54 protein-coding genes and 2 tRNA genes (2 of these 56 only partly in view) are annotated in these 57,671 nt (G+C 43.1%); 16 read left to right on the forward strand and 40 right to left on the reverse strand.

Annotated features, from left to right (window positions below; translation table 11 throughout):
* Both C7475_RS09270 and C7475_RS09275 read left to right on the forward strand, forming a co-directional pair.
* A protein-coding gene (locus tag C7475_RS09270) for a glycosyltransferase family 2 protein (RefSeq protein ID WP_110053088.1) crosses the window boundary here: on the forward strand, positions 1 to 491 show its 3' portion. Its footprint begins 424 nt before the window's first position; 491 of the gene's 915 nt are visible here — the last part of the coding sequence; the start codon falls outside the window, past its left edge; the stop codon is at positions 489 to 491.
* Between the two features lie 33 nt (positions 492 to 524).
* On the forward strand, positions 525 to 1,010 hold the full coding sequence (locus C7475_RS09275; protein ID WP_110053089.1) for a hypothetical protein: 486 nt from the start codon (positions 525 to 527) through the stop codon (positions 1,008 to 1,010).
* A 22-nt stretch (positions 1,011 to 1,032) separates the two neighbouring features.
* Here C7475_RS09275 and C7475_RS09280 read toward each other — a convergent pair.
* The 3 genes from C7475_RS09280 to C7475_RS09290 all read right to left on the reverse strand — a co-directional run bounded on the left by C7475_RS09280 (position 1,033) and on the right by C7475_RS09290 (position 2,555).
* A tRNA-Arg gene (locus C7475_RS09280) sits at positions 1,033 to 1,104 on the reverse strand.
* Positions 1,105 to 1,188: 84 nt separating this feature from the next.
* Positions 1,189 to 1,764: a MarC family protein gene (locus C7475_RS09285; RefSeq protein ID WP_199236197.1), complete on the reverse strand. Its 576-nt coding sequence runs from the start codon at positions 1,762 to 1,764 to the stop codon at positions 1,189 to 1,191.
* A 140-nt stretch (positions 1,765 to 1,904) separates the two neighbouring features.
* On the reverse strand, positions 1,905 to 2,555 hold the full coding sequence (locus C7475_RS09290; protein ID WP_110053090.1) for a lipopolysaccharide assembly protein LapB: 651 nt from the start codon (positions 2,553 to 2,555) through the stop codon (positions 1,905 to 1,907).
* 157 nt (positions 2,556 to 2,712) lie between these two features.
* On the opposite strand from C7475_RS09290, the gene C7475_RS09295 reads away from it, so the two are divergent.
* The 6 genes from C7475_RS09295 to C7475_RS09320 all read left to right on the forward strand — a co-directional run bounded on the left by C7475_RS09295 (position 2,713) and on the right by C7475_RS09320 (position 8,154).
* Complete coding sequence (locus C7475_RS09295) at positions 2,713 to 3,387, forward strand: FadR/GntR family transcriptional regulator (protein ID WP_110053091.1); 675 nt, start codon at positions 2,713 to 2,715, stop codon at positions 3,385 to 3,387.
* A 6-nt stretch (positions 3,388 to 3,393) separates the two neighbouring features.
* A complete protein-coding gene (locus tag C7475_RS09300; RefSeq protein WP_110053092.1) occupies positions 3,394 to 4,626 on the forward strand; it encodes an MFS transporter in 1,233 nt (410 codons plus the stop codon).
* A gap of 372 nt (positions 4,627 to 4,998) precedes the next feature.
* Entirely contained in the window at positions 4,999 to 5,289 is a 291-nt protein-coding gene (locus C7475_RS09305) for a 2TM domain-containing protein (protein WP_110053093.1), read from the forward strand.
* Between the two features lie 50 nt (positions 5,290 to 5,339).
* Positions 5,340 to 7,121: a long-chain fatty acid--CoA ligase gene (locus tag C7475_RS09310; protein ID WP_199236198.1), complete on the forward strand. Its 1,782-nt coding sequence runs from the start codon at positions 5,340 to 5,342 to the stop codon at positions 7,119 to 7,121.
* Positions 7,122 to 7,210: 89 nt separating this feature from the next.
* Positions 7,211 to 7,282, forward strand: a tRNA-Arg gene (locus tag C7475_RS09315).
* A gap of 113 nt (positions 7,283 to 7,395) precedes the next feature.
* The gene (locus C7475_RS09320) at positions 7,396 to 8,154 is read left to right on the forward strand and encodes a hypothetical protein (RefSeq protein WP_110053095.1); all 759 of its coding nucleotides are present in this window, start codon (positions 7,396 to 7,398) and stop codon (positions 8,152 to 8,154) included.
* Between the two features lie 36 nt (positions 8,155 to 8,190).
* Here the strand turns inward: C7475_RS09320 and C7475_RS09325 are convergent, their stop codons facing one another.
* The 4 genes from C7475_RS09325 to C7475_RS09340 all read right to left on the reverse strand — a co-directional run bounded on the left by C7475_RS09325 (position 8,191) and on the right by C7475_RS09340 (position 10,752).
* Positions 8,191 to 8,544: a hypothetical protein gene (locus tag C7475_RS09325; protein WP_110053096.1), complete on the reverse strand. Its 354-nt coding sequence runs from the start codon at positions 8,542 to 8,544 to the stop codon at positions 8,191 to 8,193.
* Positions 8,545 to 8,546: 2 nt separating this feature from the next.
* Positions 8,547 to 9,038, reverse strand: a complete 492-nt coding sequence (locus C7475_RS09330) for a hypothetical protein (RefSeq protein WP_110053097.1) — start codon at positions 9,036 to 9,038, stop codon at positions 8,547 to 8,549.
* The gene (locus C7475_RS09335; protein ID WP_110053098.1) at positions 9,028 to 9,780 is read right to left on the reverse strand and encodes a TIGR04255 family protein; all 753 of its coding nucleotides are present in this window, start codon (positions 9,778 to 9,780) and stop codon (positions 9,028 to 9,030) included. The genes C7475_RS09330 and C7475_RS09335 overlap by 11 nt, the downstream gene beginning before the upstream one ends.
* Positions 9,781 to 9,957: 177 nt before the next feature.
* Positions 9,958 to 10,752, reverse strand: coding sequence for a hypothetical protein (locus C7475_RS09340; RefSeq protein ID WP_146217514.1), 795 nt, complete (start codon positions 10,750 to 10,752; stop codon positions 9,958 to 9,960).
* Between the two features lie 193 nt (positions 10,753 to 10,945).
* On the opposite strand from C7475_RS09340, the gene C7475_RS09345 reads away from it, so the two are divergent.
* Entirely contained in the window at positions 10,946 to 11,755 is an 810-nt protein-coding gene (locus C7475_RS09345; protein WP_110053100.1) for an SDR family oxidoreductase, read from the forward strand.
* A gap of 71 nt (positions 11,756 to 11,826) precedes the next feature.
* Complete coding sequence (locus C7475_RS09350; RefSeq protein ID WP_110054019.1) at positions 11,827 to 12,630, forward strand: AraC family transcriptional regulator; 804 nt, start codon at positions 11,827 to 11,829, stop codon at positions 12,628 to 12,630.
* Between the two features lie 27 nt (positions 12,631 to 12,657).
* Here the strand turns inward: C7475_RS09350 and C7475_RS09355 are convergent, their stop codons facing one another.
* On the reverse strand, positions 12,658 to 13,449 hold the full coding sequence (locus C7475_RS09355; protein ID WP_110054020.1) for a carbon-nitrogen hydrolase family protein: 792 nt from the start codon (positions 13,447 to 13,449) through the stop codon (positions 12,658 to 12,660).
* 118 nt (positions 13,450 to 13,567) lie between these two features.
* Between C7475_RS09355 and C7475_RS09360 the strand changes: the two genes are divergently transcribed.
* Entirely contained in the window at positions 13,568 to 14,071 is a 504-nt protein-coding gene (locus tag C7475_RS09360; protein ID WP_110053101.1) for a hypothetical protein, read from the forward strand.
* A gap of 13 nt (positions 14,072 to 14,084) precedes the next feature.
* Here the strand turns inward: C7475_RS09360 and C7475_RS09365 are convergent, their stop codons facing one another.
* The 5 genes from C7475_RS09365 to C7475_RS09385 all read right to left on the reverse strand — a co-directional run bounded on the left by C7475_RS09365 (position 14,085) and on the right by C7475_RS09385 (position 18,125).
* Positions 14,085 to 14,873: an ester cyclase gene (locus C7475_RS09365; RefSeq protein ID WP_158286466.1), complete on the reverse strand. Its 789-nt coding sequence runs from the start codon at positions 14,871 to 14,873 to the stop codon at positions 14,085 to 14,087.
* A gap of 533 nt (positions 14,874 to 15,406) precedes the next feature.
* Positions 15,407 to 16,195 carry a PhzF family phenazine biosynthesis protein gene (locus C7475_RS09370; protein WP_110053103.1) on the reverse strand — a complete coding sequence of 263 codons (789 nt, stop codon included), beginning with the start codon at positions 16,193 to 16,195 and terminating at the stop codon, positions 15,407 to 15,409.
* Positions 16,196 to 16,266: 71 nt separating this feature from the next.
* A complete protein-coding gene (locus tag C7475_RS09375) occupies positions 16,267 to 16,548 on the reverse strand; it encodes a hypothetical protein (RefSeq protein ID WP_110053104.1) in 282 nt (93 codons plus the stop codon).
* Positions 16,549 to 16,681: 133 nt separating this feature from the next.
* Complete coding sequence (locus C7475_RS09380) at positions 16,682 to 17,107, reverse strand: MarR family winged helix-turn-helix transcriptional regulator (RefSeq protein WP_110053105.1); 426 nt, start codon at positions 17,105 to 17,107, stop codon at positions 16,682 to 16,684.
* Between the two features lie 22 nt (positions 17,108 to 17,129).
* Positions 17,130 to 18,125 (reverse strand): AraC family transcriptional regulator, encoded by a 996-nt coding sequence (locus tag C7475_RS09385; protein ID WP_110053106.1) that lies wholly within the window; start codon positions 18,123 to 18,125, stop codon positions 17,130 to 17,132.
* Between the two features lie 104 nt (positions 18,126 to 18,229).
* On the opposite strand from C7475_RS09385, the gene C7475_RS09390 reads away from it, so the two are divergent.
* A complete protein-coding gene (locus C7475_RS09390; RefSeq protein WP_110053107.1) occupies positions 18,230 to 18,628 on the forward strand; it encodes a nuclear transport factor 2 family protein in 399 nt (132 codons plus the stop codon).
* Positions 18,629 to 18,676: 48 nt separating this feature from the next.
* The gene (locus C7475_RS09395) at positions 18,677 to 19,150 is read left to right on the forward strand and encodes a hypothetical protein (RefSeq protein WP_146217515.1); all 474 of its coding nucleotides are present in this window, start codon (positions 18,677 to 18,679) and stop codon (positions 19,148 to 19,150) included.
* A 103-nt stretch (positions 19,151 to 19,253) separates the two neighbouring features.
* On the opposite strand, the gene C7475_RS09400 is transcribed toward C7475_RS09395, so the two are convergent.
* The 6 genes from C7475_RS09400 to C7475_RS09425 form a co-directional block, all read right to left on the reverse strand.
* Positions 19,254 to 20,666 (reverse strand): PKD-like family lipoprotein, encoded by a 1,413-nt coding sequence (locus C7475_RS09400; RefSeq protein ID WP_110053109.1) that lies wholly within the window; start codon positions 20,664 to 20,666, stop codon positions 19,254 to 19,256.
* A 16-nt stretch (positions 20,667 to 20,682) separates the two neighbouring features.
* A complete protein-coding gene (locus tag C7475_RS09405; protein ID WP_110053110.1) occupies positions 20,683 to 21,516 on the reverse strand; it encodes a DUF4843 domain-containing protein in 834 nt (277 codons plus the stop codon).
* A gap of 16 nt (positions 21,517 to 21,532) precedes the next feature.
* Entirely contained in the window at positions 21,533 to 23,005 is a 1,473-nt protein-coding gene (locus tag C7475_RS09410; RefSeq protein ID WP_110053111.1) for a RagB/SusD family nutrient uptake outer membrane protein, read from the reverse strand.
* An 11-nt stretch (positions 23,006 to 23,016) separates the two neighbouring features.
* Complete coding sequence (locus C7475_RS09415; RefSeq protein WP_233259806.1) at positions 23,017 to 26,433, reverse strand: SusC/RagA family TonB-linked outer membrane protein; 3,417 nt, start codon at positions 26,431 to 26,433, stop codon at positions 23,017 to 23,019.
* Between the two features lie 68 nt (positions 26,434 to 26,501).
* The gene (locus C7475_RS09420; RefSeq protein ID WP_110053113.1) at positions 26,502 to 27,503 is read right to left on the reverse strand and encodes a FecR family protein; all 1,002 of its coding nucleotides are present in this window, start codon (positions 27,501 to 27,503) and stop codon (positions 26,502 to 26,504) included.
* Positions 27,504 to 27,601: 98 nt separating this feature from the next.
* A complete protein-coding gene (locus C7475_RS09425) occupies positions 27,602 to 28,210 on the reverse strand; it encodes an RNA polymerase sigma factor (RefSeq protein ID WP_110053114.1) in 609 nt (202 codons plus the stop codon).
* A gap of 122 nt (positions 28,211 to 28,332) precedes the next feature.
* On the opposite strand from C7475_RS09425, the gene C7475_RS09430 reads away from it, so the two are divergent.
* Positions 28,333 to 28,656, forward strand: coding sequence for a hypothetical protein (locus C7475_RS09430; protein WP_110053115.1), 324 nt, complete (start codon positions 28,333 to 28,335; stop codon positions 28,654 to 28,656).
* A gap of 62 nt (positions 28,657 to 28,718) precedes the next feature.
* Here C7475_RS09430 and C7475_RS09435 read toward each other — a convergent pair whose 3' ends face one another.
* The gene (locus tag C7475_RS09435; RefSeq protein ID WP_110053116.1) at positions 28,719 to 30,623 is read right to left on the reverse strand and encodes an ABC-F family ATP-binding cassette domain-containing protein; all 1,905 of its coding nucleotides are present in this window, start codon (positions 30,621 to 30,623) and stop codon (positions 28,719 to 28,721) included.
* A gap of 98 nt (positions 30,624 to 30,721) precedes the next feature.
* A complete protein-coding gene (locus C7475_RS09440; RefSeq protein WP_110054021.1) occupies positions 30,722 to 32,293 on the reverse strand; it encodes a hypothetical protein in 1,572 nt (523 codons plus the stop codon).
* A gap of 182 nt (positions 32,294 to 32,475) precedes the next feature.
* Between C7475_RS09440 and C7475_RS09445 the strand changes: the two genes are divergently transcribed.
* Positions 32,476 to 33,705: a glycosyltransferase family 4 protein gene (locus C7475_RS09445; RefSeq protein ID WP_110053117.1), complete on the forward strand. Its 1,230-nt coding sequence runs from the start codon at positions 32,476 to 32,478 to the stop codon at positions 33,703 to 33,705.
* Positions 33,706 to 33,722: 17 nt separating this feature from the next.
* Here the strand turns inward: C7475_RS09445 and C7475_RS09450 are convergent, their stop codons facing one another.
* The 14 genes from C7475_RS09450 to C7475_RS09515 form a co-directional block, all read right to left on the reverse strand.
* Positions 33,723 to 34,655 (reverse strand): GDP-L-fucose synthase, encoded by a 933-nt coding sequence (locus C7475_RS09450; RefSeq protein WP_110053118.1) that lies wholly within the window; start codon positions 34,653 to 34,655, stop codon positions 33,723 to 33,725.
* 4 nt (positions 34,656 to 34,659) lie between these two features.
* Entirely contained in the window at positions 34,660 to 35,772 is a 1,113-nt protein-coding gene (gene gmd / locus C7475_RS09455; protein WP_110053119.1) for a GDP-mannose 4,6-dehydratase, read from the reverse strand.
* Between the two features lie 4 nt (positions 35,773 to 35,776).
* A complete protein-coding gene (gene glf, locus C7475_RS09460; RefSeq protein WP_110053120.1) occupies positions 35,777 to 36,889 on the reverse strand; it encodes a UDP-galactopyranose mutase in 1,113 nt (370 codons plus the stop codon).
* Positions 36,886 to 37,644: a glycosyltransferase family 2 protein gene (locus tag C7475_RS09465; RefSeq protein ID WP_110053121.1), complete on the reverse strand. Its 759-nt coding sequence runs from the start codon at positions 37,642 to 37,644 to the stop codon at positions 36,886 to 36,888. Before C7475_RS09465 ends, glf begins: the two co-directional genes overlap by 4 nt.
* Positions 37,629 to 38,354, reverse strand: coding sequence for a glycosyltransferase family 2 protein (locus C7475_RS09470; protein WP_110053122.1), 726 nt, complete (start codon positions 38,352 to 38,354; stop codon positions 37,629 to 37,631). The genes C7475_RS09465 and C7475_RS09470 overlap by 16 nt, the downstream gene beginning before the upstream one ends.
* A 1-nt stretch (position 38,355) precedes the next feature.
* Positions 38,356 to 39,447, reverse strand: coding sequence for a glycosyltransferase family 4 protein (locus tag C7475_RS09475; protein ID WP_110053123.1), 1,092 nt, complete (start codon positions 39,445 to 39,447; stop codon positions 38,356 to 38,358).
* Positions 39,428 to 40,612: an EpsG family protein gene (locus C7475_RS09480; RefSeq protein WP_158286467.1), complete on the reverse strand. Its 1,185-nt coding sequence runs from the start codon at positions 40,610 to 40,612 to the stop codon at positions 39,428 to 39,430. Before C7475_RS09480 ends, C7475_RS09475 begins: the two co-directional genes overlap by 20 nt.
* A gap of 38 nt (positions 40,613 to 40,650) precedes the next feature.
* Positions 40,651 to 41,439 carry a glycosyltransferase family 2 protein gene (locus tag C7475_RS09485; protein ID WP_110053125.1) on the reverse strand — a complete coding sequence of 263 codons (789 nt, stop codon included), beginning with the start codon at positions 41,437 to 41,439 and terminating at the stop codon, positions 40,651 to 40,653.
* 73 nt (positions 41,440 to 41,512) lie between these two features.
* Positions 41,513 to 42,595, reverse strand: a complete 1,083-nt coding sequence (locus C7475_RS09490) for a lipopolysaccharide biosynthesis protein (protein WP_110053126.1) — start codon at positions 42,593 to 42,595, stop codon at positions 41,513 to 41,515.
* Positions 42,596 to 42,637: 42 nt separating this feature from the next.
* Positions 42,638 to 45,046, reverse strand: a complete 2,409-nt coding sequence (locus C7475_RS09495) for an SLBB domain-containing protein (RefSeq protein ID WP_158286468.1) — start codon at positions 45,044 to 45,046, stop codon at positions 42,638 to 42,640.
* A 443-nt stretch (positions 45,047 to 45,489) separates the two neighbouring features.
* Complete coding sequence (locus C7475_RS09500) at positions 45,490 to 46,398, reverse strand: glycosyltransferase family 2 protein (RefSeq protein ID WP_110053128.1); 909 nt, start codon at positions 46,396 to 46,398, stop codon at positions 45,490 to 45,492.
* Positions 46,399 to 46,434: 36 nt separating this feature from the next.
* On the reverse strand, positions 46,435 to 47,421 hold the full coding sequence (locus tag C7475_RS09505) for a hypothetical protein (protein WP_110053129.1): 987 nt from the start codon (positions 47,419 to 47,421) through the stop codon (positions 46,435 to 46,437).
* A 31-nt stretch (positions 47,422 to 47,452) separates the two neighbouring features.
* Positions 47,453 to 48,895: a flippase gene (locus tag C7475_RS09510; RefSeq protein WP_233259807.1), complete on the reverse strand. Its 1,443-nt coding sequence runs from the start codon at positions 48,893 to 48,895 to the stop codon at positions 47,453 to 47,455.
* A gap of 235 nt (positions 48,896 to 49,130) precedes the next feature.
* The gene (locus tag C7475_RS09515) at positions 49,131 to 50,129 is read right to left on the reverse strand and encodes a hypothetical protein (protein ID WP_146217516.1); all 999 of its coding nucleotides are present in this window, start codon (positions 50,127 to 50,129) and stop codon (positions 49,131 to 49,133) included.
* A gap of 269 nt (positions 50,130 to 50,398) precedes the next feature.
* Here C7475_RS09515 and C7475_RS09520 point away from each other — a divergent pair, with 269 nt between their 5' ends.
* Positions 50,399 to 50,887: an RNA polymerase sigma factor gene (locus C7475_RS09520; protein WP_110053132.1), complete on the forward strand. Its 489-nt coding sequence runs from the start codon at positions 50,399 to 50,401 to the stop codon at positions 50,885 to 50,887.
* Here C7475_RS09520 and C7475_RS09525 read toward each other — a convergent pair.
* From C7475_RS09525 to C7475_RS09545, 5 genes are all read right to left on the reverse strand, one after another.
* Complete coding sequence (locus tag C7475_RS09525) at positions 50,884 to 52,083, reverse strand: sterol desaturase family protein (protein WP_199236199.1); 1,200 nt, start codon at positions 52,081 to 52,083, stop codon at positions 50,884 to 50,886. The two genes, C7475_RS09520 and C7475_RS09525, sit on opposite strands and share 4 nt — an antisense overlap.
* Positions 52,084 to 52,265: 182 nt before the next feature.
* Positions 52,266 to 53,327 (reverse strand): AAA family ATPase, encoded by a 1,062-nt coding sequence (locus tag C7475_RS09530; RefSeq protein ID WP_110053134.1) that lies wholly within the window; start codon positions 53,325 to 53,327, stop codon positions 52,266 to 52,268.
* Between the two features lie 731 nt (positions 53,328 to 54,058).
* Entirely contained in the window at positions 54,059 to 54,685 is a 627-nt protein-coding gene (locus tag C7475_RS09535) for a DinB family protein (RefSeq protein ID WP_110053135.1), read from the reverse strand.
* Positions 54,686 to 55,468: 783 nt separating this feature from the next.
* On the reverse strand, positions 55,469 to 56,551 hold the full coding sequence (locus C7475_RS09540) for a PA0069 family radical SAM protein (RefSeq protein ID WP_110053136.1): 1,083 nt from the start codon (positions 56,549 to 56,551) through the stop codon (positions 55,469 to 55,471).
* Between the two features lie 50 nt (positions 56,552 to 56,601).
* Positions 56,602 to 57,671, reverse strand: partial view of a hypothetical protein gene (locus tag C7475_RS09545; protein WP_158286470.1) — the 3' portion only. It continues 712 nt past the right edge of the window; 1,070 of the gene's 1,782 nt are visible here — the last part of the coding sequence; the start codon falls outside the window, past its right edge — the gene reads right to left on this strand; the stop codon is at positions 56,602 to 56,604.

Below are 57,671 nucleotides of genomic sequence, written 5' to 3' on the forward strand. Positions count from 1 at the left end.
ACCAGACACCGTTTGACAACTGTCTCTATTTTGCTATAGACGATTGCGTAGCAGGCCATTCGCTCATCATGAAAAGAGCTATTGCAGTGGCGGCCATGCCCTACCCAACGGAGGCTGCATATGACCTCTGGCTGCCATTTTTCGCTACACTCTATGGAGAGATTCAATACCTCAATACAGCTTTTGTACAATGGCGCCAACACCAGTCCAATGTTACAGGCAAGGGGTTTGATCTGAAAGCAAAAGTAGAGAAGACAAGGACAGTATTACTTATGTATCGGGATGCCTGTCCGCCGGCCCTTGAAAAGGAAAGAAAGATCTTCCAGCAGCTGTATGATAGTTATGCAAGCTACTCGCTTGCGAATAACTTTAAACGTATGCTGCTATTCTTCAAATACCAGCGTTATTTTCTGGCAATGAAGAAACGGAATGCTTTCAGGAAGTTCTTGTTCTGTATAAAAATGTTCTTCAAAATGAAACCGCAGGGATGATCGCACCGCGCTTCACAAAAGATAAAAGTACCTATGAATACTTATGATGATGCAGTTTGGCATTATGAAGAGGTATACTCTGCCGGTTTGCCCCCCGAGAACGCATCTACACACATTGGCATTTTTTTAACCTGGTGCATATTGAACAATCAGACATCAGATGGACTGAATGAGGATTTCGAAGATGATATCCTGTTAGTGAAGAGCAGGGAACTAACGGGAGGTGATTTTCTCATAAATAATCTTACTGAAAGATTATTGAGTGCCGACTTAACTGATGCCGGTAATGGTTTTGCAGCAGATTACTATCGATCAGGAAACGGAGATAGTGAATTTACTAAACAATTCTCCGGCTATATCAACGATTATAAGCGGATATTGGCGCCAACTATCCGTAACGGGAATGCTTACAAAGTTGAGAATTCATGGTCAAATTATGATATGATAAGCGTGGTGATCGATCAACGTTTCCAGGAATGGAAGCAGTACAGCAAGAAGCAAAACAGCCAGTTCCGATAAAGGAAACTGGCTGTTTTCTTCGTAGCCTCGACAGGAATCGAACCTGTATCTGGAGCTTCGGAAACTCTTATACTATCCATTGTACTACGAGGCCGAAAACCATCCTGTTCACCAGGAAAGGAAGGCAAAACTAATGTATTTGGTGATCAATTACAAAAGCGCCTCTACTTATTTTAAATCACATATTCAGGTTGCTCTTGAAGATCTTCACCGCTATAGCCAACAGGATTACGCCAAAGAACTTACGTACTACCATGAGACCAGCCTTACCCAGGATCCGTTCTATCCAGCTCAGGGAACGTAACACAACATAAATGATCACCAGGTTAAGGAGAATGCCCGCCAGGATATTGGTTTCTTCATAGTTGGCTTTGAGCGACATAATGGTGGTGAGCGTACCGGAACCGGCTATCAGCGGAAAGGCGATAGGTATCAGGCTACCTGTCTTGGTATCTTTCTCACTTTTAAAAAACTCCACCCCCAGGATCATTTCCAGACCTATTACGAAGATCACAATGGAACCCGCTACTGCGAACGAGTGTACGTCCACGCTAAGTAGATTCAGGAAAGGTTCTCCTACTAACAGGAACAGTATCATCAGGAAACCGGAAGCAATGGTGGCCTTTCCGGAATCAATATGTCCCAGCTTTTCCTTCAGGGAGATCAGGACGGGGATAGATCCCACAATATCAATTACGGCAAAAAGCGTGAAGGTAATGGCTAGAATCTGGTCAAAGCTGAACAAACCGAACATAGGAGTAGCGTGTTTTGGACAAAAATAAGGTTTAATTGATGATTACATATTGTATTATAGTACAATAAATACAATAATTGCCGCAATAAAAAAGGCATCCTGTTTAAAACAGGATGCCTTTTCCGGTATAAGCAGGTCCATCAACCGGGCATGCGGGAGATGTATTTGTCCATTTCTTTTATCTGGCTTACTATCTGCGCGGTAGTTGGCTTTTGAGCCTTTGCCCTGCGGAAGTATTCTTTGGCTGTTTTAAAGTCCCTGCGGCTCATTGCAATAGAAGCGAGGGTGAGCAATGCAGCAGCGGTGTTTTCTTTATCAGGTAGCCCCATTCTTACCGCTTTCTTCAGGTTCTGGTCAGCTTCCTTCAGATCGTTCTTCTGGTAAGCAATAGTACCCAGCTGGAAGTATTGCATGCCTTCGTATTCCTTCATCGGGCTACCGGATGCGATACTCTGACGGATAGTAGCCTCGGCTTTGTCCAGGTCTTTATTGTACATCGCCATATTGCTCTGCATAAAGTAATACACAGAGCGGATCGGTTTGTAGAGCAATTTAGGGAATTTGATCTGGTTCATCATTCCCATGGCTTTATCAAGATCTCCAGCTTCCACCGCTTCCTGTACCAGTCTCATAGGACCGAACATCACATGCGTAACAAGACATATCACACCAATCAGCAATGGAATAGTAGCTTCCCACCAGCCTATGGTCAACCCCAGTGCAACACCGCCTACCAGGAACAGAATGCCCAATGGCAGACGATATCGAATAAAAATGTTAAATGCTTTCATTTGTGAATCTTGTTTTTAAAATCTGGTGGAACCCTTTACAAAGTTGCACGTTTTATAGCTTACTTGTTGTAAGAGGCGCAAAGATAAATAAAAAAAGATGTGACGATACCGGGAGATTCTTTACCTTTGAATCATCAGATGATATGATGATTAACTTATGACGTCTATTAAGAGAAACAGCCTTGCAGATGAAGTAGCCCAACGGTTACAGGAACAGATATCCCTCGGAACTTACAAGCCGGGTGAGAAATTGCCTACGGAACCAGCCCTGATGCAGGCATATGGTGTGGGCAGATCATCCATCAGGGAGGCGGTACGCATCCTGGCAAACAGTGGCGTGCTACGGGTACAACAGGGATTGGGCACATTCGTAGAGACCAATACCGGTATAGAAGAACCTTTCCCCCAGCGGATAAAACGGGCGGCGATAGATGATATTGATGAGGTCAGGCTATTACTGGAAATGAAAATCGCACAGAAAGCAGCACAAAACAGAACGGCGGAAGATATAGAGAAAATGGAAACCCATCTGAAAAGGCGAAAGGACGCTGCTATCGCTGACGATGTTGCAGCTGCCATAGAGGCCGATATTAACTTTCACACAGCTATCGCAGAGGCATCGGGCAATAGCATCCTGACAGACCTCTACAGGGCGGTAGCCGGGCATCTGAAAAATCATTTTATAACACAGCATGAAAATGCTGCAGCCTTTAGAGACAGCCAACAGCTGCATAAGAACCTTTTAAACAGCATCATTGCACAGGACACCCAGAAGGCCTGGCAATGGGCCCAACGTATTACCCTTCATAAAAACGAAGAGCCAGCAAAGTAAACAGACATGGAAAAAACATTTCAGGAAACCGCTAAAGCGCAGGCACAGCAAGCCGCGCAGAATACAGTATTCTCTATTCTCATTGCGCTTAGCTTCTCTCACATGATGAATGACACTATACAGTCATTGATCCCCGCTATTTACCCGATCGTGAAAGATTCTCTCCGGCTTTCTTTCAGCCAGATAGGTCTGATCACGCTCACTTACCAGCTGACAGCCTCTCTACTGCAACCGCTGGTAGGACTTTATACTGATAAAAATCCAAAACCTTATTCCCTAGCCATTGGTATGGGCTTTACACTCCTGGGGCTGATCAGTCTATCCCAGGCACATCATTTTTATCTTGTTCTAATATCTGTAGGGTTGGTGGGCGTAGGCTCATCTATCTTCCATCCGGAGGCTTCCCGCCTGGCCTATATGGCATCCGGTGGAAGGCACGGTATGGCACAATCGCTCTTCCAGCTGGGAGGAAATGCGGGCAGCTCACTGGGTCCCCTGCTTGCAGCGATGATCATCGTACCGAAAGGGCAATCCAGCATCAGCTGGTTCTCATTGGCAGCCTTACTGGCTATCGTAGTAATGATCAATATCGGATCATGGTATAAGAACAACACCCATCGCATACGCAGTAAATCTAAAGGTACAGATGCCGCTACGCATGTGCATTTATCAAAAGGGAAAGTTGTGTTTGCACTGAGCATCCTGCTGGTGCTGATCTTCTCCAAGTACTTCTACATGGCAAGCATGACCAGCTATTATACTTTCTATCTTATTGACAAGTTCCATGTGTCTGTACAGAGCGCGCAGGTATATCTCTTCATCTTCCTGTTTGCTATTGCTGCAGGTACCTTCATCGGAGGACCTGTGGGCGACCGTATAGGAAGGAAGTATGTGATCTGGATATCCATCCTGGGCGTGGCGCCGTTCTCACTGCTGCTGCCGCATGCTAATCTCTTATGGACATCTGTACTTAGTGTATTTATTGGCGTGATATTATCCTCTGCCTTTTCTGCTATTCTCGTATATGCACAGGAGCTTGTACCAGGCAAGGTAGGCATGATTGCCGGCCTGTTCTTCGGACTGGCATTTGGTATGGGAGGCGTAGGCTCTGCTTTGCTGGGCGAACTGGCCGACCGGACAAGCATTGCATACGTATTTGACGTATGTGCTTATCTGCCTTTAATAGGTCTGCTTACAGGTTTGCTTCCTGATGTGGAGCATGCAGGTAAATCAAAATAAAAACCAGCTCACCGGTCCCTGGTGGCAAAAGAATCTTTTATCACCAGGGGCTGGTGAGTGCATTATTGGATAAAACGCTCTGGGTTTCATCAATTAAATAACCATTAAGACACAATCTTTAAGTATGTAAATGAAGTTTAAGCAATATGTTTATATGTGATTCGTGGAATACCGGGAAAATATTGTATCGCGTTATGCAGTCTGTCCATCAGGTCGTTAACCAAAATTAGATGGTGCTGCTGAAATAACATTGCAGTTCCAGACTGGACAATGTTTTTTACCCCTATCTTCTTCATATTTCCTCTAACCCCGACCCGACATTTCTATTCAGGAAAAATTATTATATTTAGTCAGGGCTTAAACCACACACATATGGAAACAACTTCTCAACGTGATGAAAGACTTTGGAGAATCGCCAAATCAAGGGCGCAATTCAAAACTTCTCTGATAATCTATCTTTTAACGAATGCATTTCTGTGGGCACTCTGGATAATTACCGGCGGCATCCGTAACGGCGGCGTTCCCTGGCCTATATGGCCTTCATTGGGATGGGGACTTGCAATTGCATACCAGTATTTTAACGCCTGGCATCGCGATCCGTTCGGCGATACAGTAAGAGAATATGAAAAACTTCAGGAAGAAAAGCAGCGCAGGGGCATATAAAAAATCCTATACCTTTATCAAAAGCGTACCACCAAAGCCAGATCTACATTATGGAGCAGCCACGAAGATTATTTGATGTCATCGAGCACCAGCTAAAGAATTTCCCAAAGTCAGACATGCTGGTAGGAAAAGAAAACAATGTCTGGAAAAAATATAGCACACAGGAAGTAGCCGATCTTACTCTGCGTTTCAGCGCAGGGCTGCTGCAACTAGGCATAGGCACGGGAGACGCCACTCCTGAAGGTTCTGACAAGATTGCCATTGTGTCTCCCAACCGCCCTGAATGGGTGCTGACAGACCTTGCCTGTCAACAGGCCGGTGTTGTGCTTGCCCCGTTGTATCCAACACTTAGCGAGCATGAGCTGGAGTTTATCCTGAATGACTCAGGCGCGTCAATCCTGTTCATAAGTGGCCAGGATATGCTTGATAAGATCCAGCCTATACGTCATAAACTTCCTCACCTGAAAGAGGTCTTTTCTTTCACCAGGATAGCAGGTGTTCGCCACTGGCAGGAAATACCCGACATGGCTAAACAGGAAGACATCGAAAAGATAAAAGTGATCAGAGATAAGATCGATCCTGAACAACTAGCCACTGTCATCTATACATCCGGTACCACAGGCACGCCCAAAGGTGTTATGCTGAACCACAGGAATATTATGAGCAATGTGACTGCGTGCACACCTTATCTTCCTGTTAGCCAGGAAGCCAGGGCGCTTAGCTTCCTGCCACTCAATCACGTTTTTGAACGCATGGTTACTTATGTGTACCTGACTGCCGGCGTACCTATCTATTATGCTGAAAGTATGGACACCATCGCCGATAACCTGCGTGAGGTGAAACCAAGCATCTTTACTACCGTTCCGCGATTGCTCGAAAAGGTATATGAGAAGATCATGTCGAAGGGACTGGAATTAAAGGGCATCAAACGTGCGCTTTTCTTCTGGTCGGTGGAACTGGGTAAAAAATATGAGATCAATAAATCAATGGGCTGGTGGTATAACTTCCAGTTATCCATCGCCAATAAACTGGTATTCAAAAAATGGCGCGAAGCACTGGGAGGAAATATTGACGCTGTTGTTGTCGGCTCCGCCGCCTGCCAGATAAGACTATTGAAGATCTTCACCGCTGCCAAAATTCCCATCCTGGAAGGCTACGGTCTCACAGAAACATCTCCGGTGATCAGTGTCAACCGCGTAGATGAAGCCGACCGTATGTTTGGAACTGTAGGTCCGCTCATCAGTAATGTGGAAGTCCGTATTGCGGAAGATGGCGAAATTCTCTGTAAAGGTCCAAACATTACCCTGGGATATTATAAACGTCCGGACCTGACAGCCGATGCCATTACAGACGGCTGGTTCCATACAGGCGATATAGGGGTGCTTGTCAACAATAAGTTCCTTAAGATCACCGACCGTAAGAAAGAACTATTCAAGACCTCCGGTGGTAAATTCGTTGCTCCGCAGCCTATAGAAAATAAGTTCAAGGAGTCACCCTTCATTGAGCAGATCATGGTTGTAGGTGAAGGCCGTAAATTCACAGGCGCACTTATAGTTCCATCCTTTCCTCAATTGGAGAGCTGGGCAGCTAAAAAAGGACTCGCCTCCTCTTCTCATGAAGACCTTCTGCAAAACAATGATATCCAGCAGCTTTACAGACAGGTAGTGGAGAAATATAACCAGTACTTCAGCCATATTGAGCAGATCAAGAAGTTTGAACTACTGCCTAAAGAATGGACTATCGCCAATGGAGAGCTCTCCCCTACCCTTAAGGTAAAGCGGAAAGTGATCACACAGAAGTACGATCAACAGATAGAAAAAATTTATAATTAACGGTATAAGAGTGCCAATTTTTAAGCTGAATGCTTGAAATATGTAAAAAACGTTTACTTTTGCACTCCACTTTAGGGTTTATACCCTATGGCCCGGTAGTTCAATGGATAGAATAGAAGTTTCCTAAACTTTAGATACAAGTTCGATTCTTGTCCGGGCTACGAAAAGGAAAAGTCAGCATAAACGCTGGCTTTTTTTATTCCTTTTTTTCCTGCCTTTAGTTGCTTACCACATTAAATTTTGACAACAAAGGGAGCAAGTCAACCTATATTATATGAACTTCAATGCTGGTATAATAACTTTTGGACCATTAATTTGGGAGCATACCCATTTGATAGTCAAATGGAGGCTTATGAGCCTTATGGGCTACTACGAAACGAATTCTCCTTTGCAGCTTGCCAGTGAGGGAATTCAGGTTCAAAAGGCCATATCCCTTCCGATCCGTTATGGATGCCTGTCTTCAAAACACGGCGATACTTGCGGTATTATTCTTTCTAATCATAGTACGACACTACCCGGACAAGCCTATATCGCACCCATTCGGTACACAATTAAAAACGCGAAGATCTTAGAAAATCATGCTTTCGCTTTAAGTGCTGTAGGCCTTTCATACGAAAGAGAGTTTTCACTTAATCGAAGTTGGGGAACAGTAGGCTTGTTAATTAATCCGAACATAGACACTAAAGACAAACGAAGTGCAGACGTCATCCGAAACAGATGGGCTAAGATCTACGAGTCTTACCAAACCTTCGACTACACACAATATAGAATTGAAAAAGATGAAGTTCCCGTTATTGATGAAAACGGGTTTATTCAAATACCCTGGACAGACGAAATGAATGAGTTTGACTTTATCCTTGTACCGGCGTTTATGCCAAATCCTCAACGAATACTAAGCGCCCGGGAAATTGCGGAACAAATGGCAGCAAAGGATTATCGGCTGTATTTCGACAAGAACAGAGAACACAATGTTCAGACCTTTCAGGATGAAAATATCCTGGACATTCTCAACGGGACAGAGACAAAGATGTAACTACAAACTTAAGTTATTCCTTCAACAGCCTTATTACTAAGTCTTATTTTGATTGAAAATTTGCAATGCCTCCTCTAATTTCATCCAAAACCTATTAGAGTACTGAGAATCAATCCTCTTAATTCCATCGTAATCAACTTGCTCTCGACATTCTTTGAGGTCTTGTAGAAGCTTGGATAAGTCTTCTTCTTCATCAAACTCCTCTGCTAAAAGCAGTTTGTCGATTAATTCTTTGTGAGGTCTAAATTTGGTAGTTAACCCTTTATAAATTCTTAGCTTATTATACAAGCCATAATAAGCCCTGCTGATACCAGCACGAACCTCTTCTTCATTATTTGTAGTGCAAAGCTTTTTACCTAATTTGATATACAAATCCCAATCAAAAGACATTTTTATATTATGCTGGTTTCTTTAATATTTATTATCCCTTTATGCTTTTTGTAAATCGCCCTAAAATATCGCTTGAATAGTTGCCTTTCTTTATTGAATGCCACATCTACTGGCAGTTTATTACCTATTAAAATATTAAGAACACAATATTCCTCTTCAGTATCCGTATACAGAGAAAGAATTAGCTGTGAATCGGGAAAATAACTAGGTACTACTGATGGTAATGCTCTTAAGTCATCTATTAAAATAGGATTAGCGCTAAGAAATTCAGAAATTGCCCGAAGTTGTTTTCCTTCGAAAGAATAACCAAATTCACTTAACATATCACCAATACTCAGGTCTGCAGAAATTATCGAATTATCTTCTATTAAGCTAATTCCCGACCTAAGATTTTCAGTATAAGACTCAGTGATCAATATTTCCTGATCTAACTGGCCTAAAAAATTATAATCTTTAAACCTAGTTTCTCCTTTGTATAATTGATTAATCAGCATACTCAAATTTTTGTTTGCACTTTTCAGTCAGGCAATACTCAAACGCCAGATTTAAACTTTTATGTGCATTAGAAAGCCAATAGTCAATTTGATTAAATTCCATTTTTCCCTGAGAAAATCTATAGCCCAGCTCAAGAAAAAAAACAAATTTATTTGAATTCTTTCCTGGATCGCTCCTAAAAGCAACCGTCAATAAATTGTTTTTATCTTCAGACCATAATTCAGTCCTCAGATTTAAAGAATTAATTTTTGATTGGATCTCACTCGGCACCATAATCCTGATTTTAAAATATTCATCAAGATCTAAGCTATCAACTTTATCAAAGGATATTCTATTGATATATCTGATTGAAGGCTGCAATATGTGTCCTTTAGTCAGGTCTGAAAATAATCTCAAAATGTTTAATACAACGTCTGAATAATTTTCCCAATTTGAATATTCCTTCAGATGATTAATCGCAAGAAAGTCATTGCCTACTTGAACGATTAAATTGTTTTCAACATTCTTAAATTGGTATATTTCAATTTCATCCTTAGGAAAATCCGCGAAGGATTTATCCTTTGATTCCTCAATTTTAAGCCCATACTTTGTTTTAATACCTCTAATGGGAAATTTCTCTTTAATTCGCTCGTAAAAAGTTGGTACAAAATTCAAAAAAGAAACTCCCTCTTCGGTTGCAAAACGAAACTCACTAATGGCTTCAACTAAAGGAGGAAACTTATATTTTTTACTTACATGCATCTTTTAGCGTTAGTATCAGTTTCGGATAGCAAAATATAACTTGATATTTATCAGCAAACCTAGTACCATCGTCCACTACGTATTATTCAAAAATAATCCATAGAATTAACATAACCACGTTAAAAACAAACAAAGTCAATTTACATATATAATTTTCAAAATACTAAGCTTTTCAGGTTACTTCCTTCCTACCATTGCACACTTCTCCTTCACCCCCTCCGCATACATGTCCGGCACATATTTATAAGCCTTCTGAGCAGGAACCATAAACGGTTCCTGGCCATATACCTTTATCTTACAACTATCACCTGATTCACTACAACAATCACAGCTCATCTCCTTTACCGTCTGTACCGTATCTCCAACAACCTTGAACACACCAAAATACATAGCCATATCTGCGCATCCCATACTTTGATAGGCATAGATCAGGTCTGTGGGCTTATCATAGGTAGCACTTACAATCTGATCAAAGCCTTTTACTTTAGTAAAGTGCCCATTGCTGTATAACCATAGATCAGCATTCTCACCCGTATGAAAATCCCAATGCTCTTTTACGACCTTCAGATCAGGAATATTGTCTCCATTGAAATCACTCACTTCTATGAGATCACTCCAATCACCAGTCGACGCAGGGTAAAGCCTTTCAGAAATAATAGTATCCCAGTTCTTCCCTTTCTCTCTGAGAACGACTAACCTTGCAACACTGTCATTTTCACTGTACCTGAGAACCGCATCTTTGGTCTCTCTTTCGAATAGATGCCCTATAACTATTGCTGTCTGTAAATCCTGCGAACTGTATTCTGCAGAATCTTTGTTCAGTAAAAAGTCGTTCTCTAAAGAAGCCTTTGCTGCTGTAAAATCATCAACTGTAGTACCAACCGGGATCGTGTCTTTAGCCTGTTTATCTATTGAGGATGGTTGTCGGCAGGAAAGTAAACAAACTGCCAGGAAAAGGATTGCTGATCTCATTATTATAGGTATTCGCGAGGCTTTAGTAGTATATGCCCTCCGCTTGTCCAAATATAGAATTTCAGTCCCATACATTCTTCCAAAACCATTTCGCATTTGAGCTTTTTACCCATATTAATTGAACTTTATAACCATCTCTCCCAGTTGAATCCTGCCGTTCTTTGTATCACAAATTCAAACAAACGTAAACAACATGAAAACAATATTCATTACAGGAACTTCAAGTGGTCTCGGACAAGCGGCAGTCCGTTTATTTCATAACCACGGATGGAAGGTTATCGCAACGATGCGTAATATTGAAAAGGGCAGGGAATTCAGCGACCTGGAAAGAGTGACTGTTTTACCACTTGATATTACCGATCCCGCACAGATCAATAGCATCGTTTCCCAAGCCATTGCACTGGGCGAAGTAGATGTGGTACTGAATAATGCTGCCTATGGCATAATAGCTCCGCTGGAAAGCGTAAGTGACGAGGAATTACAAAAACAGGTCGACACAAATTTACTCGGCGCGATCAGGATCACTCAGGCCTTTATCCCTCATTTCAGAAACAAGAAAAGCGGCATGTTCCTCAATATAACTTCCATCGCCGGACTAGTCACTTTTCCCTTTGACAGTATCTACCATACCGTAAAATGGGGTTTAGAAGCATTTAGCGAGGGATTAAGCTATGAACTCGCGCCCTGGGGCATAAGTATCAAGACAGTTGCTCCAGGCTTTATACGGAGCTCATTTGCCACTAATATGGTGGTATCATCCACCCCGCCGTATCAGGAACTCCTGGACAAGTATCTGGGAGTGGTATCAGGCATGATGGACCCTAATACGAGTGGATTAACTCCCGAAGAAGTAGCCGCAGTAGTATATGATGCCGTAACAGACGGAAAAAATCAGGTACACTATACAGCAGGCAGTGATTCTAAAAGCATGTACGAAAGGCGCCTGGAAGTCGGCCCCGAAGCCTCCCGCCGGGAAATGGCCGCGCTGTTCTTAGGACAATAAGCAATTATTTAACTTCTTGAACAAGGCTATGCCTGTATGGTAATAGCCTTGTTTTGAGTATATTCGATATCATGGCAAATACAACAGATCCAAATCTTCCTCAGATCGTTTACTCCTGCGTTTCGAAAAGAGCAGTAGACGGCGAATTGTTTATTCGCCAGCATGTGATAGATTATATTATCTCCGGCAGGTCGGAAGTATATTTTGGTGGAAAGTCTCAAGTCTATATGACCGGCGACTTCCGGTTTGCGGTAAAAAACAGGTTAAGCAAATTTGTAAAACAACCTGTTGAAAGCGGCGAATACCGTTCCATTTCCATTTGTATTGACCAGGATACTTTGCTGGAACTATCAGCGCCATACCAGCGGAGTACCGCAGCCACCCATCATTACGACAATGTATTCCTGTTACAGCCCAACAGGCTTTTTAAGAATTATATGGATTCACTGTTACCCTATCTCGAACACAGTAATCAGATCACAGGAGAACTATTGAAGACAAAGATCAAAGAAGCTGTGCTCATTTTTCTGGATGCCAATCCTGGTCTAAAAAACCTCCTGTTTGATTTCAGTGAGCCAGGGAAGATAGATCTGCAGGCGTTCATGGAAGAACACTACCAGTATGATGGCGACCTTCAGCACTTTGCGTACCTCACCGGCCGCAGTATTTCTACGTTCAAAAGAGACTTCGAGAAGATATACCATACTACTCCTGGTAAATGGCTGGTACAGAAAAAACTGGAAGTAGCCCACCTGCTTTTAAAAGAGAAAAAGATGAAGCCGACGGAAGTGTATATTGAAGTCGGGTTTAATGATTACTCACACTTCTTCGCATCTTTTAAAAAACTGTTTGGAATGGCGCCTTCAATGGTATAAAATCAAACTCTTTCCTTCGATAACTTGCTATTTATAATAAAGCGCGTTTTTAAACCGTTTCGCCAGTAATCCTGTTGCCTGTGTGGGATCTATGTCCGTCACGATCACACCTACCCTTCCATAAACTTCGTGTTTTATGCAGGTTCCATCCGGCGCTATCACAGAAGATGCCGCATGGGAATAACGGGAAGCATAATTAGAGCTTGCCACATAGATCGTATTTTCCATCGCTCTCAACATGATCGCTTTTTCATAATAGGGATTCTCTTTTGCGCCCCATTCTTTCAGCTCCACTCCTTCCGTATCACTACCACCGAAGTGAGGGAAAAATACAATTTTAGCATCCTGTTGAGCAGCCCATCTGACAGATTCAGGATAGCGAAACCCTTCATGACAAATAGTGATGCCGAATTTAACACCGTTGACCTCAAAGATCCGGCGTTCGGTGCCTGGTATCCAAAGATTATCTTCCGTAGGATCTAATTGGTTTTTCGACTGATATCCCAATACTTCTCCAGCTGATGAAACTACAAAAGCCACATTCAATAATTCACCGCCATGGTCCCAGTCCATCGGAACAATAATAGCAATTGAATGCGCCGCAGCTATTGAGCAGACTTTATCCAATGCGGCCTGCAATCTTTCCGGAGAACGGTCATCCGCTTCATATCCCATGCCCGGATAACCAGGAAGATACGACTCTGGAAAACAAACTATTTCTGCTTGCTGATCAGCTGCTTCTTTGACCAATTTTTCAAGCCAGGATAAGCCGTCATTCAAAGATGTTGGAAATGGTGGAGAAGCTAATGCTATTTTCATATGCGGGCAGTTATAAACTGTAAAGTTAAAAAATATCATAGCTTCTTAAAACCTGAAGAGAGCTGAACCATGGCCTTACTGTCCCGCTTTTGTATGTTTATCTGACAATACATCTGTTATGGAAACCATGATATTACCTCTGCTCGATATTCTGAACGAGCTTTATATCGGAACAGAAAACGATGAATCCTGGGTAATTGATGCAAAACCAGGACATGGGTTTACACGAGCCATAAAAACAATGTCAGCGAAAGATGCATCCACTCCAATCGTAGATGGCGGGTCCACCATAGCGGCACATACATATCACCTGAAATGGAGCCTGGACTTTGCAATGGAGTTCTACAAAGGGAACCAGCCCACCGGCAACTGGCCGGAGAGCTGGCGTATAAAAGAGGTCAATGAGGCCGAATGGGCCGACTTACAGCAGGAATTACTGAATAGCTATCATAACATCAGAGATGCAGTAACGGCCGTAAAAGACTGGTCCAACCCTTATCTTCTTAAAGGAACAATTTCCTTATTACCACATGCGGCGTATCATCTTGGTGCTGTCAAGCAATTGATGTTAGCTGTCAATAAAGGCAGTCAACAACCCGATGTCATTGATATATTTGCTTAACCAATGCCTGCTGTTACGGCAATATCTCTTTATACACTCCCCTGTCAATAGTAATATTCAGTCTTTTCAACATCCCCGGCATATCAAACCCTTCCTTCTTATACGACGCCTGCACGACTTCCTTTGCCTGCCTGAATGCTATTTCATCAGCCCACACAGCTACCGTTACGCAAACGAGTTTGCCATTATCGTCAGTATGCGAATAAGCTGCATCCCGGATGAATCCAGGCAGCGTTTTAATAAGATCGCGGTTAATTTTCACTCTGTCAAAGAACTCTTTTGCCCCAGCAGGAGGTACAATGAATTTGTCAATAAAGACCACATTGTCCGGACTGCCATTGACGTTTTGGGGCAGGACGCCAAGATCCTGTAAGAACCCCAGCCGATTGGTAAGTGTTTCACTGTGAATGATCTTTCCATCCTTCAATTCATACGACACTACGCCATCGGTTGCTACGCTTCTTCCGGTAGCCGGGATATGTTGAAAGGTACCACGGTGCGTACCCTGAAATTGCTGGAATACCACTACTTTATTGCCTTCAGATATTATGTCTTTCACTTGCCAGTATGCATCCGGGAAAGCGTTTGTCAGGCCAGCGACCACCTCCTTAAAATCAGGTCCGTCATAAGCCTCCGATATCAGTTCAGGCAATAAGGCCGTATTCCTCTTGTTCAATGCCTCGTCATAAAGCTTTCTTAGTACTTCTTTGTTTTCCATTTTATGCTCCTTTTTGTTAGAAACCTGGGCAGTGGTCAGCTGACATAACAGCATTACCGGCGCCAGGTATAGTAAACATTTCATTGATTTTGTTTTTACAAAAGTACCGGCAGCAAAGCCCCGGGAATTGTAAAAAATCATTGAATTCTGCTTACTCTCATAACGTTGGAGTATAGTCCTAAATCCATATTCATCAGGGTACTTAGCCCTTTCAAACAGCAATTTAGGACAGATTATAAAGCAGTTTTGGACAATGTATACAAGACGCAAAATCATGTATACAAAATGCATAATCGTGTATACGAAATGCAAAATCGTGGGGAGCGAAATGTATTTATCACTGCCGGAATCAGGTGTTACCCCCATTAGGACTAAGAAGCAGGCTTGTTAACCGGAAACAGGACTAATGTAAGTTCGCTTAGATACCGCTTAGATATCGCTCATCCTACGTTCATCTTACGTTCATGAACGTAGGATGAACGTAAGATGAGCGATATCTAAGCGGTATTTAAGCGGTATTTGAATGATCTAAATGGCGCAATCTCTTAAACCAGTAGAAGGGCAATAAAAAAGGCGCCCATTCCGGGGCGCCTTATGGAATACTTATAAAAAAACTATTATATCCAGCATTTCCCTGCTGAATACGTACGTGCATTTCCCGCTATCAGCACACGCTCACCGTTATCTGTACAGTAAAGCGTCCCTATACGTTCAGACAACTGTCTGGCATTTAACTCTTTTTTCTGCAGGCGTTCGCTCCAGTAAGGGATCAAAGAACAGTGAGCCGATCCGGTAACAGGGTCTTCCAAGATGGACGCCTGGGGGGTAAAAAAACGGGATACGAAGTCACTGGTCTTACCTGGCGCCGTGACAATGACACCGCCAGGGTCGAGATTGATCTGGTCCAGGACCTGCCTGTTAACCCCTATATTCAGGATATCCTCCTCGCTGCCATACACCAGCACGTAATCCCGGGCCTTTAATACGGCCAACGGCTGCCTGTCAAGGGCCTGGCTGATAATGTCGGGTAAGGCCGTTTCTACGGGTTTCCTGGAGGGAAAATCGAGCACATACAGCTCATCCTTAAAGCGGACCTCCAAAGGGCCGCTGGCGGAGTCAAAAAGGATCCGATCCTGTTTATAGCCCAGGAAGGTTTTGATTACATGGGCCGATGCCAGTGTAGCATGTCCGCAAAGGTCCATTTCGATATCCGGAGTGAACCACCGCAATGAAAAACGGTCTCCCTGGTTAATGAAAAATGCGGTTTCCGCCACAGCATTTTCCCGGGCTAACAGCAATAACTGCTCATCAGGCAACCATTTTTCCAGGGGCATCACACAAGCAGGGTTGCCACCAAAAACATGGTCGGTAAAGGCATCTACCTGGTATAAATTAAGTTCGGTCATGTCAGGGCATTGTATTTAAACAGAGAAAGCCAGCAACATGCTGACTTTCCCAATTATTTATAACTGATCAGTTAATCTTCATCTTCTTCATCATACTCGTCTTCTTCCAGCCATTCCAGGTAAGAATAGTACCATTCTTCCAGCTGGTCGAGCAGTTCTTCTTTCTTACCAGGCGCATTTTTGTAGAACTCATCTACATTATCAATTTCTGCTACAATATCAATATAAGCCTTCTCCTCGTCTTCCTCTACACGCTTTGCGAAGAAACGCGGCTGCTCGGTATGAAAGATATATTCATTGTCAGGATCCGTAACGGGATCATCCGCAATCATAAACTTGGGTAACTTTGCCATATTAATATATTTTATTTGATAATAACCGCCATTTAAAGACCAGACAAAAGTATTGATAAATCATTTACACCGCAAAAAACAGTTTACCCCTGATATACCGTTCCTCACTGACTGTACACCACTGCAACCGCAGTTACATCGAAGCCTGTTGCTGCGTAATATTTTCTATGATCCGGTTCAGTACACTAAGTGTCAGCTTATATTCCTCATCGCTCACACCGCGCATCATTAACGCAGCCCTTTCTTTTTGCAGATCAGAGAGCTGCCTGAACGCCTCATCTCCTGCCGCTGTAAAGGAACACTTATCTTCCGAATTGATGACCAGCCAGCCACGGTCTACCATTGACTGTATGATCTCCCCAAATTCCTGTACGGTTACGAAATTCTTTACCTCCTGGAAAAACTCCCAGGTATTGATATGTCCCCGTTCTGAAATATTTCTTAATATCATCCAGTGAAAACGGGTGATCGAGAGATCTTTAAAGGCATCATTCATAAATGCTGTGATCTGCTGATCAGCCTCTTTGAGGTACCAGCCTATTGGCTTATTAGCTTCCATAGTTATAGCGTTGTAAACATTGTTATTCTTTCTGAAAACTGACCGGCGTCTTGCCCGTCCAGCGTTTAAATGCCCTGGTGAAAGCACTCAGCTCGTTATACCCCAGCATGTAAGATATCTCCTTGACAGGATAACCTCCTTCTTCGAGATAGTGAATAGCGAGCGATTTTCTGACTTCATCCGCCACATCCTGGTAGCTGACGCCTTCCTCTTTCAATTTACGCTGTAATGTGCGCGGACTGACACTAAAATTCGCAGCAATCTCACTCAATGAGGGTATTCCCAGGTAGGCGTTCGTAAGCAGGAAATAACGGATCTTTTCTACCAATCCATCCCCCGCTACCGTTATTGTTTTATTCACCTTTTGCAACAACGCCTGCTGCATGTCAAAATTTGCAGTAAGTAAGGGTTCCTGCTGATACGCCCTGTCAAATACAAGTTCATACTCACTTGCACTCTTTTCAACATCACAACGGAACACCCTTGCATATTCCGCTGCATTTGCCAGACAGTAAGGCAACCTTACCGAAACAGGCTTTATTTTCCGTAGTAACAAACCATCCAGTTCATGTACAACAAAGACCATGAATAACTCCAGTGTTTGACGGAACGAAAAGCTATAAGTCCGTTCTGTTTGTGGTAGAAAACCAACTGTAAAGGTCGTCCCTGACGATGTAACCGCCACCTTGAAAAGATCCGTCAGCAGGTGTGATAATGCGGCCGCTTTCTCTACCGCTATCCCCACAGTATCGCTTGTTTTAATAATCTCCCCGACAATGCCAAGCGCTGACAACTGAAGTGATTCGCCGAAATGTAATCCGAATAAAGGATCATCCGCCAGCTGACTTGCCTCCCGCCACAATGCATCCAGCTGACTGTTACTGATAGCATAACTATCATCGGCCTTTAGTGCTGCGAGATCAATGTCCGACAGACGACAAAGCTGTATGACAGGGATGTCACGCAACGCCGCATAAGCGATCAGGTTCAACACAAAACGTCTCCGGCTATTTTCCATAAGCTGTCGTCAAATGGTAATTATTTGTCGTATAAAGATAACAATGCCCGGCCGTACACGAAATAGTTTTGCAATAACAAATCACCCAACTAAAAACAAACAATATGGAAAATCAGGCAAAACAAGTAGTTACACAGTTTCTGAACGCAGTACAAAAAGGCGATAACCAGACACTCGCAGCATTGCTGGATACAGCTATAGAATGGGAACAACCCGGCGACAACCGGTTCTCAGGTATTAAAAGGAATGTGACGGAAGTATTCCAGATGGTGGGAGGTATGTTTGAAGTGACCAATAATACACTCGCATTGGCGGAGATCAAAAGCGTTACTACCAACGGCAACAGTGTGGCCTGCCTTATTCGCTGGACAGGAGAAAAACCGGGAGGAGAAAAAATGGATGTTGATAACATCGACGTTTATACGGTTACCGGCGGCAGGATAGTAAAAGCGAAGATCTATTCTGCAGATATTACACAAGAAGATAATTTCTGGGGAAAGTGACGTAACATCTCTGGCACGTTATTCGTTCTATATGACAAAACTTGTTATATGAAACTATATTTTGCGGCTGCAGCCTTATTAACGATGTTAAGCTGTCAGCAATCTGCCAGCAATTCGTCAGAGACCACGGAGAAAGACAGCAGTGCGGCCAAGCAGGAAACATCAATTGTAGCAGCCGGTCCACAGTGTTATACCCGGATCTCAGGAAAGGATACTTCCTATCTGCAGTTTGAAACCGACAATGAAGTCATTAATGGTCAGCTGGAATATCGTCTCTTCGAAAAAGACAAAAATCAGGGCGCTATCACAGGTACCATCAGCAATAATATCATTGAGGCTGAATACCGTTTTATGAGTGAAGGAACAACAAGCGTAAGACCCGTGATCTTCAAACTGGAAAATAACCAGGCATTTGAAGCAATCCCGTCTTCCTTTGACAACCAGGGTGTACCTGTATTTGAAAAAGATCAGAGTAAACTGAAGTTTGGAGAGGCTCCTTTTGTAAAGGGCGAATGCAAATAACAGTGACTGCCAGAATAACAATGCCCCGCGATAGTTATCGCGGGGCTTTTTGTTGTAGGGTTAATGGTTGGTTAAATAGGTTTCATAGGATGGTAAAACATTTTTATCGGAGAATAACATCAACTACATTTCCCGGCAGGCCATCTATCTTTTTAAGTACGTTACCATACTTACCCGTACTTATATCAAGCGTATAAAGACTTCCCTCAGTACCGGCAATAAGCACATTTCCGTCATCCCTCATTTTGATCATTGTTACTGCCTTTCCTCCGAAGTTCGCCTCCAGCTGCAGTATTTCCTGGTTAGTCGGGTTATAACGGTATATCTTATCATTCGATGTAAAGTAGATCATCTCGGTAGTAGACAACTGCCATTTGGTGTTAGCAGTCAGCAGACTGTCTCCCTTGAATTTCCTTTTGTAAGTTGTTTTAAAGCGGGAGTTGCCCTCCAGGAAGTTCAAAGCAAATTTCAACTCGTAAGTCTGTCCGAGGCTATCGCAAAAAGCATACAGGCTATTCTCTGAAAACTTCTCCATATCGAGCAGGTCCATCTTCAGATCTTTCGGGTTGAAGAGTGAATCTTCCTGGATATAATCTGTGCCATAGAATGTATTGGGATCAAAGCGTAAAAAACACTTTTTCACTTTATCGAAACCCAGGTAGTAAAAGTATGATCCTGCATTACCCCAAAGCAGTTGAGGCGCAAGGTTATAATTGCCCGCAACCGGACTGCTGAAGAACCCAAAGTAAGTCCCGAATGGTGCAGTTTCAGTAGTACCAACATACATCCTCTCATTCATGATAGCTGTGGTGGTACCGTTAACCAGCTTCTGGAAATAAGAAGGCTTCAGATCGCCTGGCGTGGAATAAAAATTATCCTTCAGATATTTTGTACGTCTCAGGTTGTCACTGTTAACCTGAACGGCAGGGCTGGTACCTCCTGCACAAACGATCCAGTAAGCAGTGATAATGTTCATATAACTGATATTCCTCAATGGGATCAGTTGCATAGGTCCTGTTCCCAGACTTTCTCCGTTGATTGCATGATAGAGGTCAGTCTGAACGGTGCCATCAGGTTTCACAAAAGAAAGCTTTCCTTGCCCCGCATCGTCGGTCAGTACAACTGTACCTGATGTGAATTCTGTTTTACCGGTGATGATGAAATTATAATAGTACTTCACATCCAGCTTATTATCCTTCACTATTAATCTGGCAGTATACACGTTAGCACCCAGACCATAGACGATCCTCAACTGTAGCCCGTCATATTCCTCAGAGCGGGCCTCCTGAGAGACATCGATCGTCCAGTGACAGGACACATCTGTTCTGCCGCCAGGCAGGACGATCTTCGGCGTAATAATGAGACTATCACCCGTAAAAACAGAGTATACGGAGTCAAGACCGGTTACTACCGGCTCGCCCAGTTCCAGGTAATCATAATTCCCTTTGTCTTTGAAACAGGAAGAGAAGAACGGTACCAGTGCAATAATCAGTATATATAGAAATGATCTTTTCATTGATTAGTTTTTTAGCTTAAACTACACGTTTACCATTTTCATCGGTAAAATAATACCTGCCATCTTCCTGGTTCTTCACCAGCTTATACTTGTTGTCCGGGTTTGTGCTACTGTAGAAATAATAGGAACCATCTGTTTCCATCGTCACTACATATCCTTCTTCAGCATTAACTTCCACCCATTTAAACGGATCGAGCAGGAAAGACCTGAAACGCCTGATATGATATAACGCCTTTGGAATTGTATTGAAGTCCTGCATGTTGGTACCCAGCTCTGTTGCACCTGCCACCCTAATGAACAATTCGTGCTTAACCCTTGAATACGCGCCTAACTCACCGGCCCAAACATCCCACCAGGTAGGTTTCTCAAGCCTGTTTGAAAATTTGACGATCCCCTTATTCTGTAGCTTGAACGCTACACCCAGATCATCGGTCGCCTTAAGCGTAAGCCCAATGGTCAGCGTTTTTGTTTTCAGCAGTGTGTCCTTGTTCAGAAGGATCAGCGGCACCATACAGATACCGGAATCTGCCGCCAGGGTGTATTCTTTTTCTAATGGTTTATAATGTAGCGAAGCAACTGCCGTTGTTGAGCTATCAACTGTTACCAGCACAAACTTTCTCGCTTTAGGTTCACGGAATCCGGAAAGTCTTACCGGAATAAAAACGGTGTCTTCCGACTTGTCGGGAAAGTAAGCGAAGGAATAAAGGATACTATCTGTTTTATCATCAGCGTCATCCGGTAGGAAATCGAAATAGACATTCTCTGTGGTATCGAACAAAAGTGTTTCGTCTTTCTTGCAGGCAAAGAACACCATACAGCAAAGAACACTGAATAAAATATATCTTTTCATCTGGCCGTAGGTTTAATTATCTGTTACCAAATTGGATTTCGTCATCAGGAAGTGGTATTACAAATATCCTGTTTGTAGCAGGGTTAGTGGCTCCTGCAAAACCTATAATTGGTTTATTCAGGCGCTTGTAGGTATAGAAGATCTGCCCTTCACCGTAAAACTCTTTGCGGCTTTCTTTTACCAGCTCATTCAGGAATACGTCTTTAGATGTTTCATTTGTAATAGTTCTGCCAATCCCACGATTGAAACGGACAGTATTAAAGTATGACCATGCTTTTTCCGGATCAGCATCGAATGTACATTCTGCAGCGATGTAATACATTTCGCTCAGGCGCAATGCAGGAGCTACGAGATAATGCATGTTTCTATCCGGATCCCTGTAATATTTCTCCAATTGCATACGGGTACCCAAACCACCGCTCTTTTCACTGAACCATTGTTTGAAACGGTTATCTTCTCCACCTACACCACCTGTCTCATACAGGTTGCGTCCTTCAGTAGATGTAATGAAAAGCGCATTGTCTCCATCGCGGAACCAATCATTGATAACCTTAGTCAAATTACCATTTGGTATATACCATGCAAAGAGTAGCTCCCTATATAACACACGATCTTTTTTCTCGTCGTCAGGATTCAGAAAATCATTCTGACGTGTCCATGGGAATTTGTTTGAATTGATCACTTCCAGTGCATTAGCCAGTGCTTCTGCTTTGTTACCTCTATATAAAAGCACACGTGCCAGCTCTCCACATACTGCATAGTAGTTAAGACGGTGGCGGCGGTTCTGTAAGAACAAGGGACCGTTTTCTTCTGTACTGGAATCTTTCACCGGATAACCTACTTTATAACCAGCATCCAATATTGGGTCAGCTACCTTCAATAATTGTTTTGCCGCATTAAGGTCCTGGATTGCGGAATCAAGTACACCTGTCACAGTGGACATAGGTGTTATCTTGTTCGAAAAATCCTTCACATATGGAATAGCCGGTGCTACCGGATCATTTGCATAAGATGGACCAAACATGCGCAACAGGTCAAAATGAAGATATGCCCTTAATGCCAGTGCTTCTCCTTTTATCAGCTCATATTCTCTTCCTGAAAAGAGCCTTTCCTTACCTTCTATGTGATGTAGTATAAGGTTGCTGTTAGCGATCGCTGCATATAATGCCAGCCAGGCAGCATCTCTCTTGTAGATGAATTGGTCATCATCATAATTATACAGCGCGGCTTGTCTATATCCCCTGGGGTCATCCGGTGTAATAGAATAATTCTGGGCCAGCACTTCAGGAAAGCCAAAGCTCAACTCTTTACCATAACTATCTTCTCCCACACAACGGCTGTACACACCATTTAATGCCTCTTCAAAACCAGCCTGTGTACTGAATAATACGTCCTGTGATATATCTGTCTGAGGTGTTACTTCCAGCCATTTCTTACACGACATCAGGCCAGCCATCACTATTATAATGAGTATATAATATTTCTTCATCTTGCTTCTTTTTAGAACTGGGTGGATAATGAGAACGTGAAGGTTCTTGCAAACGGATAATCTATTCCTCTTTCAGCCTGAATACTGGATGTTCTCCATAGGTCGTTCAGGTTAAGCGCGCAACGCAGATTATTCATCTTATAACGCTTCGCTACCGCTGGAGGAACGTTGTAAGCCAGGTATACTGACCTCAACTCAATTACATTTTCACGCTGTACAAAGCGGGAAGACGTACGGGTAGTTCCATGATCGGCAATGTTTTTAAACAGTGCATGATCACCGGGATTCTTCCAGCGGGATTCCAATACACGCGCATCTACGTTATACCTTGGATCAGCATTCTCCACACGGTCTACCAGGGTCTGATTGTAAAGATCTCCGCCGCCTTTACCGTAAAACCTTACCTCTGCCAGCCAGTTACCATAATACACGCTGGTACCGAAAGTACCTTCTACCTTAGTGGTCATATCCCCCACAGGCACCATGTCTTTAACACTATAAACGTGGGTATAGGAGCCATCTTTCTTAACAAAGATCTCTTTACCGGTTTCTGGATCAATCCCCATTGACCGTACCGCATAGATAGTGTTCAAAGATTGACCTTCCTGGAAACGCAATAATGGAACGGAATTCAGATTAGCGTCAGATTCCTGCTTGTCGTCCACTTTGTCATTATAGGCTTTCAGTGCATTAGAGATCTTCGTGATCTTGTTCTTATTAGTTACAAGGTTTGCAAACAGGTTGAAAGACCAATCCTTTCCTCTCAGCACAGTACTGCGGAAGTTTACCTCAAAGCCCCTGTTCACCATTTCACCCAGATTGGCTTTGTAGTCAGTGAAACCGGCAGAAGGTGGAACAATGATATCTGCCAGCAGGTCTTTGGTCAGTTTATAATAATAACGCGGATAGATATAGAATCGTCCGTTGAACAGGTCTAACTCGAAACCTGCATCATAATTCTTGGTACGTTGCCATTTCAGAGCGCTGTTACCATAGGCCTTGAATATGGCGCCAACGCCGGTGGAGTACCAGTCATTGCTGTAATACTGGTAGGTGGTATTGGATAAATAGGACGGGAAAGACACGTCGCCTGTCAAACCGGTAGTTGCTCTCATCGTCAATTGGGAGATCACTTTACGTGGAATGAATTTTTCATTATGCACATTCCAACCTAAACCATAAGACCAGAATGTAGCCATTCTTGAGTCAGTTCCGAATTTAGAAGAACCATCCAGACGAACAGTACCATCCATCAGGATCTTATTTTTATAAGAATAGTTCGCATAGAGGAAGGTACCCAACAGGCGATCCTGTGTATACTCTCCGGAAGGAGCACCGTTTAAAGCATAAGTACGTGCAAATCCGATCTGCGGGAATCTGTCATTAGAAAAACCCTGCGCTACGAAAGTTTTACTATCGTTACTACGGTCCTGTATGTTCGTACCTAATGAGAGGTTAATGAAATTATTACGGACCTGTTTTGAATAGCTTAATGTCAGGCTACCATCTATCTGCCAGAAATCTTCATCGGAATAAGTATAGCGGCCACGGTTTTTCAGATTGTCGCCTGTTTCGTAGAAGAACTCATTGCTCAAAGGAGAAACAAAATTATCTGCTGTAGATCTTCTCTTAGTCAAACTTATCTGTCCTCTTAATCTTAAAGCGGGGTCAATTGTCCACTCACCGGAAAAGGCATCCATCAGTTCCAGATACTCAGACTTCTCCAAACTACCGGTAGTAGCTTCATACATCGGGTTCAGCACACTTTGGGTTTTGACATCGCCATCTCTGTAACGCCATTTATCGACTTCACGCAACAGGCGGCCGAGAGAATCAGTTTTTGGATAGTAAGGGTTCATCTGTACGTACTTGGAAAACTCCCTGTAAGGAGATTCTCTTCCATCTACCTGTGATACGGAGATCAGGTTCTTGAACTGGAGCTTATTCTGTACGCTATAAGACAAGGACGCAGCAATGCCGTAACGTTTTCTGTAAGATCCTTTCATTACGCCATTATTGGACTGATAACGCAGGTCAACACCATATCTTATTGTTGGTGTTCCTCCTTCCAGATACAGGGAATGCTTATGTCCAAGATCAACCTGCAATGGTTGCGACAACCAATAAGTATTAACTCCTCTCAATACATTTTTCCTCTTCTCGTTATATTGCATTTCCAGATTGAGCGGAGATTCTACAGGACTGCTGGAATACACTCCTGCCAGTCTTTCATACTCTAATTTGTCAGCCCCATTCAGTAAACGGTAATCCGAAAGATCAGGAGCATTCAATGTCATTTCGTAACCATAGTTCACTGTCAGTTTACCTTCTTTGGGCGTCTTTGTACGGATAACTACAACACCATTTGAAGCTCTTGATCCATAAATAGCTGTTGCAGCAGCATCCTTTAATAAAGTAATGGAAGCGATCCTGTTCGGGTCAAGGTCGAAGATAGACTGAACATTCACTTCATAACCATCCAGTATGAAAGTTGGCTGGTTAGTAACGCCGGTCAGCATACTGTTCCTCGTTAACTTGGATACGTCTGCACTGGGTAACGCTGTTGTTCCTCTTACATTGATATTGGGAATCCTGTTTGGATTAGATCCAAGAATATTATTCTCAACAAGTTTAAAGGAGGGATCGTACGACTGAAGACTGCTCAGAACGTTCTGCGGATTCACTTTCTTTATATCATCAGCCGTTAATACAGTGGCAATACCGGTAAAGCTTTCTTTCTTGATTTCGTAGTACCCCGTTACCACTACGTCTTTTACCGCCTGTACGTCAGTTTTAAGTCTGACGTTAAGTACAGTCTGTCCTTTTAATATTATCTCCTGCGGTTTAAAGCCGATATACCTGAATAGTATATGTGCATTTTCAGGCACGTTTCTCAGTTCATACTTACCATCGTTGCTGGTCAGGACACCATTGGAAGTTCCTTTTACCATTACGGTTACTCCTGGCAGAGATACACCTGCATCGTCAGTTACGATACCGGTAATAGTAACCGCCACTGGTTTCTGCTGTTCCTCAGTTGGTTTCTTTTCTGCTGGTACTACAGGTTTAGGTGCAGGAGCGGGAGTTTCCTGTTTGTATATAATATACACGTTCGCACCTGCTTCTTCCGCCTCTAATTTGAGTGGTTTCAGGAACCGGTTCAGATACTGTATGAATTTTTCAGATGATCCTTTTGCGGCTGGCGCATCGGTTTGAATACTCCCGATATTCTGTCCGATGTAGTTGATCCTAACTTTGTACCTGGTTTCTAGTGAAGCGAGAATATCCTTCAATGTTTTCCGCTGGTCCTCGTGCTGATTAATGCCAACTGAAGTAAACAGCGGTTGCTGTCGACTATAATAATTTCCATCTGCTGCAGCATGTCCCATGGCCGGCAACAGTAATAACAGGGCAGCATAACTCCCCATACACCTAAAGTAATTTCCAGGCATAAGCAATAGATTAAGGTTGGTCGATTTTTATAAACTAATGTTGATTAGGTTTTCTTTCTTCTGATGCTATAGCTTTTATTGTCCTTCTTTACGATAACCACATGCAGGGATCTTGACAAAGTTTTAAAAAATACATCGACATCCGACATTGGTATACTACCTGTAAATAACTCTTTCTGTAAATCCTGATCTTCTATATATAAATTCACACCTAAATTCTCTTGCATTGCTACCGCCACTTCTGCGATAGGCGTCTCATTAAAAATGAGCATGTTCTCAAGCCATGCATTGTAATCTGCAGGGTTCACCTTTCTGCGGGACAGCTGATTGGTTTTCGTAGAATAGCTCACCATTTCTCCCGGCTTCATATTAATGTCCTGCAGGCCTTCTCCGTTCAGCTTTAACTTTACGGCTCCGTTATTCAGTACGACACGTGTCATTACCCTTCTGGTATTCACGTTAAATTCAGTGCCCAGCACCTGTACATCTACATCTGAAGTATGCACCAGGAACGGCGCATTATTAGTTTCATGAGCAACGGAGAAAAAACCTTCTCCATCCAGCCAGACTTCCCGCTGGCCATTTTTGCTGATGGTACCCTTGAGGGCGGAATTTGCGTTCAGCCTTACTACAGAACTATCCGGCAATACTATTCTTTTAGTCTCACCATAAGATGTCGCATAAGTGATCATCACCGGCTTCTCCCGGTGCAGGAAAAACCAGGCAGCACTTGCCATCGCTAATACACCCAGGAAAATTGCGGCATAACGCCATATACCAGCGCCAACTCTTCTTTCAGGAGTTTCATGAATGGTATAGGCAATCCGGCTCCAGACTTCCGCCTGATCTTCAGCAGTAGGGATATGCTCTTCCGTACCTATCAGCAATAGTATGTCGCGGGCTTGCTCAACTGTAGCACGATGATCAGGGTTTTCATGCATCCAGGTTTCCCAAAACGCATTAGTATCGTGGTCCGGACGTTCTATCCATTTACGAAACAATTCATCGTGCAGAAAATCCTTTACTGTGTAATCTTTATAATCCATAGCCAGGGATACTCCAGTTAAGCTTTATATAGATAAAGCAACGAATTCGAAAAATCTTAGCGTCTTTTTCGATATTTTTTTAAAAAACCTTAAAATATTTAGAAACTCCTGTGTTGTCCGCCCCAATAAGTGATTAAAACCATCAATTCTCCACTATGGTTTTTAAGGTAATTCAATGCTTTTGATAATAATACATATGTGGAGTTAACACTTAATGACATGATATCGGCCGTTTCCTGAGCGGATAGTCCTTCGTAAAACCGTAGATAAAGAATCTCCTTCTGACGTTTAGGCAATTTTTCAATTACCCGGGCCAGCTTCTGTCTTCTTTCATCGATGGCCTGCTCATCTATTATTTTTTGCTCATGTGAGGGCATATGGGAGTGATGTTCTGCACCCAAACTATCAAACAGGGAGAATACGCCCTCCTTCCTGGAGTGCTTCGCGATAGTCCTTTTGAGCGATGCAAACAGATAATATTTAATGCTGTCTGTAACCGACAGATTAGCCCGGCTATACCATAATCCGGCAAACAGATCGTGAATACAGTCCTTTACCACGCTGCTATCAGCGTGTATCTTCATCCCGTACTTATATAGTGATGGGAACCATGTATTATAAATGAAGGCCAAAGCGCCTTCATCGCCATTTATCAGCCTGCTCCAAAGCTCCTGATCTGAAAGTTCGGTATACCAGATCTCCTCCAACTATTACCTTTTAATATATGATGTCATGTGTGGTGGCCTCTAAAAATATATAAGATGTTGCTGGCATCAAAATTGAATAATAATATTCGCGTTGATTTTACACAACTTTTAAATCTATTGTTATGAACTCAAAAACACTGCATAGGGGGTTACTGGCCGCTACAATTACGGCTTCCGCCCTTTTCTTCGGCCAGCAGGGTATGGCACAGGGGATCGACAGCACGGCAAAAAAAATCGGTAAAAAAGGAGAGCAGATAGGTAACAAAACAGCCTCCGTAGCGGTAAAGGGTGCTATGAAGATCACCGATAAGACATATAAAGGCAAAGAAGGCCCGGACGGCCAGACGGTATACATCGATAAAAAAGACAGAAAATACTATGTGGATGATAAGGGTAAGAAGGTTTACCTGAAACCCTCCCAGATAAGAGATAAGAAAGAACAGTAACAAAATAGCAAAGGGACGTCCATTACGACGTCCCTTACTATTTTATTTATTAGTAATTTTTATCAATTCATCTCGCTAAGCTCCAGCCAACGCATTCCCTTTTCGTCCAGTAACTGAATGATCTCCCCAACACGGCGGGCTAACGGCTCCAGTTTTTCATATGGCAGATCGCCGGCAGCCATCTTTGCATCTATATCTTTTTTCTCAGCTTCCAGTGCCGCAATGTCTTTCTCCAGCAATTCCAGCTCTCTCTTTTCTTTAAAGGACATCTTTTTTGCTTCTGCCACCGGAGCAGCTACTGCTACCACAGGCTTTTCAGGCGCTTTATTCTCATTACGGGCCTCTTCCTTACCTTTTTCTGACTGTTCTTTTTCCCACTCCCTGTATTGGGTATAGTTTCCAGGAAAATCACGCACTTCTCCCCCTCCCTCGAATACAAACAGGTGATCCACCAGTTTATCCATAAAATACCTATCGTGGCTTACTATCACAATGCATCCCTGATACGTTAAAAGGAATTCTTCCAGGATGCTGAGCGTCGGCAGGTCAAGGTCATTCGTAGGCTCATCCAATACCAGGAAGTTAGGATTGCGGAACAGGATACTCAACAGGTGCAATCTTCTTTTCTCTCCTCCGCTTAACTTGGAAATGTAGGTATACTGCTTTTCTGGTGTAAAGAGGAATAATTGCAGGAACTGAGCGGCGCTCACTTTGGTGCCGTCAGCCAGGGGGAAGTTTTCAGCGATGTTCTTTACGAACTCGATCACCCGCATGTCTTCTTTTACAATGAGACCACGCTGGTCATAGTTACCGAAAACAATTGTTTCCCCGGTATTGATCTTACCAGAGTCTGGTTGCTCCAGCCCAAGCAGCATATTAACAAAGGTGGACTTACCTACTCCGTTCTTTCCGACAATACCGACACGTTCTCCCTTTTTGAAGGTATAATCAAATCCTTTCAGGATCTTCAGGTCCCCGAAAGATTTGTAGACTTTCTTCAGCTCTATGATCTTTCCACCGAGGCGGGTCATTTTCACATTCAGTTCCAGTTGCTGTCTTTCCAGCCGTACACTGGCCCTTTCCTTCACATCTTCAAAAGCGTCTATGCGGGATTTGGATTTTGTGGTACGGGCCTTAGGCTGTTTCCTCATCCATTCCAGTTCCTTCCGGAAAACATTCCTTGCCTTTTCCACACTGGCCTTGTCCTGTTCTTCACGGGTGGCTTTCTTTTCCAGGTAATTCTCGTAATCTCCTTTATAAATAAACAGCTGCTGCTGGTCAATTTCCATGATCTCATTACATACACTGTCCAGGAAGTAACGGTCGTGTGTTACCAGCAGTAGGGTCACTTTTTCCTGGTCAAGGTAATTTTCCAGCCATTCGATCATACCTACATCCAGGTGGTTGGTAGGTTCGTCCATGATCAGCAGGGTATGACGGTGTTCAAATCCGATATCTATCAGCACTTTGGCCAACGCCACACGCTTTAGCTGGCCTCCTGAAAGGCTGCCCATTTTCTGGTCCAGGTGGTGAATATTCAGTTTCCCGAGGATCTGTTTCACTTTGGAGTCGAAATGCCATGCATTCAGCTCGTCCATGCGCTCAATAGCACTGGTAAGCTTGTCGATATCCGGCTCCTGTTCTTCATCGTCGGTCAGCAATTCATAGTCTCTGATTGCAGCCAGTACAGGATGTGTCTGGGAGAATATATTCTCGGAGATAGATTTCCCCGCGTCAAATTCGGATTGCTGCTCCAGCATTACCACAGTCACGCCCTTATGGATCCATACCGTACCGGCATCAGGCGTATCCTGTCCACACAGAATACGGAGCAATGTTGATTTACCGGCGCCATTCAGGGCTACCAGGGCTATCTTATCCCCCTCTTCTATATGGAAAGAAATGTCCTTGAAAAGCGGCCCTGCGCCAAAAGTTTTTGTGAGTCCTTCAACCGTAACATAATGCATGGCGCGAAGTTAGTAAAATGTCAGGACGCCTCACTACCGGAAATAAAAAAGCCCCCTGGCAAACCAGAGGGCTTTTTAGTGATTTATTTTTCAAGTACTTACAAGTCGTAATATAACTGTCGGAAGGAACTTCTCAGTCCAACCTGGAAAACCAGTTCCCTTGTTTTCCACATGTCGTTGCTTTCTCTTCTGGCAGTAACTGATGCTTCCAGGCGGAGATTATACTTCGGGTTCAGCAGGTAAGCGGCTGTACCTTGTACGTATAAGAGGTTAGTTTTGAGTCCCTGCCCGATGTGGTTTCCAAAATCCAGTGTACGGGTGGTATAAGATTTATTAATGTCTTTACCGAAGTTCGTACCTGCTGTATCCAGTCCGTATTTGGCCAGTGTGATCTGTCCACGGAGGAAGATGCGTTTATACCTGTAGTCTGCAATATTCACCCATTCCACAAAGTTGGCTCCCATCGGGTGCGCTAATGGCTGATTATAGTGACCATAGTTATTTAAAGTGGTACGCTGGGAATAAGTATATGGTCTTGCAGCGTTCACCTCCGTCAGGATGTTCAGGTTAGGCACCTTAAAGATATTGTTGGAACGGAAACCTGCTTGTCCCCCAAATTTATTGGCCCACCAGCCTTTACCGGCTGTCACTTCGCTGAACTTAAATTCATCAAGAATAAACTGCCCATAGAAAGTGCTGTTCCTGGACGGTGCATACTTAACGTTCAGACCTAACAGCGCGTTGTCAGGAGAGCCTACGGAGAACTCTACAGGACGCAGGAACACGATCGGGTTCAGGTAGCTGGCATCAAAGCCACGTTTACCGGTAGAGTCAGAGTCCTGCCATATCACGGCTTCGAATAAACCGATAGAGACCTTCTTGCTTACGTTCCAGTCCAGGTAATTGAATACACCCCATTTCTTCCTGTAGCCATTATCGTAGGATGCTTTCGGATACTGCATATCTATGAACTGCGCCCACATCGTGGTGTACTGCACTCTACCCAGGTTAGCGATCACTTTCAGGAACGGATAATTGAAAGAAGCATCAGACAGTAACATAGAGCGGTAACCGTCTCCTATAAAGTTCCTGTCGTAGCCCAGCTGGAATGTAAAATGTTTGCCAGCCTTATAATCGATCAGTGCTGATGAATATGCATAGTCGAATGCTTTACCATTTGAAAATGACTTCCATTCTCCCTGTCCAGGTACGATCTTATTAGCACGGCCAAACGCATCGAGATAAGCAGGCAGCTTCGCCTGGTTCTCATAGAACTCCGCACGGAAGGTCAGGTTCTTTCCGATGGTACCACCGGCAATAACACCACGGGTATTTAACCATACTGTACCATTATCATTGCTATGACCTACGGTAAGGTCCGGCAGGATGCTGGCATAAAATGTATAGTCGTCTTCTTGGACTTCCAGCAGATGCTCGCGGAATAGCTTCCTGTATAACCAGCTCTGCTTACGCGTCGTATCTCCCTTCGGGAGATCAAAATGAGGTTCGATGGAATAGTCTCGCAGCGAAGAGTGATAACCATTGCTGTCCGACCCTGATTGATAAAAGCCCAGTGAATACTGACGGCCGATTTGTGCATGCACAGTTAAGCTAAAAGGGATACTTAAGCAAACCAGAACAAACACAGGGGTAATACATTTCTTGAACATAAGGAAGAATTTGCTTGCCAGCTGCAAATATAAGTGTTTAGGTGCGTTAGCCATAGTACTATATTCTATAGATTCAATCATTTATAACCTTATGCATCAAAAAATATATTAAGAAAAGAATAGATGAGACGCGGCGCAGGGGATGAAAAATAGATAAATAGATGTAAAATAGTTTTCTTTGCATGGAACAGATAACAAAGATCCATAACGGGTTTATACAGCCGGAAATGAAAATAATTTACATTACCCATTATACAGAGCTATATGGCGCCAATAAATCCCTATTGAATTTGTTATCGGGCCTGTCTTCTTACGACATTGACATTCATCTGGTGGTACCAGCGGCCGGCAAAATAACAGAAGTTGCTGCTGCGAAAAACATCCCTTACACCGTCATCCCGTTTTATAATGAGATCCATGTCAGGGAAAAAGGTAACGCCGGATTAATAACAAAGATCAAGGAAACAGGCAAAGGAATGATCAAGTTCCTGCACAACTGTTATATTGTTTTAAAGCACTCCTCTTTCTTCAAAGACTGTGATATCATTCACGTCAATTCATCCGCTACGTTCATCGGAGCATATTTCGCATGGCGGATGAAAAAGCCGCTGATATGGCATATACGTGAATTCGGCTGGGCAGATTACAGGATCAAATACAATTTTGGATATGCTTATTTCCAATACTGGCTGAATAAGGCTGTTGCTATTGTAGCGATCAGCAAAGCGATATATAACGAACGGGTTGCCACAGCCCGGCCCCGGTATAAAGAGCTTATCTACAACGGCATTATATCCCATCAGGCATTACAGCACAATAAAGCGGACCTCCTGCATACATTGGATACAGCGTCAACCGCTCCAGTATTCACTTTCGCGATAGTAGGTCATATAAACAGTGAAAAAAATCAGATGGAGGCATTACAGGCATTTCATCTCTTACAACAGCGCTCAGATAAGGTCAGACTAATGATTGTCGGAACAGGTGCAGATGCTTATGTCCAAAAACTTATCGACTTCACGAAGGCGCACCACCTTGAAGACAAAGTAACATTCACAGGGTTTATAGAAGACATCGAAGCTGTATATTCATCTGCCAGTTGTTTATTGATGTGCTCAAAAAATGAAGCGCTGGGACGGGTTACGATAGAAGCTATGAGTCATGGCATTCCGGTGATAGGCTTTAATGCAGCCGGTACCAAAGAAATTATCACAGATGGTTATAATGGCTTTTTGTATGATCAGGGCTATCATGAGCTCTCTGAAAAAATGCTGTCCCTTGTAGATAACAAAAGTCAGTATGCGTCTCTTATAAAACATGCACTGGACACGGTTGAAAAATATACCATTGAGCAATGTTCTGCTTCGGTTTATAACCTCTATCTCAAATGTATGCAAACAAGCCAGGGCTAAAAAAGGCTGTCTGGTTGTTACTTCCAGACAGTCTTTAATAATTCCTGATATACGCTGCTTATTCCAGCTTTAAGATCTATACCTGCTTTCCAGCCGAGACTATTGAGCTTGCTGACATCCATCAGCTTTCTTGGCGTTCCGTCAGGCTTTGAGATATCAAATACCAGCTCGCCTTCATATCCCACAATGTCTTTTATCATTATAGCCAGTTCTTTGATGCTGAGATCTTTTCCGATACCAACATTAACAAGCCCCTCTTCGTTATAATTTTGCATGATAAAGAAACATGCATCCGCCATATCATCGGCATGCAAAAATTCTCTCAACGGACTACCTGTTCCCCATACTACTACCTGCGCTGATCCCTGTACTTTTGCCTCATGAAACTTTCGTAGCAATGCAGGCAGAACGTGAGAATTATTCAGATCATAGTTATCGTTCGGACCATACAGATTGGTAGGCATTACGGATATGAAATTGCAACCGTACTGCGCCCTGTAGGCATCACACATTTTTATACCGGCTATCTTTGCAATGGCGTATGGCTCATTGGTAGGTTCCAGCAGCCCCGTGAGCAGGTACTCCTCTTTTAGTGGCTGCGGAGCCATTTTAGGATATATACAGGAAGAGCCGAGGAACATCAGTTTCTTCACTCCCTGCTGATATGCGGAGTGAATGATATTACTCTGTATCATCAGGTTCTCATACAGGAACTCTGCCCTGTAGGTATTGTTTGCAACAATACCGCCTACTTTAGCAGCTGCTAAGAACACATAATCAGGTTTCTCCTTCTCAAAGAAAGCTGCCGTAGCTGCCTGATCTCTGAGATCAAGTTCTGCCGAGGTCCTGGTAACAATATTTCCGAAACCTTCTTTCTCAAGTCTTCTTACAATAGCCGATCCCACCATTCCGCGATGACCTGCTACATATATTTTATTATGCCTTTCCATGCTATTATTCGTATTGATTCAGGACATTATATCCGGCATCCTTCAATAATTTTTCCCTTTTGAACAGCGCCAGGTCAGCCGCCACCATTTCCTTTACAAGCGCAGGAAGATCATATTTAGGCTTCCATCCTAGTTGTTCGTTAGCCTTTGTAGGATCTCCGATCAGCAGATCTACTTCAGTAGGCCTGAAGTAGCGCGGATCGATCACCACTACTTCCTGTCCTGGTTTCACATGTGTATTACCTGATACTACGCTTTTCACAATGCCTCTCTCTTCTACTCCCTTTCCTTCAAACACCACTTCGATACCTGCTTCTGCAAAGGCCATTTCGATAAAGCTTCTTACAGGTGTTGTTATACCTGTTGCGATCACATAATCTTCCGCCTTTTCCTGCTGAAGTATTAACCACATCGCTTCCACATAATCTTTTGCATGGCCCCAGTCCCTTCTTGCATCCAGGTTACCCATAAACAGCTTCTCCTGCATGCCAAGCGCGATCTTTGCTACTCCCCTGGTGATCTTCCTGGTAACAAAAGTCTCACCGCGTAAAGGGCTTTCATGGTTAAACAGAATACCATTGCAGGCATACATATCGTAGGCTTCCCTATAGTTCACTGTAATCCAGTATGCATACATTTTTGCCACGGCATAAGGCGAACGCGGATAGAACGGAGTTCTTTCCGATTGAGGAACTTCCTGTACCAGTCCATATAATTCGGACGTAGACGCCTGATAGATCTTAGTAGTTTTGGTGAGCCCCAGCAAACGAACAGCCTCTAATATTCTGAGCGTACCAATTCCATCTGCATTCGCTGTATATTCAGGTGTTTCGAAGCTTACCTGAACATGGCTCATTGCTCCCAGGTTAAATATTTCATCAGGCTGTACCTGCTGAATGATACGTATAAGGTTAGTGGAATCCGTCAGATCACCATAATGCAACTTAAAGTGTACATTGGTTTCGTGAGGGTCCTGGTATAGATGATCAATACGGTCCGTATTCAGCAATGAGCTACGGCGTTTAATACCGTGCACCTCATAACCTTTCTCTAATAACAATTCAGAAAGGTATGCACCATCCTGACCAGTAATTCCTGTGATTAACGCTTTTTTCATAACATTATTTAGCACTGTCTAATTCAACTCTTGCTTTTTTCAGGGCATGCGCAATAACATGGTGCATATCATAATATTTGTATTCGGCCAGCCGTCCTCCAAATATCACGTTACTCTCGTTCAAAGAAAGCTCCCTGTATTTTTTATAAAGATCGTCATTTTTGCTATCATTTATCGGATAGTAAGGCTCCTGCTTATCTGTCCATTCTACCGGATACTCCTTCGTGATAACAGTGCTTGGCTGTGTACCGAATTCAAAATGCTTATGCTCGATGATCCTGGTGAACGGCGTTTCCTTATCGGTATAATTCACCACAGCATTACCCTGGTAGTTAGCGATGGGCAGATGCTGATGTTCAAAATGAAGACTGCGATATTCAAGTTTACCAAAACGATAATCAAAATACTGATCTATCATGCCTGTGTACACTACCTTATCAGCGAGCGCGCACAATTCATTTCTCTGCTCAAAAAAATCAACACCCAGTCGTACATCTGCGTTGGCCAGCATCTTTTCCACCAGTACATTATAACCGCCTACTGGTATCCCCTGGTATTTGTCGTCGAAATAGTTATTGTCAAACGTAAAACGCAACGGAAGCCTTTTGATAATAAATGCAGGCAATTCCCTGGCAGACCTTCCCCACTGCTTTTCGGTATATTCCTTTATCAGTTTATGATAGATATCTTCTCCAACCAGCGACAAGGCCTGCTCTTCCAGGTTCTCGGGATTAGTTATACCAAGCTTGCTAACCTGCTCATTGATCTTTTTCTTCGCTTCCTCAGGAGTAGTTACTTTCCACAACTGATAAAAGGTATTCATGTTGAATGGAAGGTTATACAATTCTCCCTTATAGTTAGCAACAGGTGAGTTTGTATATCTGTTGAACTCAGTAAAAGAGTTTACATAATCCCATATCTCTTTGTTGCTTGTATGGAATATATGAGCACCATATTTATGAACGTTGATACCTTCTACGTTTTCGCAATAGACATTTCCACCGATATGATTCCTCTTGTCAATAACCAGGCATTTCTTTCCTGCTTTATGTGCCTCGTTGGAAAATACCGCTCCAAACAATCCAGCTCCAACTACCAAATAATCATAATTTTTCATGCTCTATATTTTGAATAACCATTAACGGCCCAATGTATCAGGTAATAAATACTTCTAAGTAGTCCCAGTTTTTCTATCTTATAGTAAACAAGGAATTGTGGCTTGATCACCTTCTTCTTCTTACCTGAAGTAGAATTGCTCAATACCCTGTAACTGGCAATTATTTCCTTATTTCCGTATGCTACTTTGCATTTCTTTAATATTTCCAGCCAGTACACGTAATCATCGCGCAGACTTCTCAGGTCTTCACGTAAATACATTTTGCCGAATTGAGTTATATCATACAAGCCGGTCAGACAGGAAATTGAGCATGTCTTCAACAGGCTGTCGTAATTGACTTTTTCGGGCACTATAAATGGCCTCATGCACTCTTTCGAGTGCTCATCAATTCTTCTGTGAGAACCGTACACAAGACATGCATCATGTTTCTTCATTAATGCAAGCTGGCTCTCCAGGAAATTATTATTCCAAAGATCATCTGCATCAAGTAATGCAATGTATTGTCCGGCGGCACGCCTAATACCATTATTCCTGGCAGCGGCAGAACCTCCGTTAGGTTGTGAAAACAGCTGGATCCTGCTGTCCTTTTGTACATAACTGCGAATTATCTCTGCACTATTATCCTTCGATCCATCATCAACGAGGATCATTTCCCAATGCGGATATGTCTGAGCCATTACAGACTCAATTGTCTCATGTACAAATCTCCCTGCATTATAAACAGGGGTAATTATAGACACTAACCCTTTTTGCATAACTTATAATTCAAATAAAACTTTGTTATTTCCCACGCCATAATAACCCTTCCTTTCAATTTCACATACAAGCGCCGGTTACTTTTACCTGTACCTGCGCTCGTGAATGCCGTATTATGCCGCCTGTATTTAATCAATGGTTCCTTCAGAAAACAGACCTTCCCGGTCATTTCACCTACCAATCCGATCCAGAGATCATGTCCGATCTCCCTTGTATCAGGAAAAGGCAATGATTGCTGCAGGAGAGAACGCCTGAATGCCATGCATGATCCAAAATAGGTGCTTTTGAGAACATTTTTCAGCATTCCCTTTCCTGATCCATAGAAATCGAAGAAAGAAGGATACAACAGCTGTAAATGCTCATCTACAATAACCGAATCACTGACCACAAGGTCATATTCTTTTAATATTTCGAGGCTCCGTTCTACTTTCTTTTCCTCCCATATATCATCCTGGTCTGCCAGAAAGACGAAGTCGCCCGAAACATTAGACAATGCATTGCCAAAGTTCTTTATCACGTTGCGGAAATTGCCATGCAGCAATTTGATCCGGCTATCTTCTATTCCTTTAATTATTTCTACCGTGCTGTCTGTAGAGCCATCGTCCGAAATGATCAATTCGTCACCTTGCCCCAGTTGAGGCAATATGGAGTTGATCTGCTCCCTGATGAACAATTCCCCGTTATATGTAGCCATGCATACAGAAATCATCTCAGTCGATCGTTTTAAGCAGGTGTATGAATTTAGCAACGGCCTGTTCCCAGGTGAATTGCTGGATATCACTATGGCCCCGTTCTGCGAAAGCCAATCTGAGGTCACGGTCTGTAATTAATTTCTGCAGGGAAGCGGCCATTCCTTCAATATCGCTTACATTGAAACAAAGCCCATTTATATTATCACTTACAAAATCTTTGAACCCACCGATATTGGTCGTCACTACAGCACAACCGCATTGCATCGCTTCTGAAACCGGCAAGCCCCATCCTTCCGAATGTGAAGGCGACAAAAAAACTGCTGTCCGGTTATATAATTCCCGGAGTGTCTCTCTTGACGGTGTCTGATAGTATTCAATCCACTCCTCCAGGCCTTCGGGTCTGGGGGGAATACCATAAAACGTTGCTTTCAATGCAGGTATCTGTGCTTTCACAAGACGCAATGCGCGGATACCTTCTTCACAGCCTTTGTGGGGCGAAAAGTGGTAAAGCATCATTACAGTTGCCGGGTCACGTTCTGCAGGAGGCGTCGAAACATAAAACTCCTTAAAATTCAACCCGTTAAAGATCACCGTACTGGGACTTCCCATTTCCTGTATCCTATCTTTCAGCCAGGTGCAGATGGCGATCATATGTAATGGCAGACGCCAGGTATCCAGCGCCCTCTGTACCTGCCCCTTTTGGGCCACATAGGTAAACTCAGATTCGTCGGCCTGGATAAGATATAACTTCTTTCCTTTACTGTCAGGATAGGCGGCCACATACTCCGATGTTTCCCATGATGTAGCCACTATATAATCGGCATCAGGAATAAGCGGAGCCACAGGTGCGAAAATCCATTTATTTTTTATCCCTTTCGCCAGTGGCAGCCATTGTTTATGGAACGGATAAAAGAAGAGACAATAAAAATACCTTCCGATACCTGCTAATAACGGATTCGTTTTATATAACCACGCCAGGTGCACTATTGATATATGATATCCTTCAGCATGTAGCCGGTTGGCATATTCATAAACTACCCTAAAGCCACCCACAGGTTTCGTCCCTCTTCCCGGTACTAAAAATGTTATACTAGTTCTTCTTTCCCTCATCCTCCATTAATTTCTTGCTTTGCATCAGATCATACCGCATTTTGATCAATTTCTCATCAGTTTCATCTATGAAAAAGTAGTTTCTATACGGCGTTTGTCCAATCCTGATTGACTCCCGCTTGAAATGCAGTTGTAATCGCATCATAATAAATATCGCGGGTGTCAGCATCAACAGCATTTTCTTCTCCCTGATCCTGATAAGTCCTGTCAGCATAGCAAACATAAACGCAATCCCGAAGGTGAAATAATAAGAGAACCTGTCTGCTACCTCCTGTACTTCTTTCAATCCCACATTCAAAAGGATGTAAAAGATGAACATCTTTAAGAGTATTGACTCTGTAAATGCAAGCTTAAGTTTTTCAATATTCATGCTAAGCAGTACCAGGAACATCAGGTTCAGCAATGACGTAAAACTGATATTGCGCGAAAATTCAAACCCCTTTATAAGGCTCTGCCCTTTCGCAATGACTGCCCCCAGCACGCCGCCCGCAAATGGTTGTATCAGCTGCAGAAAGGAGGTGATCAGGGGCAATGTGACAAATAACGAAACGAAATACAGTACAGTTGTGAATATTAGCCCTTTTTTAGTAAGGTTCCATTTCTGGAAAAAGTAAAAAACGATATAGATCACCGCCGTATAGTGGAACATCATCGCCAGCGCTACAAGTGCATAGAATCTGAACGGTTTTATCCGGTCGCCTACAAATGCAAACAGTACGACGTGAAAGGCGATAGACTGTCTCAAAATATCAAATTCAATGATCGCAGTCAGGATCATAATAATGGCCAGGAAAACAAGCTTGTTCCTGAATCCATTTTTATGAAGAAAAGTGAATAACGATATCGTATTGAACAACGTGATCAGAAATACAAACATCCCGAAGTCCAACCCGATATCATGGCATAGTGCCGCGAACAGTTTATATCCAGGCTCGGTAAAGTCTTCCGTGAATGCAAGATTATGCCCCTGCAATAAGTCAAGAAAAGGTGTGCCGTGCTCATATAGCTGAATGTATACTAACCAGTCACTACCTATCTTATACCGGAAGCCTACAAAGAAAAGTATAAAGAAGAAGCCCAGAACAAATACTACATTTTTTAACTTTTTGACCGCGTCATCATCCGGCCTCAAATAATCCAGGCAGGCAGACAAGCCAAAAAACATAAAAAAAAGATAGTATGGAACCATATGTGCAAATACCTTTATCCTTTAAGCTTCTTTAGTCCTGCATATACTTTAGGGAAATACCTTTTCAAAAAGTCAATAATCCTACCTATTGCGATGATATAAATATAGAAGAGGCATACTCTCAGGCTAAGCCAGAAATTTCCTTTGTGACTTAACGCTATTCTTATATCTTCCTTAAATCCGATGTACCTGTTATGGTGAGAGAATCCGACAAGATCAAAACTCGACACAATAACATCCACATGCAGTGCTTTATGTTTGTAGAAGAAAACCTTGAACATGAAATCAAAATCGGCCGACACCCTGTAGCTGGTATCGAACTTATATTTCCTGTTCAATTCCGCACGTGAGAAAGTACTTTGGTGTATCATCAGTCTCTTGTAGAAATTGCTGGCATCACCTGGTATATATATCACGCTGTTTTCCGCTCTTCGTTTTTCCGTATTTCCATATACAATATCGAAACCGTTCAGCTCAGGTCCGGCGAAAACTGCAGCTACGGATTCCCGGTTATAAAACCAATCTCCCGCATTCATGAAATTGATCCATTCCCCTCTCGCTCTGTCTATTCCCTTATTCATGGCGTAATAGATCCCCTTATCCGGCTCACTCACCCAGTAGGCAATATCCTTTTCATATTTTTTGATGATATCAACGGTTCCATCTTTGGAACCACCGTCTATGATGATATATTCGATATTAGGATAGGATTGGTCCAGAACACTTTTAATTGTATTTTCCAGAACTTCCGCCGCGTTAAAAACTACCGTTATAATTGATACCAGTGGTTGTTTTCTTTCCATCAAAATTACTGTATATGAAATAAGACATATCCCGTCACTATCGGCATTGATGCCAATATCCAAACAATATCGGCTAAGACATGATCTCCTTATAGATTCGTCTAAGAATTAAAAAAACAACGATCAGGAAACCACTTAAAATACCTCCTATTATCAATCCTTTTAATTTGCCCAATTTCTGCTTCTTCAATGGCAGGATAGGTGTATCCACTATTTGTATCAGAGGTGTTTCCTGTGCCATTGACAACTTGCTCAGCTCGAGGTTCTTTACCACTTCCGTATACATCGTCTGTAAAACGATCTTGTCACGGGTAGTTACTTCGGTTTCAACAGATGCCACACTTCTGCCCGGATTCCGGTTAAGGTCCTGGCTTAACGCGGCAGAGTAGGTCTTTTTGTACATGAGCCTTTCTATCGAATCGGCCTTGCTTTGTAACAAGTCGACATTTGCTTTGGAACGCTTCGTTTTTGTATTCACATAAAAGGTAGTCGCTTCTTTTACCAGGTGTTCTGTAAATACTTTGGAGAAGAATTCATCGCCTGAAATGCAGTTAACCGATATAAAGCTGAGTTTCTTGTCCACTTTTTCTACTACCAGATTTGACATCAGCAATCCATTATACATTTCACGCAAAACGCTGTCCTGCTTTAAAGTAAATGTTGTTCTTCCCTGCGTCAGGGGGTAATGAAGATTTTTAAGCGCTGTATCCTTCACCCATTTCGCACGCATATCAGTCACATCGATATAATATTCCGCAAGCGTCATTGATTTTCCATCCACTACCACTTCGCTTAATAACGCCTTTTCTACCATCAACCTGGACTTCAGAAATTCAATAATGTTATCTCCCGCAAAAACGCCGCTGCTACCAGACATTCCACCCAGGTCGATCCCAAACTGGCTGGCGATACCTGCATACGCTCCCAGCCCACCGGATTTATTACCTTCTTCCAGTACGAACGTTAGTTCCGCGAGATATTTAGGTTTCTGAAGCCAACCATATGTCAAACCGAGAGCACCACCTGTAATGCCCACTATAACTATAATCAACCATTTACTCAGCAAATACCGCCACCATTCCTGAAATTTCAGGATCAGCTCCTTTAATGAAATCTCTTCCTTAGTGTCCGTTGCAGGTAACGAATGTTGTTCCATAAATTTTTCTTTACAAATTAACCGGGTGGCTCGTGTCAGTTCTTATTTAGTTGTGTTTATGATAGTCACGATAACCAATGCAATGGAAGCTACTGCACTTGCCAGGCCAGTCACTGCTGCTGCAGACATTCCTTTACGCTCCGGTTTGGTCGGTACATATATTTCCGCTCCAGGTTTAACCTTCGGATAACTATTAAAGAAGAGCATCTTCCGGGTGCTTTTAACCTCCCCGTTGGCATACACTATATAACTTCTTCTTCTTAATGCCTGTGATGTAAATCCACCTGCTGCACGGATATAATTACGGAATGTGAAGCCCTTATCAAACCTTACTTTCTTAGGGAAATATACCTCTCCGAAAAACTGAACTGTCTGTAATTTCTTAGGGACCCTGATAACATCTCCCTGTTCCAGAAAGAGGTCATATTTAGAGCCAGGATGGGCCAGGATCTCGTCAAGCTGTATTCCCAATAATTGCTCATTACGATTTACAGTAGCTCTTGTTCTTTCCACGTCAATACTATCCTTTACCTTATTATAAAAGATCTCCAGCTTGCTTAGCAGGAAAGTACTGTCTTCCTGGTTATTGAAAGTTCTACGCAGCAATACAGCGCCTTCTGCCGAAGCTTCCGGCTTTAGACCGCCTGCTCTGCGAATGATATCGGAAATATGCTCTTTCTGCGTATTGATGGCATAAATACCAGGATAAACAACTTCTCCGTCCACGAGCACATTTGCCTGTTCTTTATAAGAAGGGGACCTGCGCACGGTTACCTCGTCAAATGGCTGTAAAACGTATTCCGCCGCCGAAGGATTAGTTGACAGATCTGCGTTAATATCGAACTGCTCTGTAATAGCCAGACGGAAATCAGTGGAGTCGTAAGCACCTCCTGTACGGATCCTGCGGGCGATTTCCACATGCTTCAAACTCGCCGCGTCTTTCAAACCTCCTGCCAGCAGTATAAGATCTTCCAGGCGCATTCCCTCTCCATGAGCGAAATATCCCGGCTGATTAACTTCTCCGTCAATCTTTACCAGATATTGCTCGCGGATAGACAGCTTGGAAAATATGATCACACTATCTTCCCTTTGCAATGGCACATTTTCTTTGCCTGCCAGCGCGTCCAGTACATTAAAATTGATAATCGCCGGTGTAAAGTCATCCTTTAAGCGTCTTATCACCCCCCTTGATGTAGCTGCAACTTCCAGTAAACCATCCGCTCTCTTTATAAGGTCGCTAACAGTCATGTTTGCTTCCAGGGCATAGTCGCCAGGATGGAAAACAGCCCCCGCTATTGTTACACGGTTGGTGAAACGGTTAACGATAGAATCTACAAAGAACCTGTCTCCCGATCTTAATCTGAAAGCTGCGACAGAATCTGCCGGTATGTTTACAAATTCTCTTTCTTTATTATTGACCCTTAAAGCCCGTATTACATCTCTGAAAGAATTATCGGTATACCCTCCTGCAAAATCTAACACCTGTTGTAAGGATTCATCTTCTTTCGCTTCAAATATTGCAGGCCGTTTTATTTCACCGGAAAGTTCCACTCTCATTTTATATGGATTCACTTTCACAATGTCCTGGTCCTGAAGTACAAGGTTGTTAGTCAGATCACCGTGTAAAAGGAAATCATACAGGTCAAAAGTGGCCATTTTCTTACCATTTCGCACTACGTCAATACTTCTAAAAGACCCATTTTCGTTAGGTCCGCCAGACACGTACAATGCATTGGCCACAGTAGCCAACGACGGTAAGGTATATGTACCGGGGCGGGTAATTTCTCCAATCAGCGTTACCCTGATACTACGGATATTGCCCAGGGATAATTGTACAGACGTGTTGCCTGTCCTGATTCCTCCGTAAATGGTCCCTAATTGCTTGGTGATACGCTCCTTTGCTTCATCCATTGTAAGTCCGTTCACATACACCGGTCCCAGATAAGGGATTCGTACATATCCTTCCGGGTTTACTTTAAGCTTATGCTGCACTTCGGAATAACCATATACATCAATGATCAGTTCATCTTCTGCGGCTATTCTGTAATTAGGAGGCGTCGCCATACGAAGATTGGGTTCGAAGGTCAGGTTCTGATTGCTGAATAATTCTGTACCAAATATTTTCCTTCTCTTCAGTTCCTTTTCAAACTCTTCTTTCGACTTTAACTGTTTGTATTTTTCCTGCCAGTAGTACAGGGTATCACCCGACTGCCCATCATACCGGCGGCTGGTAGAATCTGTCAGTAAGGAGTTATCATTTTTAGTCTGGGTTCCGCTTAATTCGCGATCAAGGTTTAGTTGTTGTATCCTCGCTTTCAGTTTTGCAACCTCGGTATCGGGAATACCTCTCTGAGCTGCATACTGATCTATTTGTGAATAACTTACATTGTTCCTCTTCATCTGCCCAACCAATTGCCTGATCTGATCGTCTGACAGATTGTCAACTTTCATCTGGCTCAATTGAGATGAAGTGGGCATCTGGGCATTAACATGGTATCCAGCAGTAATGAGTAACAGTAGTAGTATTATTTTCTTAAACATGAACTATCAGATAATAACTATTCCTTTAAATAATATCAGTTCAAACTTCCACAATTGTCCGTATCCAGATTGCAGCAAAATCCGGTGCAAATCTATTAAAAATAACATATAAATGTTAAGAGGATGGAAACCAACTAAATAATTCTAATATGGGAGGACAAAACATGCAAATAGCGGCCCAATTTATCAATTCTACAGATTACTACAGCTTTCTGACAGGCAGTCCGCACTTTACAGTCCATTAAATATTTTCATATGACCTTATCCCCGGAAAGGAAATGCTGGGTTAGAACGAGACGCCAACAACAGTTACCAGATCTGGCAGAAATAATAGTAAGTAATAGACCCTATTTTCAGGCGAACGGACGGGAATATGCCTGCCGGTTCCTGCTAAGCATTCTCCCATGGGTCAATAAAAAGACGATCTCCCCAAAATGATATCCGGCCATCCGGACCTCCTTTTTAAAAATACTACGGAAAATTCCGCTTAGCCGCTCTTTCATAAACGATAGAATGGCACGGGGGAAACTACTGTTAATATTTAATAGTATAATAAGTGACTGGGTCCTTTCTTTTAACTTCAGAGACTTGAAATTCAGTTTCCCTTTTCTCTGCTCCCGGTCATGGCATATGGTACAGGCCGGCGTTATACCGATACCAAACCCGTAGAACTTCACCCGTTGCAAATAGTTATTATCCTCTCCATAAAAGAAGAAAGCTGGATTAAAGAGCCCTGTTTTCTGCAGGCAGGCCCGGGACATAAGCCAGGCAGCAGCGTTGACAAATTCCAGCGGGTAGATATCCGCATGTTTCCCCACAAAAGTATCGGAATAGAATCCGGGGCACTTTTCAGGTGTGATGTTCAGTGAGAAATTATAATCCAATCCCGAGTAACTGCCGTTCAAATGTACCGGACTGACGATGCCGTACCTGTTGTTCCTTCCCGCAACATCTACCAGCTTTCCAATCGTATCCGGTTCCACCCAGGCATCCTGATTCAGCAGGAATACATAATCGGCGCCTTCTTCCAGTGCAATCTGCATCCCGATATTATTAGCCTTTCCAAATCCCAGGTTGGCACCGGATTTAATGAACCTGACACTTTGCGCATAGTCTTTCTCAATTTTATCAATGGACCCGTCGGTAGATCCGTTATCAATAACAATGAGCTCGACGCCCGTCTGCGAGCTTAACAAGCTTCCCAGGCATTTGTCGATCCATTTTAACCCATTGTAAATTACTATAACAGCATATACCTTCATATGTACGATTGATAAAGCAGATTAGGCAGACAGTCTTTAAACTTTTAAGAAAACGGTATTAAGATCTTTTTCAAATCTAACTTCCTCCTGATAGATCTTATCCCTGTATACGTCAAAATCGTTTACACGGGTATTATATTCAGACAAGCAAGCGCGGATCATCCTGGCAATTTCCGGGATATTCACCTCCTTGTCAGCTATTTTGTATTCATCAGGAATGCTAACATCCTCATAGTAGGCAGATGAACCTTTCTTTCCTGTTATTACACAACATCTGTAGATGGCCGCTTCACGAGGAAACCTATCTTTTCCAGGATGCTCGCCGAAGTCAATATACAACATTGCCACTCTGAGCAAAGCCGCTACCTCTACCGGCTTCAATCCTATTAACGGCACCCATTCCACTTCAGGAAGAGCGGCCATGATCTTTTGGGTAAACTCATACCCTTTCTTCGGATTATAAAGCACTTTAGGTACTTTATCAAACGTCGCGATCTTACGGGACTCTTCCAGATATGCCGCATTCAGATAATCCGATAAATAACCGGCGTGTATGCCTCTCTTCTTCAAATAATCAACTGCGTAATAAGATTGCGCCAGGTGATATGTGAATTTCCCCTTTACCTTACCCATGATGACGCTATATCTGTAAAGCGTCTCCCAGCCCAGCTTCTTAAAGATCTTTAGCTCTCTCGGGGCCAGCGGAGCCTTGAATAAATTATCGATACTCAGCCACCAGATACATTTCCTGATCTGCTTAAATTCAGCTGCGCGGAATAACAATGCCTCCGGAATAATAAGCACATTAGATGGATTGTCCTCAATACTGGTCACAAACCGGCAATTGTATTTCAGGTAATTCTCATGCACAGGATTTTCCATAGCAGGATAATAGTACATACTGATATCAAATCCCTGCAGATTTAATTTATACACCAGCTGATGCAACAGCTCCGGTCCTCCTGTTGCCGTTTGCGGAGGACACATCACATAGATCTTTGAATTACTGTAAACTTCAATCATACTTTTGCTGGTATAAAATTAATAACTCTCCTTAAACATCGGCTCCACGAAGTTTCGATTTGATCTTATCAAAACTATCAACCCACAAACTGTTCCTGACAATAAATATCTGCACTACAGCATAATAGGCGCCACACAATGCAGCAGTACCAAATATTGTAAGCAACACCTGCTCGGACCTTACCAGATAATATATCCCCCAGAACGGCAAACATAATACACAGTTCAGTAACAGTTGTCCCCAATCGTAACCGGTATTTATTTCTTTACCGGCAAAATAACCCGTCAGCAAGGCCACAAATAGCTCCGTAAGCAGGATGGCAATTGCGGCTCCATTATGCTGCCAATACGGTATCAGCACTAAGTTGGCGACCACATTCACAACCGTTCCGATCAACACACACCTGAGTAATAGCTTTTCTTTACCCTTTGCTGTTAATATCTGTACGCCGAATATGTTGTTTAGTCCAATAAGGAAAATGATAGGCGCCATTATCTGAAGACATAATGCAGATGGCAAAAAGTCCTTGCCTGTAAGCGCAAGGATGATCTCATTTGATAAACACATTAACCCTGCCGTAATTGGGCAACCTATACTATGAACAAATGATACTGCTCTCCGGTATAAATGGTTCACACGTTCGGAATCATTGTTCTTAAATGCTTTCGACATCTGAGGCACTATCACGATAGACAATGCACTGATAACAGTCAGTAATACTTTCGTGATCTTCAGTGCAGAAGCATAATAACCCAGATACTTATCATCTACCATATAACCCAGTATCACTTTGTCCAGTAACACATAAACACTAATAGCGATCTGGGATGAAAACAGGTATGTAAGCGGTTTAAGATGTCTTTTAAACTCCAGGCCTTTTAAAGTGATTGAAGTTTCTTTCCTTAACTGCCTGAGATTAATTATCACGTTCAATGCGAGTATGATGACCGTGATACCGTAATACCAGTAAAGGTCCGCCGGTGTTCTGACAAGGATGAATAACAGAATGAGAGAAACAATATTCAGCGAAAAACTACGGGTGGCAACATATCTGAATTTTTCCATTCCCTGGAAAAACCACTCTGCAGGAAAGGCGCTTAATAACAAACTGGTAGCCCCCAACAGGTACAGGTGATTGTACTCAGTATACTTATTAGTAACGATCGCAAATCCAAAATAGATCACACAAGCCAGTACGGAGGCCATAAAATTCAACAGCATTAATTCGGAAGTGAGTTTGCTCAATTCTTCCGGCTGATGTTTACTTTTAGCCACTTCCCTGACCCCATATAACGGAATGCCTAATGCAGCCAATAAACAAAAATATTGCGAGTAACTATCGATAAAATTCACCTTGCCTATTCCATCAGGGCCTAGTATCCTTGAAGAATAAGGAAAACTTATAAGCGGGAATATTATTCTGCTGACCGATAATAAAGAATTATAAAAGAAATTTTTCTTTATTGAAGACACATTAATGCTTTTAATCTGAAAATTATTAACCCTTCAGGCATTCTATCTGCCCGAAACACATACTCTTAAAATTGGTATGTTTAAGCATTAATAATCAATCTTAATTTTGTTATTCTTTTCGAAATGCCACCGGCAACGAGGTACTACTTCCTCCGTCCGGGAACATCCGGTGCAAATCTATTAAAAATAACATACTGATATAAAAGCGATCCTCTTAAGAGAGTACTTCCATCTTTCAACGCACGTCCTTTATTGAACTATATAATTCATTTACAGTCCATTGCGCTTCAACAAAGATCCTGGCAATGTCATTTTCAAACGCCGCTTCTTCCTTATAGATCCATTCCCGGTAAGCTTCAAAATGGCCAATATGTTTCTCATAGTCCGTCAGGCACGAATTGATCAGCTTAACAATAGCAGGTATATTCCGCTTTTTGTCCCCGATCTTATATTGTGCAGGTATGGGCACGTCCCCGTCAAAGGCGGCCGAGCCTCTTTTGCCGGTTATGACGCAACATTTATAAATAGCCGCTTCCCGGGGAAAGCGGTCCTTGCCGGGATGGTGGCCAAAATCAATATACAACATCGATTCCTTCAGGAGCGCTCCCACCTGGGCGGGCGTCAGCTTTTGCAGCGGTATCCATGTTGCGTCAGGCAGGGCTGCTATGATCTTTCTTGTGAAACGCCATCCCTTCAGGGGATTGTAGAGGATCTGTTGCTTCTTGGCCGTCAGGTCAACATCCCTGGATGCCTCCAGGAAATCGGCATTCAGGTAGTCAGAGAGATATTCAGCATCTATATTCCACTGCTTTAAAAAGTCAATGGCATACGCAGACTGGGCCAGGTGGTAATTGAATTTCCCTCTTACCTTTCCATTAATGGTGACCGCCCTGTGCAGCCATTTGATTTTCAGCTTCCGGATCATCCGGTAGTGTTTTGGTGCTTCATTGGCCTTGAAGAGGTTGTCCACACTTAACCACCACGCACATTTCCTGATGTTTTTGAACTGGCCGGCAAAGTAAAAATATAGTTCGGGGATGATGATCAGGTTCTCTTTCCGATCTTCCACCTCCGTTACATACCTGCAGTTATATTTAGCATAGTGCTCACAGACAGGGCTTTCTACGTTAGCGGGGTAATAGTACATCGCTACATCAAAGCCCCTCTTGCCCAACTTATAAGCCAGCTGGTGAAGCAATTCGGGTCCTCCGGAGGCTACACACGGAGGACACATTACAAAGATTTTAGTTATCTCGTAAACGTGGATCATGTCAGATGTGGGGTTGATATCTATATATTGGAGCTAATGACCGGCACAGGCCGGGTATACGCGATTAAAAATAAGGAAAAAACAACTTTATTGACCTACGGGGAAGCCGGTATCATATTTTTCTTAATGACTCCAATCCAGCCCCGGCGTTTTCTACGTTTGTATTTTAAATGTAAGGCAACGCCTGATAACGGTACCTCAATCCCAAAACTACAACTAACATCCCCAAGGCCATGAGCTTCCACACATTCCATGCACAATTGTTAGAAAATGCAGATTTCCTGAAGCCAGTAGCAATGGCTTTAACCAAAGACCCAGAAGCAGCAAAGGACCTGTACCAGGAAACTTTGTATAAGGCACTGAAAAACAAAGACAAATATCTGGAGGGGAGTAATATCAGGGCCTGGTTATATACCATTATGCGCAATCTCTTCATCAATGACTACCGGAAAGCCGCAAAATACTCATCCTCTATAGAACTGACTCCCAATATCACCAACAATACCAAAGCAGAGGTAAATGCTGAAAATATGCTCCGTACAAAAGAAATAAAGGGAACTCTTTACAAGCTCCCTTTATCATTTAAAAAGCCGCTCCTGCTTTATTGCGACGGCTTTAAATATCATGAGATCGCGGAAATGCTGCATGAGCCGATGGGTACTGTAAAAAGCAGGATCCACCTGGCCCGCAAACTTTTATGCACCACGATGTCGCGTGACTAGCGTTTTCCACCATATACCAATTGCAGATACCGCTTTTCAATACTTGACCTATACAGGTAGAACGGAAGCTGCACAATGGCAAAAATCAGTAGTAATACCGGATGCGGCCATATGTAGAACAGCGCTGCAAATGTGAGCAACAGTCTGGCATATTCCAGGTAAAATACCCAGCGTCGCTGCTCAAGGATTGCGCCGCTGTTCACCAGTGTCAGTAAGATGACCAGTGTGACGCATACCTGTGCAAAGGCCGGTACGTAGTTCTCAAATAACAGGAAAAGGAATAATACCAATAGTATAAGCCCCACCTGCCATACTACATACTGCTGCAACTTTCTGGACGTTCCTCCGGCTGTATCGCGGAAGAGGAACCGCTCCTCCAGTCCGGGCCGGATATCTGGGTCTATATGATCAGGCTTACCAAACACGACCTTCCAGCGGGCAATGAAACCTTTAGTCTCTTTCAATGTAAAGAATATCTCCAGGATGAAATGAAAATGCTGCCAGAGGAAACTGTGGCTGTCCAGTGGTTTTGTCAGACCATACTCAGGTTCCTCCTCCTCAAGGGCAAATGTGCCGAATAACTTGTCCCATATAATGAAGACATCGCCATAGTTCTTATCCAGGTACTTCTCATTGGAAGCATGGTGTACCCTGTGATGGGAAGGTGTGACGAAAATGTATTCCAGGATACCCAGCTTACCAATAGTGCGGGTATGAATAAAGAACGGATAAATACCGTGCACGAGCTGTACGCTGATGATCATCGCTGCAGGAAACCCGATCACGGGCAACACTGACCAAAAGCACATTCTGAAAAAAGCCTGGAATACGGTAATACGCGCCGATACTGTATAATTGAAATCTTCACTCTGGTGATGCACCACATGGGCAGCCCAGAGAAGGTTCACTTCATGTGCCAGCCGGTGATACCAGTACCAGATAAAATCAGTAAGAATGAGTAGGGCTACCCAGAGCAGAATGCTCGACCTGATATTTAATAGCCCGAAATGGGTATGCAGGTAGTCATAGATAAAGTAGAAGATACCTACAGTAAAAGTATCCAGCAGTCTTTCTGCGATACCAATGTTAATGTTGCTGATGGAACTACTGAAGCCGAAATAGTTCTTCCCTGTTTTCCGCGCCACCAGGTACTCAATGCCCATCAATCCCAGGAACAGCGGGACGGCCCAGGCCATGTGATTTAAATGCACGTGATATAGTTTCGAATTACGGGAAATCTCTATTGCTTGGTGGCCAACGGAGCGAAATCAAAACAATATTACAATTTTTATCACATATTAGTCTAGTATTTTTATAGACAATAAAAGCCAATTACAAACGTGCGAACAGATCACACATCTGCAATTGGCATCAGGTATTAGAATTGGGCGCGAAAACCTATTGATATCTCTTTCTTTTCAAAAGAGGGCTCATGCTGGTTCATTACTTCCGCAATGGTCATTGGCCGGTTGATGACAGTATTAAAGCCTTGTTTACCAGACAATTGCTGTGCTTTAGAAACGGACAGTTTACCAAATTCATATTTGGCGATCAGTCGTCCTTTACGCATCAGGGCACTGTCTATCTGGGAAAGATCACTGTTGAAAGTACACACTACCTGCACATTGATACAGTCGGCCAACAAACCGTCCGACAGGTTCAACAGGTTTGATACAGATGAATTACCTGTTGTTTTCCTGTCCATGATAATGTTCTCAGCATCTTCGACGATGAGGATGGTATTCGGGTTACCAATGAGCAATTCTATGAAATGCGGCGACATAATATCCGAGGCCACGGCAGGCGAAAGGAAAAGTATCCTTTTCTTCAGGCGACCGATCAGGTAACGCAGATAAGTGGTCTTTCCCGTGCCAGGCAATCCGTGCAGCAGTACTATACCTTTGTCTTCATTGGTGTTCAGTCGCTTGAAGATCAACTGGTCAATGGCCAGGAAATCATCTTCGTAGTATAAGGAAAGGTCCAGTTTTGTTTTTTTGAACTCCATGCTTTTTAGCTCCAGACCACGTTCTCCGATGGTAACGAGATTGATCTCATACTTTTTCCGCTTTTCCCTGGTCCGGTGTTTACGCACCAGAACCGTTACTTCCTCTATAAAAGCTGCCGAGTTGCCATTATGCAGGATCTCACAATAGTCGTCCCCAAATTCAACCACACATTCATTATTCAATACCACGAGGGCGAGGTCATGTTTATATTCCTTGTCTTTATCGCCGATTTCCTCTCTGCTATATACTTTTACGATCCTGTCTGCAAATGCTGTTTTAAAGGCAGCCAGTGATTTTTCTCCATTTATAGTATAAATAAAACTGACATTGGGTAAAGCATTAAAATAATACAGGTATAAAGATTTGCTTTCCAGCAATCCATTCCCGAAAATATTATCTCCTCCTATCACCCGCTGCTGTAAAATATTTTCCATGCTGTTCTAATAAGTTTGCAAAGTTACATGTTGCCAATGGGTTATCATATACCGGAACGCTCCTGGCGCCCGGCAATGACAACGTGGGGTTAATGCAAATTAAGACGAAAACAATATGTTGATGAATAATCATTTCAAATTTAAGCGGGGCAGGATTACCCCGCTTTACGTTAACTAATTGTACCTACTCAATCCAAAAAAATGTATAAAAAAACCCGGTCAGCTTACACAGACCGGGTCAGTAACGTCAACGTATGTACTACGTTATCGCATACCTGGTCTTATTAGCACTGACATTGTCAGTACTACATTCCAATCCGCAGACTGGCCCTGGTTATTATATCTTTTTATCCGTTTGCCTTTCATTCAGTTTAGCTGAAAAAAAAAGCCCCGGGGCGTTCGTCCCGGGGCTTGTTATATATGCGAATTAATCTTCTTCATATAAACTCGTAACATGCCCGGAACCTGCGGCGACCACCCTTCTCGAAGGATGTTGGCGCTGTGTTCATGTGATTAATTGTATTGAGCATGTTCTTAAATAGTTTATTCGTTAATGATAGTGCAAAGATATATGGATTATTCGAACTTTAACAAATTTTTTGCACTTTTTTTACTACTCACTTCCACTATTTTCATCCGCGACTATAAAAATACCGGTGGCTTATCAGCCACCGGCGTATATATTCAATGAGAAGGGTCCACAAAACAACAGACGATGAGAGGTCGACCTATTATATCAATAACATGCTTTCTGTTTCTTCATCAGGAGCACTCACTGAATCGTTCGCAACTGCATCATCTTCTGTTGCTCCTGCGTATTCTCCTGCCAAACGTTGCATCTGGCGGATGTGCCGCTCAATGTGTTTGGTAAGGAAATAGATATATTGATAGATATCCAGTTTACCCAAATGGTTCACAGACATGTTGGTCAGCACCAGCAATCCTTCACCGTTCTTCAGTAAACTAAGATTATACATACATTGCGCGAACTGTTGTTTCAGCAACGCCCTGATATCCCTCATATCCTGCAGCCCACTTGGTTCCAGGTGTTCTGGCCTTATCCATCCGAATGAACGGCTGCCAATTACGTCGATCTTGTCGAACTTATCCTGGTAGTCGGCTGGTAATATAATAGTGTTTGTAGCACGTTTACGTTCCAGTGCTCTACGTGTGCTCTTATTAATAATAAGTAGCAGAAAATAGTTGGTCAGGCTGATATGCTCCAGCACTTCCCGGATATTCCACTGATTGGTATCCGGTTTAAAGTGTAGCAGGTCGAAATCTTTTTCGAACCAGGTGTCTAACTCCCTGAAGTTGGTTAGCAAAGCCTCTCTTACTGATTGAATTACGTTTCTCATGATCTCTCTGTTTGGGGTTATGCACCTGACCAGCTCCACTTTCTGTACGGCTCTGGCACATAACAGTATTTATTGAATATTTATAAAAAAACCCGGCTCCATCGAATGGGCCGGGTAGCATATACATAAGTTCTATGTTGGCTACATACCATACCCATTAGGCTTCTTCAAGGCGAAGCCATCCTTTCGTACTATCATCGCCGGCTTTACCGGACGATATATATACCTTACAGTTATCTCACAGTTGTCTTGCTCGTTCATCGTTAGATTCTTCTAAAGCAAAAGGTCCCGCAATTCCTGCGGGACCTTTGTTATATCATTTGATAACTTAATTCGTTAACAATTGGTGCAACATACCCGCAACCTACTTCTGACCTGCTTTTGCTTACAGGACATCGCCGAAATAGTATATTTTGAATTGCGTTTTATCATTTTTTTTATTGCTAGCACAAAGGTATTTTTTATTTTTTTTATTTCCGCATTTTAACTAATAAACTTTTTCTATATCCACATCAATTTTTTGTTAACTGGCCAATTCTCCTTAAACCAGTACCTTCCAATGCCTGCCAACAGCCTCTCTTACAATGCGAAACTCCGGATCACCGGATTTATAAATGCTTTATGCTACGATAAAAAACTTCAGTATGTGTGCTTGTCTGCAGTGAATATGCCTCCCGCCAGCTAATAAAATTGCGCCATCACCACATGCGGATCATTTCATTTCGTCCGCACTCCTGATCTGCCGCCCCGGCCACAGTACCATTCCTGCTTTCTAAGACCTCTTTAGAACAACTTCAGTTGCACCTGCGGACGCTCAAACAGCGAGGTATTGAACTCAAAGCGTTCCTGGTTCAGTCCCAGCTTCTTCGTATGTACTTTGAATTGCTGTCGGATCATATCCGCAATATTCCCTGCTCCTCTCATCCGCCTGCCGAAATCACTGTCATTCACCTGGCCGCCATGCATACTTTCTATCTGGTGCCATACTTTATCTGCCCTGTCCGGGAAATTCTTATACAGCCAGTCATTAAAGATGATCTTCACTGCATCGTTTAGGCGAACGACGGTATAACCTGCAAACTTCGCACCATTTGCTGCTGACGCCTCCAGTAAGGCTGGCATCTCATGGTCGTTCAATCCCGGTATCATAGGTGCAGTCATTACCCCTACCGGAATACCCAGGTCACTCAACTCCTTCACGATCTTCAGTCGCTGGGCCGCCGTAGTTGTACGTGGCTCCATCTTCTGCCGCAGGTCTTCCTGCATCGTCGTAATAGAGATATATACACAAACCAGGTTATGCTGCGCCAGCTGCTGCAGGATGTATTTATCACGCAGCACCAGTGAGTTTTTTGTAATTATACCAACAGGCTGTTTATAATCCAGCGCAATAGAAAGCAACTGGCGGGTCAGGAACATCTTTCGCTCCAGCGGCTGATAACAGTCCGTATTACCTGAGAGAGAAATAGGTTTGGGTACCCAGTTCTTATTATCGAGGAATTTCTTCAACAGCTCCGGCGCGTTCCGCTTCACTACTATCTTTCGCTCAAAATCAAGTCCGGCGCTCATGCCCCAGAACTGATGCGCATTGCGCGCATAACAATAAATACAACCGTGCTCACAGCCCTGGTAGGGGTTCATCGAATACCACATACCTACATCCGGGCTGTCTACTTTATTTACCAGCGTTTTTGCATGCTCTTCCAGTATCTGCGTAGGCACGTCCGCCTGCCACCACTCATCTATACCCTCCGCATGCTCCTGGGCATACTCGTTCCGGAGATACTTGTTCTTAGGATTTAGTTGGGCTCCACGTCCTTTGTAATAGGGATTTTCAGGAACCCCCTCCTGAAATGGCAAGGTCATACAGCTAATATTTTTAGTAAAAATACTAAATTAATTAGCTATCTGCCAAATCATATTATTTCCATCTTTTGCATAAGGAATGTAGCATTCTTATTGCGCGCCACTCCTTCCCTGATACGGTAATCGAAGAAAAGCTGGTCTTCCCTGATGGTGCTTTCAAAACAATAGTTGCGGATGCGTTGCGGATAAGTATCCTCCAGATGTCCAAGCTCCAGATCATGTGTCGCGATCATTCCCAGGCAACGGTATTGCAGGAAATGTTCTATCAGTTTCCGCGAGCCGGATAGCTTGTCTTCAGAGTTGGTCCCCTTCAATATCTCATCCAGCAGAATGAAGACCCGCTCTCCCACTTTCAGTACCTCCACGATCTGTTGCAGCCGTAAAAGTTCCGCCTGGAAATACGAGGTATGTTTTGCTATTGAGTCCTTGATGCGCATAGAGGTCATGATCTGCATCGGGCTACAGGTAAAACTTGCAGCACACACCGGCATCCCGCACAATGCCAGTAACAGGTTACTGCCCACACTGCGCAGGAAAGTACTCTTTCCGCTCATATTGGAACCGGTAATGATCAGGAACTGCTGCGGCGCTCCTATACCAATGTCATTGCGCACACACTCTTCCGCCGGGATCAGCGGATGCCCCACTGCTGTTGCCACCAGTTCAGAACTTTCCGCCTTGATCTCTGGATAAATGTATTCCGGATGATTATATGCAAAGGTGGCCATACTGTTCCAGACCTCCATTTTGGAGATCACAGCCAGCCAGTCCGGCACCTCGTCTTTATAACGCGACTTCCATTTTTCAATGGCGAAAACACAATGCAGATCGTACAACACCAACGAATTCAATACCACGCCTATCAACAGGTTCAGACGCTGGTCAAGCGCATTGCAGATCCTCGAAAACTGATGCAGTGCTGCATTGGCTGCATTCGCCTGCCCCTGCTGTTCCTTTAACAACTCCGCTGTCGCCGCCTTTTCAGCGCCGATCAGCTGCAACAGCTGGGCAAACTTGCCAAATGTCTTTTCCTTATTGGAGATCAGCTGATGCTGCGCATTCACCTTCTTTACATTCCTGCCCAGTATCAGCCAGTTCATGCAAAGGAGAAAGATGAACA

Origin of the sequence: Chitinophaga sp. S165, from assembly GCF_003182155.1 — a bacterium.
Lineage (GTDB): Bacteria > Bacteroidota > Bacteroidia > Chitinophagales > Chitinophagaceae > Chitinophaga.

Excerpts from the sequence above, each read along its gene's own strand:
- C7475_RS09400 (WP_110053109.1), bottom strand. The coding sequence starts at position 20,666 with ATGAAAAGATCATTTCTATATATACTGATTATTGCACTGGTACCGTTC.
- C7475_RS09330 (WP_110053097.1), bottom strand. The coding sequence starts at position 9,038 with ATGCTGATTAATCAATTATACAAAGGAGAAACTAGGTTTAAAGATTAT.
- glf (WP_110053120.1), bottom strand. The coding sequence starts at position 36,889 with ATGAAAAATTATGATTATTTGGTAGTTGGAGCTGGATTGTTTGGAGCG.
- C7475_RS09375 (WP_110053104.1), bottom strand. The coding sequence starts at position 16,548 with ATGGCAAAGTTACCCAAGTTTATGATTGCGGATGATCCCGTTACGGAT.
- C7475_RS09395 (WP_146217515.1), top strand. The coding sequence starts at position 18,677 with ATGAAACTATATTTTGCGGCTGCAGCCTTATTAACGATGTTAAGCTGT.
- C7475_RS09535 (WP_110053135.1), bottom strand. The coding sequence starts at position 54,685 with ATGAGAAACGTAATTCAATCAGTAAGAGAGGCTTTGCTAACCAACTTC.
- C7475_RS09355 (WP_110054020.1), bottom strand. The coding sequence starts at position 13,449 with ATGAAAATAGCATTAGCTTCTCCACCATTTCCAACATCTTTGAATGAC.
- gmd (WP_110053119.1), bottom strand. The coding sequence starts at position 35,772 with ATGAAAAAAGCGTTAATCACAGGAATTACTGGTCAGGATGGTGCATAC.
- C7475_RS09440 (WP_110054021.1), bottom strand. The coding sequence starts at position 32,293 with ATGTTCAAGAAATGTATTACCCCTGTGTTTGTTCTGGTTTGCTTAAGT.
- C7475_RS09275 (WP_110053089.1), top strand. The coding sequence starts at position 525 with ATGAATACTTATGATGATGCAGTTTGGCATTATGAAGAGGTATACTCT.
- C7475_RS09340 (WP_146217514.1), bottom strand. The coding sequence starts at position 10,752 with ATGAGATCAGCAATCCTTTTCCTGGCAGTTTGTTTACTTTCCTGCCGA.
- C7475_RS09495 (WP_158286468.1), bottom strand. The coding sequence starts at position 45,046 with ATGAAAGTTGACAATCTGTCAGACGATCAGATCAGGCAATTGGTTGGG.
- C7475_RS09300 (WP_110053092.1), top strand. The coding sequence starts at position 3,394 with ATGGAAAAAACATTTCAGGAAACCGCTAAAGCGCAGGCACAGCAAGCC.
- C7475_RS09410 (WP_110053111.1), bottom strand. The coding sequence starts at position 23,005 with ATGAAGAAATATTATATACTCATTATAATAGTGATGGCTGGCCTGATG.
- C7475_RS09475 (WP_110053123.1), bottom strand. The coding sequence starts at position 39,447 with ATGAGGGAAAGAAGAACTAGTATAACATTTTTAGTACCGGGAAGAGGG.
- C7475_RS09540 (WP_110053136.1), bottom strand. The coding sequence starts at position 56,551 with ATGACCTTGCCATTTCAGGAGGGGGTTCCTGAAAATCCCTATTACAAA.
- C7475_RS09305 (WP_110053093.1), top strand. The coding sequence starts at position 4,999 with ATGGAAACAACTTCTCAACGTGATGAAAGACTTTGGAGAATCGCCAAA.
- C7475_RS09345 (WP_110053100.1), top strand. The coding sequence starts at position 10,946 with ATGAAAACAATATTCATTACAGGAACTTCAAGTGGTCTCGGACAAGCG.
- C7475_RS09350 (WP_110054019.1), top strand. The coding sequence starts at position 11,827 with ATGGCAAATACAACAGATCCAAATCTTCCTCAGATCGTTTACTCCTGC.
- C7475_RS09385 (WP_110053106.1), bottom strand. The coding sequence starts at position 18,125 with ATGGAAAATAGCCGGAGACGTTTTGTGTTGAACCTGATCGCTTATGCG.
- C7475_RS09370 (WP_110053103.1), bottom strand. The coding sequence starts at position 16,195 with ATGACCGAACTTAATTTATACCAGGTAGATGCCTTTACCGACCATGTT.
- C7475_RS09480 (WP_158286467.1), bottom strand. The coding sequence starts at position 40,612 with ATGTTTTTTGGCTTGTCTGCCTGCCTGGATTATTTGAGGCCGGATGAT.
- C7475_RS09515 (WP_146217516.1), bottom strand. The coding sequence starts at position 50,129 with ATGTGTCCTCCGTGTGTAGCCTCCGGAGGACCCGAATTGCTTCACCAG.
- C7475_RS09445 (WP_110053117.1), top strand. The coding sequence starts at position 32,476 with ATGGAACAGATAACAAAGATCCATAACGGGTTTATACAGCCGGAAATG.
- C7475_RS09405 (WP_110053110.1), bottom strand. The coding sequence starts at position 21,516 with ATGAAAAGATATATTTTATTCAGTGTTCTTTGCTGTATGGTGTTCTTT.
- C7475_RS09520 (WP_110053132.1), top strand. The coding sequence starts at position 50,399 with ATGAGCTTCCACACATTCCATGCACAATTGTTAGAAAATGCAGATTTC.
- C7475_RS09290 (WP_110053090.1), bottom strand. The coding sequence starts at position 2,555 with ATGAAAGCATTTAACATTTTTATTCGATATCGTCTGCCATTGGGCATT.
- C7475_RS09420 (WP_110053113.1), bottom strand. The coding sequence starts at position 27,503 with ATGGATTATAAAGATTACACAGTAAAGGATTTTCTGCACGATGAATTG.
- C7475_RS09450 (WP_110053118.1), bottom strand. The coding sequence starts at position 34,655 with ATGGAAAGGCATAATAAAATATATGTAGCAGGTCATCGCGGAATGGTG.
- C7475_RS09505 (WP_110053129.1), bottom strand. The coding sequence starts at position 47,421 with ATGATTGAAGTTTACAGTAATTCAAAGATCTATGTGATGTGTCCTCCG.
- C7475_RS09415 (WP_233259806.1), bottom strand. The coding sequence starts at position 26,433 with ATGGGGAGTTATGCTGCCCTGTTATTACTGTTGCCGGCCATGGGACAT.
- C7475_RS09360 (WP_110053101.1), top strand. The coding sequence starts at position 13,568 with ATGGAAACCATGATATTACCTCTGCTCGATATTCTGAACGAGCTTTAT.
- C7475_RS09485 (WP_110053125.1), bottom strand. The coding sequence starts at position 41,439 with ATGGAAAGAAAACAACCACTGGTATCAATTATAACGGTAGTTTTTAAC.
- C7475_RS09435 (WP_110053116.1), bottom strand. The coding sequence starts at position 30,623 with ATGCATTATGTTACGGTTGAAGGACTCACAAAAACTTTTGGCGCAGGG.
- C7475_RS09530 (WP_110053134.1), bottom strand. The coding sequence starts at position 53,327 with ATGGAAAATATTTTACAGCAGCGGGTGATAGGAGGAGATAATATTTTC.
- C7475_RS09525 (WP_199236199.1), bottom strand. The coding sequence starts at position 52,083 with ATGGCCTGGGCCGTCCCGCTGTTCCTGGGATTGATGGGCATTGAGTAC.
- C7475_RS09390 (WP_110053107.1), top strand. The coding sequence starts at position 18,230 with ATGGAAAATCAGGCAAAACAAGTAGTTACACAGTTTCTGAACGCAGTA.
- C7475_RS09335 (WP_110053098.1), bottom strand. The coding sequence starts at position 9,780 with ATGCATGTAAGTAAAAAATATAAGTTTCCTCCTTTAGTTGAAGCCATT.
- C7475_RS09320 (WP_110053095.1), top strand. The coding sequence starts at position 7,396 with ATGAACTTCAATGCTGGTATAATAACTTTTGGACCATTAATTTGGGAG.
- C7475_RS09470 (WP_110053122.1), bottom strand. The coding sequence starts at position 38,354 with ATGATTTCTGTATGCATGGCTACATATAACGGGGAATTGTTCATCAGG.
- C7475_RS09310 (WP_199236198.1), top strand. The coding sequence starts at position 5,340 with ATGGAGCAGCCACGAAGATTATTTGATGTCATCGAGCACCAGCTAAAG.
- C7475_RS09380 (WP_110053105.1), bottom strand. The coding sequence starts at position 17,107 with ATGGAAGCTAATAAGCCAATAGGCTGGTACCTCAAAGAGGCTGATCAG.
- C7475_RS09365 (WP_158286466.1), bottom strand. The coding sequence starts at position 14,873 with ATGAAATGTTTACTATACCTGGCGCCGGTAATGCTGTTATGTCAGCTG.
- C7475_RS09490 (WP_110053126.1), bottom strand. The coding sequence starts at position 42,595 with ATGGAACAACATTCGTTACCTGCAACGGACACTAAGGAAGAGATTTCA.
- C7475_RS09325 (WP_110053096.1), bottom strand. The coding sequence starts at position 8,544 with ATGTCTTTTGATTGGGATTTGTATATCAAATTAGGTAAAAAGCTTTGC.
- C7475_RS09465 (WP_110053121.1), bottom strand. The coding sequence starts at position 37,644 with ATGCAAAAAGGGTTAGTGTCTATAATTACCCCTGTTTATAATGCAGGG.
- C7475_RS09295 (WP_110053091.1), top strand. The coding sequence starts at position 2,713 with ATGACGTCTATTAAGAGAAACAGCCTTGCAGATGAAGTAGCCCAACGG.
- C7475_RS09500 (WP_110053128.1), bottom strand. The coding sequence starts at position 46,398 with ATGAAGGTATATGCTGTTATAGTAATTTACAATGGGTTAAAATGGATC.
- C7475_RS09430 (WP_110053115.1), top strand. The coding sequence starts at position 28,333 with ATGAACTCAAAAACACTGCATAGGGGGTTACTGGCCGCTACAATTACG.
- C7475_RS09285 (WP_199236197.1), bottom strand. The coding sequence starts at position 1,764 with ATGTTCGGTTTGTTCAGCTTTGACCAGATTCTAGCCATTACCTTCACG.